Source organism: Pseudomonas sp. NPDC012596, assembly GCF_042902325.1.
Classification (GTDB): Bacteria; Pseudomonadota; Gammaproteobacteria; order Pseudomonadales; family Pseudomonadaceae; genus Aquipseudomonas.
Genome location: NZ_JBIBEB010000019.1, coordinates 1 through 56,873, shown reverse-complemented (window position 1 = coordinate 56,873; position 56,873 = coordinate 1). Strand labels below are relative to the sequence as shown.

The 56,873-nt window shown below is 62.2% G+C and carries 50 protein-coding genes (1 of these 50 running past the window's edge); 23 read left to right on the top strand and 27 right to left on the bottom strand.

Features of this window, described 5'->3' with window-relative positions:
• The 3 genes from ACFY68_RS21060 to ACFY68_RS21050 form a co-directional block, all read right to left on the bottom strand.
• Positions 1-637: the 5' portion of a DUF6708 domain-containing protein gene (locus ACFY68_RS21060; protein ID WP_387531274.1), read on the bottom strand. 44 nt of this gene lie to the left of the window's left edge; only the first 637 of its 681 coding nucleotides appear in the window; its start codon is at positions 635-637; the stop codon falls past the left edge of the window.
• Between the two features lie 80 nt (positions 638-717).
• Entirely contained in the window at positions 718-3,903 is a 3,186-nt protein-coding gene (locus ACFY68_RS21055) for a T6SS effector BTH_I2691 family protein (protein ID WP_387531271.1), read from the bottom strand.
• Positions 3,900-4,853, bottom strand: a complete 954-nt coding sequence (locus ACFY68_RS21050; RefSeq protein WP_387531268.1) for a hypothetical protein — start codon at positions 4,851-4,853, stop codon at positions 3,900-3,902. Before ACFY68_RS21050 ends, ACFY68_RS21055 begins: the two co-directional genes overlap by 4 nt.
• Positions 4,854-5,108: 255 nt before the next feature.
• Between ACFY68_RS21050 and ACFY68_RS21045 the strand changes: the two genes are divergently transcribed.
• Together ACFY68_RS21045 and ACFY68_RS21040 are read left to right on the top strand one after the other, a co-directional pair.
• A complete protein-coding gene (locus ACFY68_RS21045; protein WP_387531265.1) occupies positions 5,109-6,461 on the top strand; it encodes a spinster family MFS transporter in 1,353 nt (450 codons plus the stop codon).
• 229 nt (positions 6,462-6,690) lie between these two features.
• On the top strand, positions 6,691-8,883 hold the full coding sequence (locus tag ACFY68_RS21040; RefSeq protein ID WP_387531262.1) for a TonB-dependent receptor: 2,193 nt from the start codon (positions 6,691-6,693) through the stop codon (positions 8,881-8,883).
• Between the two features lie 133 nt (positions 8,884-9,016).
• Here the strand turns inward: ACFY68_RS21040 and ACFY68_RS21035 are convergent, their stop codons facing one another.
• The 7 genes from ACFY68_RS21035 to gloB all read right to left on the bottom strand — a co-directional run bounded on the left by ACFY68_RS21035 (position 9,017) and on the right by gloB (position 18,937).
• Complete coding sequence (locus ACFY68_RS21035; RefSeq protein WP_346615111.1) at positions 9,017-10,636, bottom strand: ABC transporter ATP-binding protein; 1,620 nt, start codon at positions 10,634-10,636, stop codon at positions 9,017-9,019.
• Between the two features lies 1 nt (position 10,637).
• On the bottom strand, positions 10,638-11,657 hold the full coding sequence (locus ACFY68_RS21030; protein WP_346615110.1) for an ABC transporter permease: 1,020 nt from the start codon (positions 11,655-11,657) through the stop codon (positions 10,638-10,640).
• A 1-nt stretch (position 11,658) separates the two neighbouring features.
• Positions 11,659-12,732 (bottom strand): microcin C ABC transporter permease YejB, encoded by a 1,074-nt coding sequence (locus tag ACFY68_RS21025; RefSeq protein ID WP_387531258.1) that lies wholly within the window; start codon positions 12,730-12,732, stop codon positions 11,659-11,661.
• Position 12,733: 1 nt separating this feature from the next.
• Positions 12,734-14,569, bottom strand: a complete 1,836-nt coding sequence (locus tag ACFY68_RS21020; RefSeq protein ID WP_387531255.1) for an extracellular solute-binding protein — start codon at positions 14,567-14,569, stop codon at positions 12,734-12,736.
• On the bottom strand, positions 14,566-16,395 hold the full coding sequence (locus tag ACFY68_RS21015; protein ID WP_387531252.1) for an extracellular solute-binding protein: 1,830 nt from the start codon (positions 16,393-16,395) through the stop codon (positions 14,566-14,568). Before ACFY68_RS21015 ends, ACFY68_RS21020 begins: the two co-directional genes overlap by 4 nt.
• A 231-nt stretch (positions 16,396-16,626) precedes the next feature.
• Positions 16,627-18,057: a transglycosylase SLT domain-containing protein gene (locus ACFY68_RS21010; RefSeq protein ID WP_387531249.1), complete on the bottom strand. Its 1,431-nt coding sequence runs from the start codon at positions 18,055-18,057 to the stop codon at positions 16,627-16,629.
• A gap of 100 nt (positions 18,058-18,157) precedes the next feature.
• Positions 18,158-18,937 (bottom strand): hydroxyacylglutathione hydrolase, encoded by a 780-nt coding sequence (gene gloB / locus ACFY68_RS21005; RefSeq protein WP_387531246.1) that lies wholly within the window; start codon positions 18,935-18,937, stop codon positions 18,158-18,160.
• Positions 18,938-19,022: 85 nt separating this feature from the next.
• Between gloB and ACFY68_RS21000 the strand changes: the two genes are divergently transcribed.
• The 4 genes from ACFY68_RS21000 to ACFY68_RS20985 all read left to right on the top strand — a co-directional run bounded on the left by ACFY68_RS21000 (position 19,023) and on the right by ACFY68_RS20985 (position 23,412).
• On the top strand, positions 19,023-19,796 hold the full coding sequence (locus ACFY68_RS21000; RefSeq protein ID WP_346615104.1) for a methyltransferase domain-containing protein: 774 nt from the start codon (positions 19,023-19,025) through the stop codon (positions 19,794-19,796).
• A gap of 13 nt (positions 19,797-19,809) precedes the next feature.
• Positions 19,810-20,256: a ribonuclease HI gene (gene rnhA / locus ACFY68_RS20995; RefSeq protein ID WP_012315304.1), complete on the top strand. Its 447-nt coding sequence runs from the start codon at positions 19,810-19,812 to the stop codon at positions 20,254-20,256.
• Between the two features lie 108 nt (positions 20,257-20,364).
• Entirely contained in the window at positions 20,365-21,069 is a 705-nt protein-coding gene (gene dnaQ, locus ACFY68_RS20990) for a DNA polymerase III subunit epsilon (RefSeq protein WP_387531428.1), read from the top strand.
• Positions 21,070-21,162: 93 nt separating this feature from the next.
• Positions 21,163-23,412, top strand: coding sequence for an Orn/Lys/Arg decarboxylase N-terminal domain-containing protein (locus ACFY68_RS20985; RefSeq protein ID WP_387531241.1), 2,250 nt, complete (start codon positions 21,163-21,165; stop codon positions 23,410-23,412).
• Here the strand turns inward: ACFY68_RS20985 and ACFY68_RS20980 are convergent.
• Complete coding sequence (locus tag ACFY68_RS20980) at positions 23,396-23,614, bottom strand: hypothetical protein (RefSeq protein WP_387531238.1); 219 nt, start codon at positions 23,612-23,614, stop codon at positions 23,396-23,398. The genes ACFY68_RS20985 and ACFY68_RS20980 overlap by 17 nt on opposite strands.
• 156 nt (positions 23,615-23,770) lie before the next feature.
• On the opposite strand from ACFY68_RS20980, the gene ACFY68_RS20975 reads away from it, so the two are divergent.
• The gene (locus ACFY68_RS20975; protein WP_387531235.1) at positions 23,771-24,331 is read left to right on the top strand and encodes an NADPH-dependent FMN reductase; all 561 of its coding nucleotides are present in this window, start codon (positions 23,771-23,773) and stop codon (positions 24,329-24,331) included.
• A gap of 92 nt (positions 24,332-24,423) precedes the next feature.
• Here ACFY68_RS20975 and phnX read toward each other — a convergent pair whose 3' ends face one another.
• Positions 24,424-25,251, bottom strand: a complete 828-nt coding sequence (phnX, locus tag ACFY68_RS20970) for a phosphonoacetaldehyde hydrolase (protein ID WP_387531232.1) — start codon at positions 25,249-25,251, stop codon at positions 24,424-24,426.
• Positions 25,252-25,285: 34 nt separating this feature from the next.
• Positions 25,286-26,392 (bottom strand): 2-aminoethylphosphonate--pyruvate transaminase, encoded by a 1,107-nt coding sequence (locus ACFY68_RS20965; protein ID WP_387531229.1) that lies wholly within the window; start codon positions 26,390-26,392, stop codon positions 25,286-25,288.
• Positions 26,393-26,526: 134 nt separating this feature from the next.
• Here ACFY68_RS20965 and ACFY68_RS20960 point away from each other — a divergent pair, with 134 nt between their 5' ends.
• The 10 genes from ACFY68_RS20960 to ACFY68_RS20915 all read left to right on the top strand — a co-directional run bounded on the left by ACFY68_RS20960 (position 26,527) and on the right by ACFY68_RS20915 (position 39,759).
• Entirely contained in the window at positions 26,527-27,390 is an 864-nt protein-coding gene (locus ACFY68_RS20960) for a LysR substrate-binding domain-containing protein (protein WP_387531226.1), read from the top strand.
• Between the two features lie 64 nt (positions 27,391-27,454).
• Positions 27,455-28,477, top strand: coding sequence for an AraC family transcriptional regulator (locus tag ACFY68_RS20955; RefSeq protein WP_387531223.1), 1,023 nt, complete (start codon positions 27,455-27,457; stop codon positions 28,475-28,477).
• A gap of 101 nt (positions 28,478-28,578) precedes the next feature.
• Positions 28,579-33,081 carry an NEL-type E3 ubiquitin ligase domain-containing protein gene (locus ACFY68_RS20950; protein WP_387531220.1) on the top strand — a complete coding sequence of 1,501 codons (4,503 nt, stop codon included), beginning with the start codon at positions 28,579-28,581 and terminating at the stop codon, positions 33,079-33,081.
• Positions 33,082-33,169: 88 nt separating this feature from the next.
• Complete coding sequence (locus ACFY68_RS20945) at positions 33,170-34,816, top strand: AMP-binding protein (RefSeq protein WP_387531217.1); 1,647 nt, start codon at positions 33,170-33,172, stop codon at positions 34,814-34,816.
• 10 nt (positions 34,817-34,826) lie between these two features.
• Positions 34,827-35,594, top strand: a complete 768-nt coding sequence (locus ACFY68_RS20940; protein WP_387531214.1) for an SDR family NAD(P)-dependent oxidoreductase — start codon at positions 34,827-34,829, stop codon at positions 35,592-35,594.
• Between the two features lie 12 nt (positions 35,595-35,606).
• On the top strand, positions 35,607-36,800 hold the full coding sequence (locus tag ACFY68_RS20935) for an acetyl-CoA C-acyltransferase (protein ID WP_387531211.1): 1,194 nt from the start codon (positions 35,607-35,609) through the stop codon (positions 36,798-36,800).
• An 8-nt stretch (positions 36,801-36,808) separates the two neighbouring features.
• On the top strand, positions 36,809-37,936 hold the full coding sequence (locus tag ACFY68_RS20930; protein ID WP_063425329.1) for an acyl-CoA dehydrogenase: 1,128 nt from the start codon (positions 36,809-36,811) through the stop codon (positions 37,934-37,936).
• A 13-nt stretch (positions 37,937-37,949) separates the two neighbouring features.
• Entirely contained in the window at positions 37,950-38,723 is a 774-nt protein-coding gene (locus tag ACFY68_RS20925; protein WP_387531208.1) for an enoyl-CoA hydratase, read from the top strand.
• Between the two features lie 252 nt (positions 38,724-38,975).
• The gene (locus ACFY68_RS20920) at positions 38,976-39,380 is read left to right on the top strand and encodes a TraR/DksA C4-type zinc finger protein (protein ID WP_016485822.1); all 405 of its coding nucleotides are present in this window, start codon (positions 38,976-38,978) and stop codon (positions 39,378-39,380) included.
• A gap of 184 nt (positions 39,381-39,564) precedes the next feature.
• Positions 39,565-39,759, top strand: a complete 195-nt coding sequence (locus tag ACFY68_RS20915) for a hypothetical protein (protein WP_387531205.1) — start codon at positions 39,565-39,567, stop codon at positions 39,757-39,759.
• 7 nt (positions 39,760-39,766) lie between these two features.
• On the opposite strand, the gene ACFY68_RS20910 is transcribed toward ACFY68_RS20915, so the two are convergent.
• Positions 39,767-39,952, bottom strand: coding sequence for a hypothetical protein (locus ACFY68_RS20910; RefSeq protein ID WP_346615089.1), 186 nt, complete (start codon positions 39,950-39,952; stop codon positions 39,767-39,769).
• A 306-nt stretch (positions 39,953-40,258) separates the two neighbouring features.
• Between ACFY68_RS20910 and ACFY68_RS20905 the strand changes: the two genes are divergently transcribed.
• Positions 40,259-40,729, top strand: a complete 471-nt coding sequence (locus ACFY68_RS20905; RefSeq protein ID WP_346615088.1) for a hypothetical protein — start codon at positions 40,259-40,261, stop codon at positions 40,727-40,729.
• Positions 40,726-40,938, top strand: coding sequence for a hypothetical protein (locus tag ACFY68_RS20900; protein ID WP_387531200.1), 213 nt, complete (start codon positions 40,726-40,728; stop codon positions 40,936-40,938). Before ACFY68_RS20905 ends, ACFY68_RS20900 begins: the two co-directional genes overlap by 4 nt.
• 20 nt (positions 40,939-40,958) lie before the next feature.
• Here ACFY68_RS20900 and ACFY68_RS20895 read toward each other — a convergent pair whose 3' ends face one another.
• The 7 genes from ACFY68_RS20895 to ACFY68_RS20865 all read right to left on the bottom strand — a co-directional run bounded on the left by ACFY68_RS20895 (position 40,959) and on the right by ACFY68_RS20865 (position 48,110).
• A complete protein-coding gene (locus tag ACFY68_RS20895) occupies positions 40,959-41,324 on the bottom strand; it encodes a Na+/H+ antiporter subunit G (RefSeq protein ID WP_346615086.1) in 366 nt (121 codons plus the stop codon).
• Entirely contained in the window at positions 41,321-41,599 is a 279-nt protein-coding gene (locus ACFY68_RS20890) for a K+/H+ antiporter subunit F (protein ID WP_387531197.1), read from the bottom strand. The genes ACFY68_RS20895 and ACFY68_RS20890 overlap by 4 nt, the downstream gene beginning before the upstream one ends.
• Positions 41,596-42,084 carry a Na+/H+ antiporter subunit E gene (locus ACFY68_RS20885; protein WP_387531194.1) on the bottom strand — a complete coding sequence of 163 codons (489 nt, stop codon included), beginning with the start codon at positions 42,082-42,084 and terminating at the stop codon, positions 41,596-41,598. Before ACFY68_RS20885 ends, ACFY68_RS20890 begins: the two co-directional genes overlap by 4 nt.
• Entirely contained in the window at positions 42,081-43,760 is a 1,680-nt protein-coding gene (locus ACFY68_RS20880; protein WP_387531191.1) for a monovalent cation/H+ antiporter subunit D, read from the bottom strand. Before ACFY68_RS20880 ends, ACFY68_RS20885 begins: the two co-directional genes overlap by 4 nt.
• Positions 43,757-44,101: a Na+/H+ antiporter subunit C gene (locus ACFY68_RS20875; protein WP_012315281.1), complete on the bottom strand. Its 345-nt coding sequence runs from the start codon at positions 44,099-44,101 to the stop codon at positions 43,757-43,759. Before ACFY68_RS20875 ends, ACFY68_RS20880 begins: the two co-directional genes overlap by 4 nt.
• On the bottom strand, positions 44,101-47,016 hold the full coding sequence (locus tag ACFY68_RS20870; protein ID WP_387531188.1) for a monovalent cation/H+ antiporter subunit A: 2,916 nt from the start codon (positions 47,014-47,016) through the stop codon (positions 44,101-44,103). Before ACFY68_RS20870 ends, ACFY68_RS20875 begins: the two co-directional genes overlap by 1 nt.
• Positions 47,017-47,165: 149 nt before the next feature.
• Entirely contained in the window at positions 47,166-48,110 is a 945-nt protein-coding gene (locus tag ACFY68_RS20865) for a DMT family transporter (RefSeq protein WP_387531185.1), read from the bottom strand.
• 83 nt (positions 48,111-48,193) lie between these two features.
• Between ACFY68_RS20865 and ACFY68_RS20860 the strand changes: the two genes are divergently transcribed.
• Positions 48,194-48,757 carry a helix-turn-helix domain-containing protein gene (locus ACFY68_RS20860; protein WP_387531182.1) on the top strand — a complete coding sequence of 188 codons (564 nt, stop codon included), beginning with the start codon at positions 48,194-48,196 and terminating at the stop codon, positions 48,755-48,757.
• A gap of 4 nt (positions 48,758-48,761) precedes the next feature.
• On the opposite strand, the gene ACFY68_RS20855 is transcribed toward ACFY68_RS20860, so the two are convergent.
• Positions 48,762-49,310: a cysteine hydrolase family protein gene (locus ACFY68_RS20855; RefSeq protein WP_387531179.1), complete on the bottom strand. Its 549-nt coding sequence runs from the start codon at positions 49,308-49,310 to the stop codon at positions 48,762-48,764.
• A gap of 82 nt (positions 49,311-49,392) precedes the next feature.
• Here ACFY68_RS20855 and ACFY68_RS20850 point away from each other — a divergent pair, with 82 nt between their 5' ends.
• Positions 49,393-50,376 carry a GlxA family transcriptional regulator gene (locus ACFY68_RS20850; protein ID WP_387531425.1) on the top strand — a complete coding sequence of 328 codons (984 nt, stop codon included), beginning with the start codon at positions 49,393-49,395 and terminating at the stop codon, positions 50,374-50,376.
• Between the two features lie 9 nt (positions 50,377-50,385).
• Here ACFY68_RS20850 and soxR read toward each other — a convergent pair whose 3' ends face one another.
• Positions 50,386-50,838, bottom strand: coding sequence for a redox-sensitive transcriptional activator SoxR (gene soxR, locus ACFY68_RS20845; RefSeq protein WP_387531176.1), 453 nt, complete (start codon positions 50,836-50,838; stop codon positions 50,386-50,388).
• Between the two features lie 86 nt (positions 50,839-50,924).
• On the opposite strand from soxR, the gene ACFY68_RS20840 reads away from it, so the two are divergent.
• The gene (locus ACFY68_RS20840) at positions 50,925-51,305 is read left to right on the top strand and encodes an antibiotic biosynthesis monooxygenase (RefSeq protein WP_387531173.1); all 381 of its coding nucleotides are present in this window, start codon (positions 50,925-50,927) and stop codon (positions 51,303-51,305) included.
• Here ACFY68_RS20840 and ACFY68_RS20835 read toward each other — a convergent pair.
• Together ACFY68_RS20835 and ACFY68_RS20830 are read right to left on the bottom strand one after the other, a co-directional pair.
• Entirely contained in the window at positions 51,284-52,054 is a 771-nt protein-coding gene (locus ACFY68_RS20835) for an alpha/beta fold hydrolase (protein WP_346615077.1), read from the bottom strand. The genes ACFY68_RS20840 and ACFY68_RS20835 overlap by 22 nt on opposite strands.
• Positions 52,038-53,156 (bottom strand): DUF3182 family protein, encoded by a 1,119-nt coding sequence (locus ACFY68_RS20830; RefSeq protein WP_387531170.1) that lies wholly within the window; start codon positions 53,154-53,156, stop codon positions 52,038-52,040. The genes ACFY68_RS20835 and ACFY68_RS20830 overlap by 17 nt, the downstream gene beginning before the upstream one ends.
• Before the next feature lie 220 nt (positions 53,157-53,376).
• Between ACFY68_RS20830 and ACFY68_RS20825 the strand changes: the two genes are divergently transcribed.
• Positions 53,377-55,185 (top strand): M24 family metallopeptidase, encoded by a 1,809-nt coding sequence (locus ACFY68_RS20825; protein ID WP_387531167.1) that lies wholly within the window; start codon positions 53,377-53,379, stop codon positions 55,183-55,185.
• 55 nt (positions 55,186-55,240) lie between these two features.
• Here ACFY68_RS20825 and ACFY68_RS20820 read toward each other — a convergent pair whose 3' ends face one another.
• Together ACFY68_RS20820 and rhtA are read right to left on the bottom strand one after the other, a co-directional pair.
• On the bottom strand, positions 55,241-55,522 hold the full coding sequence (locus tag ACFY68_RS20820; RefSeq protein WP_346615074.1) for a hypothetical protein: 282 nt from the start codon (positions 55,520-55,522) through the stop codon (positions 55,241-55,243).
• Positions 55,523-55,711: 189 nt separating this feature from the next.
• Positions 55,712-56,599 carry a threonine/homoserine exporter RhtA gene (gene rhtA / locus ACFY68_RS20815; RefSeq protein ID WP_387531164.1) on the bottom strand — a complete coding sequence of 296 codons (888 nt, stop codon included), beginning with the start codon at positions 56,597-56,599 and terminating at the stop codon, positions 55,712-55,714.
• Positions 56,600-56,873 lie beyond the last annotated feature (274 nt).

Sequence of the window (56,873 nt, the reverse complement as noted above, 5' to 3'; positions counted from 1 at the left end):
CAACGCTGGGCGCCAGGCGCAAGGCGAATTCGCACCAGAGGACGTCGTTGTGGTCTTTAGGTGGGCCAGGTGGCGGGAGTGCGCCTGGGCCTTGCTGCATGTAGGTGCAAATGTAGGCCCAGAGGTGTTCGTCGGCACCCATTGTACTGAGGTGGAAGCGATCAATAACCCTGTTCGTTCCCGGCTCGACGATAGAGAGCATGACGCCCCACTTGAAAATCAACCCGCCATTTAGTGAGGCTGTTTGTGACCAGCGTTCTGCGCGCACTTGCGACCAGTCATAGCTTACGGGTACTACTTGCCACTTTTCGAAGGGATTCCACCATCGGTACTTGAAGTTGTAGGCGTAGATTTTTTCCCGGATGCGATTGAAACGGATCGGTTCGTCTCTGGGGGGGCATATGTCGACTCTGAAGGCGAATACGGTGGTCCATATGCCAACTAGAAAGGTTCCCGTACTCATCCATAGCGACTCCATATCACCGGCCGTGACGCTTTCGAAAATAATGTCGAGCGCCCAAAGTGTCAGGAAGGTGAATAGGCACGCTAGAGCGGACATGATGCCTCTTGCTGTCATCGCTTTGCGGGGTATCTCCAGGTACATGAAGTCTTGGTGGTTGGGTGTTTGATTGCCCATGCACGCCTTCGTGCAAATTCTCTCATAAGGGGCTGGTAGATCCTCAACCCAGCCGACGCATGGGGGATTAAGCAATGGATTCATATGATGAGTTCCATTGACTTCATTTTGTCTTCCCTGGCTATTGCTTTCGCATACCCTGCCTGGTCTTGGTGATCAGGCCAGTAAGTGACAATCAGCTCCGTTGCCTGAATATCGTGAAAGGCTGTCAGCGGGAGCGAATCCTGAATAATGAGGGTATTGGTATCCTCGTCAATTGAAATCAAAGGTTCGCACCTCAAGGCAGTTGAGAATAAAGTGCGCTCCTGTGGCTGCGGGACGGCGGTTACTGTCGGGTTCTCTGTGTTTGCAGAGAGAGTAATGATTTCTTTTTTTTGGCCTGCTCGATAAATTGTTAATTGCCATTGATAGCGTGAGCGTTTGGCGCTGTAGCTTGGTAGGCATAGGTAATAGTCGAGCGTGAAATTAAATTGTACTGCTTGGCTGTCAGTCATAATTGCAGCGGCCATTGCGGATGGTTCATGGTCTGGCTGCTTGAATCGCGTATTTAGGGAAACCTCAGCCCGGACTCCGAGAGCAGCGGCGTTGAGTGCCCCAATGGCGAGGTCAATGTCGTGCGAGGATGTCCACTGCCGATGTTCATGGGGCAGCCCCCATTTACTGTTTCTAGCCCAGGTCTCAGTTGGAGAGGACTCCTTCCGTTTGCCCGAAATGGCCATGGAGTATGCAGATAAACCAAGGATAATTGAGATTCCTAGTGGGCCTAGTAACGAGCTCGAAAAGAATGCTGCGTAAACGCCAGAGCCTGAACCCAATAGTGCGATGATGCCAGCGGCGTTGTATCGTCGAGCCGCGGTATCGTCGCCGTGGCTGACTGCTTTGGCACCTTGATAGAAATATTGGATGCCGTCCATTATTCCTGCCAAGGCAGAAATAGCCCCGCCGAATTTGGCAAGCCGGCTTCCGAGTTGAGTTTTTGAAGATATTCCAGGCACAGTTATCTGGGGTTTAAGCAGTTGAGCAGTAATCCCTGTCGCTTCCACACTGGCACCCAGTACCCCCAGTGAAGAAGACCATATCGCGGCCAGTGCTTCAGTATCACCCTGCGACGTGTTCTGCAGCGCCTCAAAGTTCCTGCGCAAGCTGTCCTGATGGAACCATACGCTCCCCATCGCCAGCAAAAGGCCGGCGCTGCCTGGGCTTGCTGCTGCCCCTCGCAGCCCACGAAAGGCATCGCTTGCCACACTCCGTGCGGCTGTTGCGCTGACCTTCAGACCTTGCGCCACTTGAGAGGCGCCGCGCATCAATGTGTCGGTGCCCAGCGCGATACTACGCACCCAATCACCGACACCGCCCGCCGCCCCTTCGCGCAACTTCACCAAGCGCGCCTGCAGGCTCTCGGCACTTTCCAGCGTCCAGACCATCACCTCGACCATCTGGCTGCGATTGCCCGCCGCCGCGATGTTGATCGCGCCGCTGAGTACCATGGCCCGCACCTTGCGCGCGGCGGGTTCGCGAAACTGTTTGTCGAGCTGGCCCAGGAACGCGTCGGTGCGCTCCTGCAGGGCTTCATTGAGCAGGCCCATGTACTCGCCCAACGTCAACGAGAGCCTGACCTGGGTCACAGGCTGGCCGGCATAGAGCAGAAACGCCGCGCTGTGCACATGGCCGATCAGCTTGCGGGTCTGCTCGGTGGCAGGTTGGCCCAGGGCGTTGCTGGCACTGGCGGTCGCCGCGAGCAGTTGGCCGATGGCATCCTGCACCGGTTTGATCATCAACAGCCGGCCTTCATTGCTGCCGGCCATGGCCTTGACGGCGTCATACACCTTGCCAAGGTCATCGCCCGACAGGGCTTCCACCAGTTGCTGCAAGAGTGCCTTGTTCTTTGCCAGCAATGCCTGGTACAGCAGGCTCTGGTGGTCTTCCAGCAGTTGCTGCCAGATGTGCTGGGTTGCGCCAAGCGCCGTGTCGGCAGGCGCCAGCGCTTCAGTCGGACCGCCCGCCAGGCAGGCAGCCATCATGGCGATGAAGTCTTCGACCGACAGCGGGCTGTTGGCGCTGTAGTCCCGGTGACCGATCAGCTGGAACGCGCGGCTGGTGAAGTGATGGGCGTACAGCTTGCCGACTTCGTCGACCTTCGCTTGCCAGTGCTGCAGCTCACGGTCGTAGTCAGCCTGGAAGGCAGCCCGCGCGCGTTCGTCGTAGCGCTGCTCCAGGCGTTCACGGGCTTGCTGTTGTTTGCGTTCAATGGCGCGGGGTGCCTGGGCTTCGACGTTTATCGGCGGAAGGTAAGCCTTGGTGCCGATCGGGCTGTCGTTCCACTGCTCGACCCGCCTGGCTTCGTGCTCGGTGTCTTCGACTGCCTGCGCCATGGCCTGGGCATGGTGCAGTTCACGGATGCCCAGCAGGGCCTGGGAGGTGAAATAGTCGAAGTGGCGCTGGGGCTCGGCGCGCCATTGCTGCATGGCCTGAAACCAGGCGGTGCGTTGTGCGTTGCACTCCATGACCAGGCCGACCGGATCAGGCAGGGTCAGGGCCAGCACACCGTTGGGCAACTGCTCATGCTCGATGGTGCTGCGCACATGGTTGCGGGTTTCCGGCAGGCGGTTCAAGCGCGGGTAGAAACCATGGGCACTGCTGTAGTTGCCGGCGTACGGGGTTGTGTATTCGAGCACGTCGCCCAGGCCGAGATCGGTTGGGGTCATGGCGATGCCGACGCTGGCGGGGTCGTTGCGGGCAATGTTCAGGTCCAGCTCGACAAAGCGGTCGGTAGCGTCGGGGTCATTACCGGCAATGCCTTGCCGATAGCGGTCCAGCACCTCAGTGGGCCATGGGTCGTTGGCGAATGCGATCCAGGCCCTGGCGTACAGCAGGGTGTCGATATTGATGAAGGATGCAGTCACGTCGTGATGCTGCGTTGCGCAATGTTCAGGCAGCGGCTCACCCGGTGCCAGCGGCGGTTGCAATGCCGAGAACTGGCGCAGTGCGCCCTCTGGCGTGACCTGGTAGGCGTGCCAGACCTGCTGATCGAGCAGGACGTAAACGTACCCCTGGCGCAGGATGCGCAACTGGTCGGCGCGCATCGGCAAATAGGTGATCTCGCTGTCTGCGGCAAGGCGGTAGGACTGGGTTTTGCGAGGGTGCGGGGCATAGGCCGTGCGCAACAGCAGAATGGGCAGGCCGGAGCGTTGGCAGGCATTGCAGGTGGAGCCCGGGTTGGGGGTTGCCTGGCGCAGGGTGAGGTCGATGGCTTTGCTTATGCTCATGAATAGCACCTTGCCTGAGGCAGTGCGGCGACAATTCGTGACCACCCATGGTCGTCATAACCCGCGAACCGGGCTGTCAGCGGCTGGTTCCCCGCGACTGCTTGCGCCACGTCCTGCTGAATCGCTGGGTGATGCAGAAGCAGCGGGTGGACCATAACCCTGTGCAGGTTCAGGCAGTGGATGTCTGCGGGGTTGCTCAGCCCCCGCTGGTAAGCGTCGTGTATGAGGTTCCAGGCATGGGTTGAGGCCTGGCCGGGTAGCCCGGAGGGCCCGGACCATCGCCAGGGGGAATACGCTTTCACTGACGTGTTCAATGCACGCCATGCTTCGAGAAAATGCTTGATCTGCGGTGCCCATCGCTGGGCTTGCCTGGCGACCTCCGGCACCGTCAGCTCACCCACCGATGGCCTGCCCTCGAACTTCACCAGCCCGCCGCCGACTTCGGGATAGAACCAGGTCCGTATGGGCCCCAGTACCTCGCCTGCGTTTCCCATGACTGCCCGGAGCAATGCGATGCGCAGGGGTTCGAACCAGGGCACCACGGTCCCTTTTTCCGCGGGCCGCAACGCATGGCATTGCCGGGCAATATGCTGGGCAATGGCCTCGGCTGGCTGCTCACTGGTCAGCCAGGCGCAGACATACTGCTGCCTGGCTGCCATCTCGCGGGCAGCGTAGGCTGCGGTGATCGCCAGGAACGCTGACGCCGAGTCGTCGTTGACAGGAAACTGCACGAGGGCTGGAAACAGCCTGGGCGAGGACAGGTCGGCGCGAGGAACGCGGACTATGGCCTGGCGACCTAGCGCATGGCTCAGGGACGACAGACTCAGCGGGTGTTCCGGCTTGCAGTTGCCCAGTGGATTCAGCAGCAGGTACAGGTTTTCTGCTGAATCAGATGGGCCGGCCGAGTTGGGATCGAGCGGCTGGAAGCGTTGGCTGGACTGATTCGGCATGAGAAGGCCCTGTCGCAGATGAACGAGGCCCTCAACACTAACGAGGAAGGCATTCGCGGGGGACTTCTCGGCTTCCTAAAACGCTGTAGGAAGTTTCTGCAGATAGCCATTTGGAGCGCGCTGAACCGGGATAGACGCGGCGATCCCCATTCCACGTTATCAGCGCTGTCAATGTTGGCAGACGGATCCTCGATCCCCCGGTAGATTCGTCAGGCGTGCTGGAAGCCCCGAACAACAATAACGAGGGACCCGACAATGCCGACCGCCACCCAAGCGAGCAACGCCTGGCGCATTCTGTTTCTGCTGTTCCTGGCCAACCTGTTCAACTTCTTCGATCGCACTATCCCCGCCATCATCATCGAACCGATCCGCCTGGAGTGGCACCTCAGCGACTTCCAGATCGGCCTGATCGGCACCGCCTTCACCTTGGTATACGCCATCGCCGGCCTGCCGCTGGCGCGCATGGCCGACACCGGTTCACGCAGCCGCTTGATGGGCTGGGGGCTGATGGCCTGGAGCGGGCTGACGGCGGTCAACGGCATGGTCGGCAGTTTCTGGAGTTTCCTGCTGGTACGCATGGGGGTGGGCATCGGCGAGGCCAGTTACGCGCCCGCCGCCAACTCGCTGATCGGCGATTTGTTTCCCGCCGAGCGGCGGGCGAGGGCAATGGGCATTTTCATGCTCGGCCTGCCGTTGGGCTTATTGCTGGCCTTTTTCACCATCGGCGCCATGGTCCAGGCCTTCGGCAGCTGGCGAGCACCGTTCTTCATCGCCGCTGTGCCCGGCGTGCTGCTGGCGCTGTTCCTGTTCATGATCCGCGAGCCCGCACGTGGCGCGGCGGAGGCGGTAGCCGTTTCCCAGGCGCCAGTGGACCACCCCCTGCGCCGGGTACTCAGCGTGCCTACATTCGCCTGGCTGGTGCTGGCCGGCCTGACCTTCAATTTTGCGTCCTACGCCTGCAATTCGTTCATGGTGCCGATGCTGCAGCGCTACTTCGAATTGCCCCTGCAGCAGGCAGCGGTGGCCACCGGCATGATCGTCGGCCTGACCGGCCTGGTGGGGCTGACCCTCGGCGGCTGGGTGGCCGACAAGGTGCATCAGCGGTTCGCCAACGGTCGGCTGCTGTTCGCCGTGGTGAGCATGCTGGTGGCAACGCTGGCCACCGCCTGGGCGCTGCACGCCGGGCGTATCGAACTGGGCCTGTTCGTGGCCGTTTTCGGTGTCGGTTGGCTGTTTTCGTACAACTTCTACACCTGTGTGTACACCGCGATCCAGGACGTAGTGCAACCCCGCCTGCGGGCCACGGCCATGGCCCTGTACTTCGCCGGCCTGTATCTGCTCGGCGGCGGCTTGGGCCCGGTGGTGGTCGGGGGGCTGTCGGACCACTTCGCCGTGGCCGCGATGGACGCGGCGGGGGAAGCAGTAATGAACGAGGCGTTCAAGGCCGAAGGGCTGCATGACGCCATGTACCTGATACCCGTGGCGCTGATGCTGACCATGGTGTTTCTGTTGGCGGCGTCGCGGTGCTTCAGCCGGGATGCACAGCGGATGCGCGAGGGGATGGCGGCCGACTGCGAACTAGAGGTGGGCAAAGCCGCCCAAGCCTGAAGCCAAGCCTGCAAAGCGCCGGGGGAGCAACTCCCCCGGCAGAGCACATCGCTCCAATACGCGTTGTCGCCAGCGCTTTAGCATGCTCGCCCGGTGAAGACTTCAGACGCCGCTTGTCCAGTACATGGCATTTGGCCGCGTTGCAGGTTGATGTTTGTATTTGCGAAGCATTAACATTTACGCCCTCACTCCTATTCCCTATTCCCTATTCCCTGTCAGGATTCGAACGATGGCGTCTCGCTTTCCATCACGCCCAGCCTTGCTGGCGCTCTGCTGTTCCGTAACGTTGATGGCGCACGCTGGCGTACCGATCCAGCTCCAAGCCACCGACGTCAACGCCGATGCCGTGAAGCCCAGCCCCAACGCGCTGCCGGAGGCATTTGCCGGTGGCCAGGTCGCACGGGGTGGGCAGATGGGGGTGTTGGGCAACCAGGACAACATGGATGTCCCGTTCACCATGACCAGCTACACGTCAAAGGTGATTGAGGATCAGCAGGCCGAGGACATTGGCGATGTACTGGCCAATGACCCGTCAGTGCGCGAGTCGTATGGTTTCGGTAACCAGTCCAAGGTCTTCGTGATCCGTGGCCTGCCGCTGGCCGGGGACGACATTTCGTTCAATGGGCTGTACGGCATTCTGCCGCGCCAGATCATGTCCACCGACGGTGTGGAGCGGGTCGAGGTATTCAAAGGCCCCAATGCCTTTCTCAACGGTGTGAGCCCGACCGGCACCGGCCTGGGCGGTAACGTCAACCTGCAACCCAAGCGCGCCGACGACGTGCCGACCCGCCGCTACACCCAGGACATCAGCTCCGATGGGCGCATCGGCGAGCACCTGGACATCGGCCAGCGCTTTGGCGAAGACAACCGCTTTGGCGCACGCCTCAACCTGAGCCAGCGCGAAGGCGAAACTGCCGTCGATGACCAGGACCAGCGCACCAAGCTGTTCACTGCCGGCCTGGACTACCGCGGCGACGGCTTCCGTCTTTCGACCGACGTCGGCTACCAGAAGCAGCGCATCAACCACCTGCGCAATTCGGTGCGCCCGGGAACAGCCAGCAAAGTGCCGACGGCGCCGGACGCCAGCCGCAACTACGGCCAGGATTGGAGCTACAGCGAGTCGGAAGACACCTTCGGCATGGCCCGTGGTGAATGGGACTTGAACGAAAGCTGGACCGCCTATCTGGCTGGCGGCGCCCGGCATACCCGCGAGCACGGTACCTACGGCACGCCGGTGCTGGTCGGCAATAGCGGCCTGGCCACGCTCTCCGGGTCGGATATCGTTCACGGTGAGGACAACACCAGTTTCAGCGCCGGTCTCAACGGCCGCCTGCAGACCGGCCCCTTCAGCCATCAGATCGCAGTGGGCGCCACAACCCTGTGGACGCAGCAGAAAAACGCCTACACCTTCTATCGCTCCACCGCAGGCAACACGAATATCTACAACCCTGTGGCGCTGACGAAGCCGACGGATGTGAGTAGCACGGGTGGCGAGATGGGTGACCCAGGTGTGACCGGTAAAACCCGTAACCGCAGCATTGCCATTTCCGACACGGTCGGCATGTTCGACGACCGGCTGCTGCTGACCTACGGCGTACGCCGCCAGCAGTTGCGGGTGGAAAATTACTTTTACGATGGCACCAGCCCCAGCAGCGCTATCAACCCCTCCAAAGATGGCAGCCGCAATGGCGACCCCTATGAGAAAGGCGTCACTACACCGGTCTATGGCATCGTGTTCAAGGCGACCGACAGCATCTCGTTGTACGCGAACCGTATCGAGGGCCTGGCCCAGGGCCCGACCGCGCCGGCCAACACCGTCAACGCGGGTCAGATGTTCCCACCCGGTCGCACCAAACAGCTTGAGGCGGGCATCAAGCTGGACAAGCAGACCTATGGCGCGAACCTTGCGGTGTTCCGCATCGAAAAGCCGTCGGATGGCTATACCCTGGGTAACACCTATATCCGCGATGGCGAGCAGGTCAACAAAGGCCTGGAGCTGAGTGTGTATGGCGAACCCATCGCAGGCCTGCGCCTGATGGCGGGCGGTACGCGCATGACGTCTGAGCAGAAGAAAACCCTGAACGGTACCAACGACGGCAACCACGCCATCGGCGTGCCGACCTTCCAGCTGAACGCCAGCGTGGACTGGGATGTGCCCGGCGTCCCTGGCCTGGCGCTCAACGCTCGGATGTTGCGCACCGGTGGTCAGTACGTCGACGCCGCCAACAACCTCAGCCTGCCGACCTGGAACCGCTTCGACGCCGGCGCCCGGTACAAGCTGAAGCTCGCCGAGAAAGACCTGACACTACGGGTGAACGTTGAAAACCTCACCGACAAGAACTACTGGGCCTCGGCCAATGGCGGTTACATGACCCAGGGCGATCCGCGGTTGGTGAAGTTCTCGGGCACGATTGATTTCTGACGCCTGGCAGATCAACCCGTCGATTTTCTGCTGCTGAGATTTCAAGTGGTCGGGCTGGGTCGAATGGCACGGGCTTGCCCGTGATCGCGGGCAAGCCCGCTCCTGCACGGCTTGCAAGGTAGGCTTTTGCAAACTATTGCTGGGTGCCGACCGCCTCTACTTTGAGGAACGCGGCTTCCAGCAGTTTGCGGGTGTACGGATGCTGGGGCTCATGGAAGATGGCCTGCGCGTCACCCTGTTCCACCACATGCCCGTGCTTGATCACCATAAGCTGATGACTCAACGCCTTGACCACCGCCAGGTCATGGCTGATGAACAGATACGTCAGGTTGTACTTTTGCTGAAGATTGCGCAGCAACTCCACGACCTGGCGCTGTACCGTCCGGTCCAGCGCCGACGTCGGTTCATCCAGCAGAATCAATGCGGGCTTCAATACCAGTGCTCGGGCAATGGCGATACGTTGGCGCTGGCCACCGGAGAACTCATGGGGGTAACGGTGGCGGGTACGCGGGTCCAGTCCCACTTCCTCCAGCGCGGCGATAATCGCCGCTTCCTGTTCTTCGGCGGTGCCGATCTTGTGGATGCGCAGCCCCTCGCCAACGATATCTGCCACACACATCCGTGGGCTCAGGCTGCCAAACGGGTCCTGAAACACCACCTGCATCTCCCGGCGCAGGGGCCGTACTTCCTTCTGGTTCAACCCTTCGAGTGACTGCCCGTGGAAACGGATGCCACCCTGGCTTGAGATCAAGCGCAAGATCGCCAACCCAAGCGTCGACTTGCCCGACCCGGACTCACCAACAATCCCCAGCGTCTGCCCTTGGGGCAAGCTGAAGTTGATCCCGTCCACGGCTTTCACGTGATCGACCGTGCGCCGCAGCAACCCTTTCTTGATCGGGAACCACACCTTCAGGTCATTGACCTCCAGCAGCGGTGCCCCCACAGGGTTGTGCGCAGGCCCGCCGCTGGGTTCGGCATTGATCAGCATCTGCGTGTAATGGTGCTGCGGTGCGCTGAACAAGGTTGCGCAGTCGGCCTCCTCGACAATCTTGCCGCGCTGCATCACGCACACCCGGTGGGCAATGCGCCGCACCAGGTTGAGGTCATGGCTGATCAGCAACAGCGCCATGCCCAGCCGCGCCTGCAGTTCCTTGAGCAGGTCCAGGATCTTCAACTGCACGGTCACGTCGAGGGCCGTGGTCGGTTCATCGGCAATCAGCAGCTCCGGCTCGTTGGCCAGCGCCATGGCAATCATCACCCGCTGGCGCTGCCCGCCGGACAGCTCGTGGGGCAAGGCCTTCAGGCGCTTGCGCGGCTCTGGAATGCCTACCAGTTCCAGCAGCTCCAGCGTGCGCGCCGTGGCCTCTTTGCCGGTGAGGCCTTTGTGTATCAGAAGAATTTCGTTGATCTGCTTTTCGATGCAGTGCAGCGGGTTCAGCGAGGTCATCGGCTCCTGGAAGATCATCGCAATGCGGTTGCCGCGAATGCGCTGCATGGCTTTTTCGCCTTGCTGCAGCAGGTCCTTGCCCTCGTAGCCGATGGTGCCGCTTGGGTGGCGAGCCAACGGGTAGGGCAGCAGGCGCAGAATCGAGTGGGCGGTCACGGACTTGCCCGAGCCGCTTTCGCCCACCAGCGCCAACGTTTCACCCTTGCGAATATCGAAGCTGATGCCGTCGACCACGCGGTTGACCTGGTCGCCGGTAACGAACTCCACCGCCAGGTCGCGCACTTCGATCAGGTTCTGTTCACTCATTTCACTTCCTCGGGTCGAAGGCATCGCGGGCGGACTCGCCGATGAATACCAGCAGGCTCAACATGATCGCCAGCACGGCGAAGGCGCTGATGCCCAGCCACGGCGCCTGCAGGTTGGACTTGCCCTGGGCAACCAGCTCGCCCAGCGACGGCGCGCCGGGTGGCAGGCCGAAGCCGAGGAAGTCGAGGGCGGTGAGGGTGCCGATGGCGCCGGTGAGAATGAACGGCATGAAGGTCATGGTCGAGATCATCGCGTTGGGCAGGATGTGCCGGTACATGATCGCGCCATTGCGCATGCCCAGGGCGCGGGCGGCGCGCACGTATTCGAGGTTGCGCCCGCGCAGGAACTCGGCGCGCACCACGTCCACCAGGCTCATCCACGAGAACAGCAGCATGATGCCCAGCAGCCACCAGAAGTTGGGCTGTACGAAGCTGGCCAGGATGATCAGCAGGTACAGCACCGGCAAACCGGACCATATCTCCAGAAAGCGCTGGCCGACCAGGTCGACCCAGCCACCGTAGAAGCCTTGCAGTGCGCCGGCAATCACGCCGACAACGGAGCTCAGCAGGGTCAGGGTCAGGGCGAACAGCACCGAGATGCGGAAGCCGTAGATCACCCGCGCCAGCACGTCGCGGCCCTGGTCGTCGGTGCCCAGCAGGTTGTCAGCCGAGGGCGGAGCGGGGGCGGGCACGCGCAGGTCGTAGTTGATGCTCTGGTAGCTGAACGGGATCGGCGCCCACAACACGAAGCTGTCCTTTTGGGCCAGCAGTTCGCGGATGTACGGGCTCTTGTAATTGGCTTCCAACGGGAATTCGCCACCGAAGGTGGTTTCCGGGTAGCGCTTGAAGGCTGGGAAGTACCACTCACCGTCGTAGCGCACGGCAATCGGTTTGTCATTGGCGATCAGCTCGGCGCCCAGGCTCAGGCCGAACAGGATCAGGAACAGCCACAGCGACCACCAGCCCCGGCGGTTGGCCTTGAAGCGCTCGAAGCGCCGACGATTGAGAGGGGACAAGGCCATGTCAGTGCTCCCGGCTGGCAAAGTCGATGCGCGGATCGACCAGGGTGTAGGTGAGGTCGCCGATCAGTTTCACCACGAGCCCCAGCAGGGTGAAGATGAACAGGGTGCCGAACACCACCGGGTAGTCGCGGTTGATCGCGGCTTCAAAACTCATCAGGCCCAGGCCGTCGAGGGAGAAGATCACCTCGATCAGCAAGGAGCCTGTGAAGAAGATGCCGATGAATGCCGAGGGGAAGCCGGCGATCACCAGCAGCATGGCGTTGCGGAACACGTGGCCGTAGAGCACGCGCGGGCGGCTCAGGCCCTTGGCCTTGGCGGTGACCACGTACTGCTTGTTGATCTCGTCGAGGAAGCTGTTCTTGGTCAGCAGGGTCATGGTGGCGAAGTTGCCGATCACCAATGCGGTGATGGGCAGTACCAGGTGCCAGAAGTAGTCGAGCACCTTGCCGGTGGTAGACAGCTCGTCGAAGTTGTTCGAGGTCAACCCGCGCAGCGGGAACCAGTCGAAGTAACTGCCACCGGCGAACAGCACGATCAACAGGATGGCGAACAGGAACGCGGGGATGGCGTAGCCGACGATGATTGCCGAGCTGGTCCAGACGTCGAAATGGCTGCCGTGACGCACCGCCTTGGCGATCCCCAGCGGGATCGACACCAGGTACATGATCAATGTGCTCCACAGCCCCAGCGAGATCGACACGGGCATCTTCTCCATGATCAGGTCGATGACCTTGGCATCGCGAAAGAAGCTGTCGCCGAAGTCCAACTGGGCGTAGTTCTTGACCATGATCCACAAGCGCTCGGGCGGTGACTTGTCGAAGCCGTACATGCGCTCGATTTCGGCGATCAAGGCCGGGTCCAGGCCCTGGGCGCCGCGGTAGTTGGAACCGGCCACGGCCACCTCGGCGCCGCCACCGGCAATGCGGCTGGTGGCGCCTTCGAAGCCTTCGAGTTTGGCGATCATCTGTTCCACCGGGCCCCCGGGGGCGGCCTGGACGATGATGAAGTTGATGACCAGAATGCCGAACAGGGTCGGGATGATCAGCAGCAGGCGGCGCAGGATGTAGGCCAGCATGTCAGTTGGCCTCTTCCACGGGCGCTTCGGTCACGGCAGGCGTGACGCCTGGCTTGATCCACCAGGTGTCGATGCCGACGTCGTACTTGGGCGAAACCTTGGGGTGGCCGATATGGTTCCAGTAGGCCACGCGCCAGGTCTTGATGTGCCAGTTGGGGATCACGTAGTAGCCCCACAGCAGCACGCGGTCGAGGGCGCGGCAGTGGTTGATCAGGCTCTGGCGCGAGTCGGCGTTGATCAGTTGCTCCACCAGTTGGTCGATGGCCGGGTCGCGCAGGCCCATGAAGTTGCGGCTGCCGGGGTTGTCTGCCGCAACGCTGGACCAGAACTCGCGCTGTTCGTTACCGGGCGAGTTGGACTGCGGATAACCACTGACGATCATGTCGAAGTCGCGTGAGCGCAGGCGGGTGATGTATTGCGAAACGTCGACGCGGCGGATGTTCAGGTCGATGCCCAGGTCAGCCAGGTTGCGCTTGAACGGCAACAGGATGCGCTCGAACTCTGTCTGGGCCAGCAGGAACTCGATGGCGACCGGCTTGCCGTCCTTGTCGACCATCTTGTCGTTGACGATCTTCCAGCCGGCTTCCTGCAGCAATTTGTAAGCCTGGCGCTGCTGCTCGCGGATCATGCCGCTGCCGTCGGTGACCGGGTTGTGGAAGGCCTCGCTGAACACCTGCTCGGGCACCTTGCCGCGCAGCGGTTCGAGGATTTTCAGTTCGTCTGGGGAGGGCAGGGCCTTGGCGGCCATGTCGGAGTTTTCAAAGTAGCTGCCGGTGCGGGTGTAGGCGCCGTTGAACAGTTGCTTGTTGGTCCACTCGAAGTCCAGCAGCAGGCTCAGCGCCTGGCGCACGCGGATGTCCTGGAACACCGGCTTGCGCAGGTTGAAGATGAAACCCTGCATGCCGGTGGGGTTGCCGTTGGGCAGTTCTTCCTTGATCAGGCGGCCGTCACGTACCGCCGGCACGTTGTACGCAGTGGCCCAGTTTTTTGCACTGACCTCCAGGCCGTAGTCGTACTGGCCGGCCTTGAGCGCCTCGAGGGCGACAGTGTTGTCGCGGTAGGAGTCGAAGGTCATGGCATCGAAATTGAACTGGCCACGGTTGATCGGCAGGTCCTTTGCCCAGTAGTCCTTGACCCGCTCGTAACGGATCGAACGGCCGGCCTTGACCTCGGTGATCTTGTACGGGCCGCTGCCCAGCGGGATCTCCAGGTTGCCGCGGTTGAAATCGCGGCCTTCGTACCAGTGCTTGGGCAGCACAGGCAGTTGACCGAGGATCAGCGGCAGTTCGCGGTTGTTGCTGTGCTTGAACTTGAACAGTACGCGCAGCGGGTCTTCGGCGACCACTTCGGCGACGTCGCCGTAGTACTGGCGGTACAGCGGTGCGCCGTCCTTGATCAGGGCGTTGAAGGTGAATACCACGTCATCGGCGCGCATGGGGTGACCGTCGTGGAAACGTGCCTCGGGGCGCAGGTAGAAACGCACCCAGCTGTTGTCCGGGGCCTTTTCGATCTTGCCGGCCACCAAGCCGTACTCGGTGAACGGCTCGTCCAGGCTCTGGCGCATCAGGGTGTCGTAGATGGCGCTGACGTTTTCGGCGGCGACGCCCTTGTTGATGAACGGGTTGAGGCTGTCGAACCCGCCGAAGCTGGACTGACGGAAGGTGCCGCCCTTGGGCGCATCGGGGTTCACGTAGTCGAAATGCGCGAAGCTGGCTGGGTACTTCGGCGCTTCATCGTAGAGGGTCAGTGCGTGCTGCGGTGCGGCCAGGGCCGGCAGGCTCAGGCAGGCGAGCAACAGGCTGCCTGCCAGCTGGCGCAGGCGGTTGCTGGGCATCATTGGGCTTTCTCCGAAGTCTTTAGCCACCAGGTGTTCAGCCCGAGGGTGTAAGGCGGCGTGGTGACGAAGCCGAACCGATTGCGGTAGGCCAGGCGGTGATTGTCGAGATACCAGTTGGGAATCATGTAGTACTGCCATGAAAGCACGCGGTCCAGGGCGCGGGCGGCGGCGACCTGGTCGTCGCGGGTGCGCGCGGCGAGCAAGGTGTCGAGCAGGTGGTCGACCACCGGGTCCTTGACCCCAGCATAGTTCTTGCTGCCTTTCATCGCGGCCTGGCTTGAGTGGAAGTACAACCACTGTTCGAGGCCGGGGCTCAAGGTCTGGCTCAGGGTCATCAGGATCATGTCGAAGTCGAACTGGTCCAGGCGTTGTTTGTACTGGGCACGGTCGACGGTGCGCAAATGGGCATCGATGCCGATGCTGGCCAGGTTTTCGACATAAGGCTGCAGAATGCGTTCAAGGTTAGGGTTCACCAGCAACAGCTCCATGCGCAGCTGCTTGCCGTTCTTGTCTACCAGGCGTTGGCCGTCGAGATTCCAGCCGGCCTGATTGAGCAAGCTCAAGGCCTGGCGCAGGGTTTGGCGGCTGATGCCGCGCCCGTCGGTGTGGCTCACCTGGTAGGGCTGGGTGAACAGTTTTGCAGGCAACTGGTCGCGCAGCGGCGCCAGCAGCAGCCACTCCTTGCCCGTCGGCAAGCCGGAGGCCGCAAACTCGCTGTTGGGGTAATAGCTGGTCGAGCGGCGGTAGGCACTGCTGAACAGGGCGCGGTTGGTCCACTCGAAATCGAGCATCAGGCCCAGCGCCTGACGCACCCGACTGTCGCTGAAGGTGGCCCGGCGGCTGTTCATGAACAGGCCCTGGGTCTGGGTCGGGATGCGGTGAGGGATTTGGGCCTTGATCACCTCGCCACGGCGCACGGCCGGGAAGTTGTAACCGTTGGCCCAGTTCTTCGCCTGGTGCTCGATATAAATGTCGAACTCGCCGGCCTTGAACGCTTCGAACGCCACAGTAGCGTCACGGTAGAACTCGTACTCGACGCGGTTGAAGTTGTATTTACCGCGGTTCACCGCCAGGTCTTTGCCCCAGTAGCGCTTCACCCGCTCGAACACCAGGCGCCGACCTGGTTGCACCTGGGTGATACGGTAGGGGCCGCTGCCCAGGGGTGGCTCGAAAGTAGTGGCCTGGAAGTCGCGGCCTTGCCAATAGTGCTTGGGCAGCACTGGCATTTCACCCAGGCGCAGGATCAGCAGCGGGTTACCAGCGCGCTTGAAAACGAAGCGGATGCGCAGTGGGCCGAGGATGTCGACGCGCTGTACTTCCTGCAGGTTGGTGCGGTAGATCGGGTGGCCTTCCTTGAGCAGGGTGCGGTAGGAAAAGGCCACGTCCGCCGACGTGATCGGCTGGCCGTCATGCCAACGGGCTTCCGGGCGCAGGTTGAACACCACCCAGCTGCGGTCCTCGCTGTACTCCACCGAGCGCGCGATCAGGCCGTAGCTGGAAGTAGGTTCGTCACCTGAAGGGTCGTACTGGCCGGTGCCCACCATCAGCGTCTCGTTCAGCTCGCTGATGCCGTATTGCAAGAAATTCGGCGTGGTGACCGGGCTGGAGCCCTTGAAGGTGTAGGGGTTGAGCGTGTCGAACGTGCCGAATGCCATGGCCCGCAAGGTACCGCCTTTGGGCGCTTGCGGGTTGACCCAATCGAAGTGGGTGAATGTGGCTGGGTACTTGAGCGTGCCGAACTGCGCGTATCCGTGGCTTTCGCTCACCATCGCGGCTGCGGGAAAGCTCAAGGCCAGGCTGAGTGACAGCAGGAGGGGACGTATCAAGTCGGCATCCGATCCAGAGGCGTTGGGCTTTGGTCGGCGTACAGTAACAGCTTGGCGGGGTTGGAAAAAGGGTGTGCCTGAGGCAGATTTGAGCGTGGGCGCTCAGCCTGTGGGAGCGGCCTCGTGTCGCGAAAGGGCCGCAATGCGGCCCCCGGTTTCAATGCCGCTGCAAGAACATCGGGGCTTCTGCGCAGCCCTTTCGCGACACGAGGCCGCTCCCACAGTGCTACATCAATGCGACAGGTAGACGGTCAGGGTCTGGCCTGGCTTCAGCGCATGCCCGCTGCGCGGATTCCAGCGCTTGAGGTGTTGCATCTCGACATTGAAACGTTTTGCCACCAAATACAGCGAGTCACCCTTGCGCACCTTGTACTGGGTCGAGCGCTTCGAGGACGCTGCGACGCGGTTACCCGCTGCACTTGGAGCATTGCCGCCGCGCAATGCCAGCACCTGGCCGGCCTTCACGCGGTTACCCGGCAGCTTGTTCCAGCGCTGGATGTCCTTGACCGATACGCGGTTGGCCTTGGCGATGGTGCTCAGGTTGTCGCCACGCTTCACCCGGTAGCTGCGCGCTGTTGCCGGCGCCCTGCCTTCGGCAACGGCGCGGGCGAACACGGCCTTGTTCGGCTGCAGGCTGACCAGTTGTTCTGGCTTGAGGTTGGACAGGCTGGCGGACAGCAGTTGCGCCTTGGCGGTCGGCACCAGCAGTTGCTTGGGGCCGTCCACGGTCATGCGCTTCTTGAACGCCGGGTTGAGCTGGATCAGCTCGTCTTCGTCGATGTTGGCGAAGGCGGCGACCCGCGACAGGTCAAGGCGGTCGTTGATGGCGACGGCTTCAAAGTAGGGTTCGTTGGCGATCGGGTTGAGGTTTACGCCATAGGCCTCGGGGGTCGAGACCACCTGCGACAGGGCCAGCAGCTTGGGCACGTAGTCGCGGGTCTCCTGCGGCAGGGGCAGGTTCCAGTAGTCGGTCGGCAGGCCGAGCTTCTCGTTGCGCTCGATGGCCCGGCTGACGGTGCCTTCACCGGCGTTGTAAGCGGCCAGGGCCAGTAGCCAGTCGCCGTTGAACATGTCGTGCAGGCGCGTCAGGTAGTCCAGCGCGGCATTGGTCGACGCGGTGACGTCGCGGCGGCCGTCGTAGAAATTGGTCTGGCGCAGGTTGAAGTGACGGCCGGTCGCGGGCATGAACTGCCACATGCCTGCGGCGCTTGCGCGGGAATAGGCCATCGGGTTGTAGGCGCTTTCAATGGCGGGCAACAGGGCCAGCTCCAGCGGCATGTTGCGTTCTTCGAGACGCTCGACGATGTAATGCAGGTAAAGGCTGCCGCGTTCGCCTGCGCTCTCGATGAAGGTCGGGTTGCTGGCGAACCACAGGCGCTGCTGCTCGATGCGCGGGTTAACGTCGATGCTGTCCTGCAGCGCGAAGCCCTGGCGCATGCGTTCCCACACATCCTGTGGCGCCTGCTCGACGGGTTTCACCGCGAGCGGAGCTGGCTTGTGCTTGATCCGCGCCTGGTAGCTGTGTGCGCGAACACTGTCGGATTCGTCGAGCTGACGGGTGCTCTGGCAGCCCACCAGGGTGGCGGCCAGCGCCAGCGCACTGATTTGGGCCAGGCGCGTCAAGGCGACTGAATGAGAGGTTCTGCGGCTACGGGAAGACATCGGCTGGGACAGGTATCCGGGCAAAAAATTTCGGCGATTCTAGAAACCGCATCCAGCCGGGTCAACCTTCCGTGGCACTTTGCGATATATCTTCAGGTTATCAGAAGCTGTCCTTCCAAGACCTCAAGGCAGCAAAAACAGTGACCTGCGTGTCGTTTGAACGTCCCTTCCATTCGTCTGCTTTTTGTTTAACTAATGTTTCAGAGGTGCGCAAAAAGGGGTTGGTCAGCCGTTCCAGGCCTATGGTTGATGGCAAGGTGATGCGATTGTCGGCGCGCAACCGGGTAACGTCCTCGAAACGTTGCAGAACGTGTGGGTTTTGCGGTTCAACAGCCTTGGCGAAGCGCAGGTTGCTCAAGGTGTATTCGTGGGCGCAGTACACTTCGGTCTGTTCAGGCAGCGCCGCCAGGCGGGCGAGGGCAGGCTGCATTTGCTCCGGCGTACCTTCGAACATCCGCCCACAACCGGCGGCGAACAGCGTGTCGCCACTGAACAGCACGGGCGTGGCAGGCTGGGGGCTGAAGAAGGCGATATGGCCCAAGGTGTGGCCAGGCACGGCCAGTACCTGGAAGGTCAGGCCCAGCACCGTGACCTGGTCACCCTCGTCCAGGGCCAGGTCGCGACAGGGGATTTGCTCGTTGGCCGGGCCGCAGACGCGGGCACCGGTCAGTTGCTTGAGCCGTGCCACACCGCCGACATGGTCCTGGTGATGGTGGGTCACCAGGATGTCTTCCAGCACCCAGCCGGGGTTGGCGGCCAGCCAGGCTTCCACCGGGCTGGCATCACCGGGGTCGACCACCGCACAGCGGCGTTTGGCAGTATCCTGTAACAACCAGATGTAGTTGTCGGAGAAAGCGGGGAGAGCATCGATCTGTATCATGGTGCGGATCCGTATCGCCAAGCGTGGCACATGAGGGCATCTTAGCCGCGATGGCGCGGTGCGAGAACCTTCGAGGGAGAGCGTAATGACCGACCAAGCCTTTGCCCAGGCCGACCCGGACTGGGTCGAACTGATCAGCCTGGCCCGTGAGTGGTTCAACGGCCCGCTCGGCCAGCTGATGCTGAAGGAAGAGGAAAAGCTGCTGGAGGAAGAGCTCGGGCGCTTCTTCGGCGGTTACCTGGTGCATTACGGCCCCTGCGCCGAAGCGCCGCCCAGCGCACCCCAGGTGCAGCGCAACGTGCGCCTGGGTGCGCCGTTGCCGGGGGTGGAGATTGTCTGCGAGGAACAGGCCTGGCCGTTGAGCGAGCACGCCGCCGACGTGGTCGTGCTGCAGCACGGCCTGGACTTCAGCCTGTCGCCCCATGGCCTGCTGCGCGAGGCAGCCAGCGCAGTGCGCCCGGGTGGCCACCTGCTGATCGTTGGCATCAACCCCTGGAGCAGCTGGGGCGTGCGCCACTTCTTTAGCCATGGCGCGTTGCGCAAGGCCCGCTGCATCTCGCCGTCCCGGGTCGGCGACTGGCTCAACCTGCTGGGCTTCGCGCTGGAGAAACGCCGCTTCGGGTGCTATCGTCCGCCGCTTGCCTCGCCGGCCTGGCAACAACGCCTGGCGGGCTGGGAACGGGTTGCAGGCGGTTGGCAAAGCTCGGGCGGCGGGGTTTACCTGCTGGTGGCGCGCAAGATGGTGGTTGGCCTGAGGCCGCTGCGCCTCGAGCGCCGCGAGCCGATGGGCAAGTTGCTGCCATTGCCCCTGGCCAAGGTCAACCGCACTGCGGCAAGCCCTGACACCGAAAAGCACTGAACATGAGTGGTACATGAGCGATAGCGTCGAGCTGTATACCGATGGTGCCTGCAAGGGCAATCCCGGCCCCGGCGGCTGGGGCGTCCTGTTGATCTACAAGGGCGTCGAAAAGGAACTGTGGGGCGGCGAGCGCGAAACCACCAACAACCGCATGGAGCTGATGGCTGCGATCCAGGGTTTGATGGCGCTGAAGCGCGAATGCGAGGTGGTGCTGACCACCGACTCGCAGTACGTGATGAAGGGCATCAACGAGTGGATGGTCAATTGGAAGAAACGCGGGTGGAAGACCGCCGCGAAAGAGCCGGTGAAGAATGCCGACCTGTGGCAGCAGCTCGATGAGCAGGTCAACCGGCACAAGGTCACCTGGAAGTGGGTGCGCGGGCACATCGGCCACCCTGGCAACGAGCGCGCCGACCAGCTAGCCAACCGTGGTGTCGACGAGGTGCGCGCCAAGCGTTGAGCTGGGGTACAATCCCCGGCTTTGTAACTGATGCAAGTCGGAGCGCCCCGCGTGGAGCAGCAGCAACAAGATAAACGCCTGGTCATTCTCGATACCGAAACCACCGGCATGCCGGTCAGCGAAGGCCACCGGATCATCGAGATCGGGTGCGTGGAAGTCATGGGCCGGCGCCTGACCGGTCGGCATTTCCACGTGTACCTACAGCCGGACCGCGAGAGTGACGAGGGCGCGATCAACGTCCACGGCATCACGGACGCCTTCCTGATCGGCAAACCTCGTTTCGGCGATGTGGCCGACGAGTTCTTCGAATTCATCCAGGGCGCCACGCTGGTCATCCACAACGCGGCGTTCGACGTCGGCTTCATCAACAACGAATTCGCCTTGCTGGGGCAGCGCGACCGCGCCGATATTTCGCAGCACTGCACCATTCTCGATACCTTGCTGCTGGCGCGTGCCCGCCACCCTGGCCAGCGCAACAGTCTCGACGCGCTGTGCAAACGTTACGACATCGACAACTCCGGCCGTGAGCTGCACGGCGCATTGCTCGACTCGGAATTGTTGGCCGACGTCTACCTGGCGATGACCGGTGGCCAGACCAGCCTTTCGCTGGCTGGCAACGGGCAGGACGGTGACAACGATGGCCAAGGCAGCGGTGGCAGCGAGATTCGCCGCATTACCGGGCGTGCGCCAGGGCGGGTGATCATGGCCAATGCCGAGGAGCTGGAGGCGCATGCCGAGCGTCTGGCGGCAATTGCCAAGTCGGCGGGCGGGCCTTCGATGTGGCAGGCCTTGACCGAAACACCTGCCGGCTAGCTGATCGTCCGTACCGGCGACAGGGCCGGCACTTAAACCATCAGGCTCAACTACCCTGAGATGGACGATCCGTCCTTCGGAGGTAGCCGCCTGATGTACAAGGACCTCAAGTTCCCGATCCTCATCGTCCACCGCGCCATCAAGGCCGACAGCGTTGCCGGCGAACGCGTGCGGGGGATCGCCGAAGAGCTGCGCCAGGACGGTTTCGCCATCCTCGCCGCCGCGGATAACGCCGAAGCGCGCCTGGTCGCTGCGACCCATCACGGCCTGGCCTGCATGCTGATCGCCGCTGAAGGCATTGGCGAAAACACCCACCTGCTGCAGAACATCGCCGAACTGATTCGCCTGGCCCGCCAGCGTGCGCCTAACCTGCCGATCTTCGCCCTGGGCGAACAGGTCACCCTGGAAAACGCCCCCGCCGAGGCCATGAGCGAGCTCAACCAGCTACGCGGCATCCTCTACCTGTTTGAAGACACCGTGCCCTTCCTGGCCCGCCAGGTGGCCCGTGCCGCGCACAATTACCTCGACGGCCTGCTGCCGCCGTTCTTCAAGGCGCTGGTGCAGCACACCGCACAGTCCAACTATTCCTGGCATACACCCGGCCACGGCGGTGGTGTGGCCTATCGCAAAAGCCCGGTGGGGCAGGCCTTCCATCAATTCTTTGGCGAGAACACGCTGCGCTCTGACCTGTCGGTCTCGGTACCGGAGCTAGGTTCATTGCTCGACCATACCGGGCCCTTGGCCGAGGCCGAAGCCCGCGCCGCGCGCAACTTCGGTGCCGACCATACGTTCTTCGTCATCAACGGCACCTCCACCGCCAACAAGATTGTCTGGCACGCCATGGTCGGCCGCGACGACCTGGTGCTGGTGGATCGCAACTGCCACAAGTCGGTAGTGCACGCAATCATCATGACGGGCGCCATCCCCATCTACCTGTGCCCGGAGCGCAATGAGCTAGGCATCATCGGGCCGATTCCTCTCAGTGAGTTCAGCCCCGAGTCGATCCAGTCCAAGATACTGGCCAACCCTTTGGCCAAGGGCCGTGAACCGCGCATCAAACTGGCGGTCGTGACCAACTCCACCTATGACGGCCTGTGCTACCACGCCGGGCTGATCAAGCAGGCCCTGGGCAGCAGCGCCGAGGTGCTGCATTTCGACGAGGCCTGGTTCGCCTATGCGGCGTTTCACGAGTTCTTCACCGGCCGCTATGCCATGGGCACCGAGTGCACGGAGGGGAGCCCGCTGGTGTTCAGCACTCATTCGACGCACAAGCTGCTGGCAGCCTTCAGCCAGGCGTCGATGATCCACGTGCAGGACGGTGCGCAGCGGCAACTGGACCGCGACCGCTTCAACGAAGCATTCATGATGCACATCTCCACTTCCCCGCAGTACAGCATCCTGGCGTCACTGGATGTAGCGTCGACCATGATGGAGGGCCCCGCCGGGCGGTCGCTGCTGCAGGAAATGTTCGACGAGGCGCTGAGCTTTAGGCGTGCCCTGGCCAACCTGCGCGAGCACATCGCCGCAGGCGATTGGTGGTTCAGCATCTGGCAACCGCCGGCAGCAGAGGGCATTACCCAATTAGCCGCGCAGGACTGGCTGCTGCAACCGGGGGCGCAATGGCATGGCTTTGGCGAGGTGGCTGACGATTATGTGCTGCTCGACCCGCTCAAGGTTACCCTGGTGATGCCAGGGCTGAGTGCCGACGGCGTTCCAGGTGAGCATGGCATTCCAGCAGCGGTGGTCAGCAAGTTTCTCTGGGAGCGCGGGCTGGTGGTGGAGAAGACCGGGCTGTACAGCTTCCTTGTGCTGTTCTCCATGGGTATCACCAAGGGCAAGTGGAGCACGCTGATGACCGAACTGCTGGAATTCAAACGCCACTATGATGCCAACACTGCCTTGAAGCTGTGCCTGCCCAGCATCGTTGCGGTCGATGGGGCGCGCTATCAAGGTATCGGCTTGCGTGACCTGTGCGACCAGCTGCATGACTGCTACCGCGTGAATGCCACGGCCAAGCAGCTCAAGCGGCTATTCAGCCGTTTGCCGGATGCAGCACTCAGCCCGGCTCGGGCTTACGACCAGATGGTGCGTGGAGAGGTGGAGGCGGTGCCGATAGAAGCGCTGCTCGGCCGCATCGCGGCGGTGATGCTGGTGCCGTACCCACCCGGCATCCCGCTGATCATGCCAGGCGAGCGGTTCACCGAAGCGACCCGCTCGATCCTCGACTATTTGGCGTTTGCCCGAGCCTTCAACAGCGGTTTCCCGGGCTTTGTCGCCGATGTGCACGGCCTGCAGAACGAGACCGGCACCTATACCGTGGATTGCGTCAAGGAATGCGAATGATCTCGACGCCGGTCTGCGCCAGTTCGAAGCGGTCTTCACCCAGGTGGTTGACCCGGTCGCCGATGGCCAGGCGATAGGTGGTGATCGGCGAGCCCATGGCGCTGCCATCGGTCTGCAGGGTGGACTCCTGGAACTCGTGAACGGGGTAGATACGGCCTTCGGCGTCACGGGCGTGGAATTGGCCGACCATTACTGCTGCCATTTAGGTGAAAACCTCTGAAATACGTAGGAAATGTCTGCATGGATAGACCGTGGAAGGTACCCGGAAGTTTTCCGCCTCGTTAAAAAAAACCAAAGCGCCGAAGAACGGTCATCTATAACTACCAAGTCTCTTACCCAGCAAAGGTTGGAAATCGCCATGAGCCAGGTGTATTCGGTAGCGGTCGTCGTCGGCAGCTTGCGCAAGGACTCCTACAACCGCAAGGTGGCCCGCGCCCTTGCAGAGCTGGCGCCGTCCAGTCTCAACCTGAAAATCATAGAGATCGGCGACTTGCCGTTGTACAACGAAGATGTCGAGGCCGCTGGCGTCCCAGAGCCCTGGAAACGTTTTCGCGAGGAGATCCGCCACAGTGATGCGGTGCTGTTCGTTACCCCGGAGTACAACCGTTCGGTACCCGGTGCGCTGAAGAATGCCATCGACGTAGGCTCACGGCCTTACGGGCAAAGCGCCTGGAGTGGCAAGCCGGCTGCGGTGGTCAGCGTGTCGCCGGGGGCCATTGGCGGGTTTGGTGCCAACCATGCCGTACGTCAGTCGCTGGTGTTTCTCGACATGCCGTGCATGCAGATGCCCGAGGCCTACATCGGTGGGGCGGCGACCCTGTTCGAGGACAGCGGCAAGCTCGGTGACAAGACCCGGCCATTTTTGCAGGGCTTCATCGACAAGTTCGCGTCCTGGGTGAAGTTGAACCGGGCGGTCTGATATGACGCTACCGCGGGCAAGCCCGCCCTTACAGGTTCACCATAATCCCTGTAAGGGGCGGGCTTGCCCACGATGCGCACTGCACTGATTGGTCAGAACGCCTGCGGCATCTCCCCCTTGGCCAAGCGGCGGTTGATGTCGGCGATCACCTCCGGCAGTTCATTGATGGTGTCGATCAGGTAGTGCGGGCGCGAGCTTTCGAACATTGCGTGAATACGCTTGCGCTCGCTCTCCAGCTTCTCTGCGCTCAAGGCCCGGTACCCTTCCCAGGTCAGGCCCAGCGCGTTGCCCGAGCACACCAGGGCCACGGTCCACATGCCGGCGCGGCGACCTTCGAGGATGCCCGGCACGGTATCGTCAACCTTCACGCAGGCCGCCACATCGTCGATGCCCAGGGCAATCACGTTGGCCAGCGCCTGGGCCGGCCATGGGCGGCCGTTCGGGGTTTCGTCGGTGGCCACCACGTGGTCGGCGACATAGCCGTTCTGCGCGGCCAGTTCCACCACCTTGTCCATCACCACTTTCGGGTAGCCCGAGCACGAGCCGATCTTCAGGCCGCCGTTGCGCAAGCCGGTCAGGGTGTCCAGGGCGCCAGGGATCAGCGCCGAGTGCACAGCAATCTTTTCGATCTGCAGTGGCATGAAGCGGTTGTAGATGGCGGTGACGTCATCGTCAGTCGGAGTGCGGCCGAAGACTGTGCGGTAACGTTCGGCGATGGCAGGCACGTCGCACAGGGTGCGTATGTGGTCCCACTTGCCCATGCCCATCGGGCCACGGGCTTCTTCAATGGACACCTGCACGTCGAACTCGGCGAAGGCTTCGACAAAAATCTGCGTTGGGGCGAAGGAGCCGAAGTCGACCACGGTACCGGCCCAGTCGAGGATGGCGGCTTGCAGCTGGGTAGGGTTGCTGTAGTTCATGTGCGCTGATTCCTGAAATCGGGTGGGCAAAGGGTTAGATATCCAGCACTTCCATTTCCCGTAGCACGTCGGCCACGGCATTTACAGCGGCTTGCATGCCGTCCGGGCCGACCACGCCGATGCAGCCGACGCGGAACGTCTCGACCTGGGTCAGCTTGCCTGGGTAGAGGATGAAGCCCTTGGCTTTAACCCGTTCGTAGAAATCCTTGAACTGATAGCGAGCGTCGTTCGGGGCGTGGAAGGTGACGATGATCGGCGCCTGGATGTCGGCCGGCAGGAAGCTGCGCAGGCCGATGGCAGCCATGCCGTCGAGCAGGGTCTTGCAGTTGTCGGCGTAGCGCTGATGGCGGGCGGGCAGGCCGCCTTCCTCGTTGTACTGCTGCAGCGCCTCGTGCAGGGCGGCGACCACGTGGGTGGGCGGGGTGAAGCGCCACTGGCCGGTCTTGGCCATGTACGTGTGCTGATCATGCAGGTCCATGGCCAGCGAGTGGGCGTTGCCTTCTGCGGCGGCCAGTGCGGTTTTTTCAGCGAAGACGAAGCCCATGCCCGGTACGCCTTCCAGGCATTTGCCGGAGGCGGCGATCAATGCTTCGAAGGGGATTGCGCGGGCATCGATCGGCAGCGCGCCGAACGAACTCATGGCATCGATGATCAGGCGCTTGCCGTGGCGCTTGATCACCTGGGCAATCTCCGGCAGCGGGTTGAGGATACCGGTGCTGGTTTCGCAGTGGATCAACGCCACGTGGGTCACGGCCGGGTCAGCGGCCAGCAGGCGATCGACATCGGCAGCGGTGGTCGGCTGGTCTTCGGCGGTCTCGAAGGTGCTGTAGGTGCGCCCCAGAACCTTGCAGATCTTTGCCAGGCGTTGACCGTAGGCGCCGTTGATCAGTACCAGCACTTTGCCGTCGCGTGGTACCAGGGTGCCGATGGCGGCTTCCACGGCAAAGGTGCCACTGCCCTGCAGGGGGACGCAGTGGTGGCTGGCGCTGCCGTCGATGATGGCGAGCAATTGTTCGCAGACGCTGGCAGTAAGTTGGTTGAAGTCGCGGTCCCAGGAGCCCCAGTCCACCAGCATGGCTTGGCGGGTGCGGGTGGAGGTGGTCAGGGGGCCGGGGGTCAACAGGATCGGGGCGGTGCTCATTCCGTGGTTCCTCACAAGCGGCGGGTGGTCAGCCGGAAGATCTGGCGTTGAAACTACGGGGCCTAGGTTGCAATTCCCCTCCCTATCAATCAAATTGTTTGTTGTTATTCGAGCTATAAGCCAGGCCGATAAATATGAACCTGTTTCAGCTACGTGCCTTCGATGCCGTTGCCCGCGAAGGCAGCTTTACGCGCGCCGCCGCGCGGTTGTTCATCAGCCAGCCGGCGGTCACCGGGCACGTCAAGGCGCTGGAAGAGCACTACCAGATCACCTTGTTGCGGCGCACCGCAAGGCGGGTCGAGCTGACCGAAGAGGGCACCCGCCTGGCAGCCATTACCCGGGCCATGTTCGGCCTGGCGGAAGAGGCACAGGCCATGCTCGAGGCCAATCGGCAGTTGCTCACTGGCCGCCTGGAGGTCGCTGCGGATGGCCCGCACCGGGTCATGCCGATGCTCGCTCAGCTGCGCGAGCGTTACCCTGGCATCACCGTCAACCTGCGCCTGGGCAATGCCCAGGAGACGCTGGCGGCATTGCTTTCCGAACATGCCGATGTTGCCGTGCTGACCGAGATCGAACCGCGCAAGGGCCTGTACCTGCAGGCCCTGTGCGAGTCGCGCCTGTGCGCGCTGCTGCCGGCGGGGCATGCCTGGGCGAGCGGCGAGGATGATTTGCCGTTGGCCGAGCTAGACCAGCAGATCATGGTATTGCGAGAGCCCAGTTCGACCACCCGCCGTACCTTCGACAAAGCCTGTGCTGCAGCTGGGGTGCACCCCCGTGTATTGCTGGAGCTGGACAGCCGCGAGGCGGTCACCGAGGCGGTGGCTTCGGAATTGGGCGTGGGGGTGGTTTCGTCTACCGAGGTGGCCAACGATCCGCGTGTGGTGGCGCGGCCGCTGGCGGGTGAGGGCCTGGTCAACCAGCACATGATCGGCTGCCTGGAGCGTCGTCGCGAACTACGTTTGATACAGGCATTCCTAGGCCTGGCCGCCAACCCGTGAGGCAGGGCTGGCGTTTTTTTTGACCGGGCCTAAGATGGCCGGCACAGATCAACCTGGATGGCCGATGAGCGAAAAAGACACCATCTCCATGCAATTGGTGCGCGAAGCGCTGTTGCAGACCTGCCCGGCAGGGCAACCCGATGTCGGTGTGCTGCGGCGTGCTGGTATAGACCCGGCGCAGCTTGAGCTGCCAGAGGCGCGGGTGAGTGCTGATGCCTATGCCCAGCTTTGGCGGCTGCTGGCGCGGCGCTGCAATGATGAATTTTTCGCTATGGACCCGCGTGGCCTGGCCGTCGGCAGCCTGGCCTTCATGACCCGTGCAGCCATGGCCCAGCCGACGCTCGGTGAGGGGCTGGACGTCGCGCTGGGTTTTCTCTCGTTGATGCTCGCGGACCTGCATCCAACCCTGATACGCCAGCAGAGCCTCGCTGAAATCGTCATCAATGAACCCCGCGAACAGCCGCGCCGAGCCTTCACCTATTTCACTTTCTGGATGATCGTGCACGGCGTGGCCTGCTGGCTGGCGGGCCGGCGCATCCCGATCCTGGCCATCGACCTGCGCTGCGCCGAGCCTTCGTTCTGCGATGATTACCGGGTCATGTTTTCGGAAAGCTTGCAATTCGACCGGCCGCGTACGCGAATGATCATTGCCGCCGACAGCCTTGACCTGCCAATCAAGCGTACGCCGCAGGAATTGCAACGCTTTCTAGCCGAAGCGCCGGGCAATATTCTGGTCAAGTATCGCGACCCCGCCAGCCTGGGGCGGCGTGTGCGCAACGATCTGTTGCATCGGCACCCGAACCAGTGGCCCGACGCCGACGCCCTGGCCCGGCAATTGTGCTTGTCGCCTTCCACCCTGCGTCGGCGCCTGGCCGAGGAAGGGCAGACCTATCAAGGGCTCAAGGACAGCGTGCGACGTGAATTGGCGATTGCCTGGCTCAGCGAGGCTGAACCCGCCATGGCGGACATCGCCGAGCGGCTGGGGTTTGCCGACAGCAGCTCGTTCTACAAGGCCTTTCGCAAGTGGTTTGGCTGCAACCCCGGGCACTACCGTGCGTTAGTCCAGGCGCGTGATCCTCACTGCTGAGCGGCGGTCTGCATTGACTGCGGCAGCTGTTTGGCTTCCCTCTGAAGCTTCGCCGCAATGAGTGAAAGATTGTGCCCTCTCTTCAACACAGAGGGCTCCTCATGCGAACGTTTCCGACTGAACCCAGTACCCGCACCAGCGTCACTGCCGAAGATATGCAAAAGGCTGCTGCCGCTTTCACCCAATCGCTCCCTCAATGGATCAAAGCTGCCTCTGCAGCCGACATCCACACGTTGCGGGTATTGATCGCCAGCCATAGAGTCAGCCAACTAGCCGTGGCCAGCGCGACCAAGGCAGCTGTACCGCTCCAGGCGTTCGCCGAGAGCAAATTCTCCGAAGCCCTGGCAGGCATGCTGCCCAGTGGGCGAACACTGAATGAATTGCAGTGGCGAACACAGCTTCGTAAACCGGTTGGGCAATCGTTTCCCCATCTCGAAGACTCTTTCGAAGTACAGCCAGCGCTGTCGCGCCTGATGCAGAACTTTGCCGAAGGTTACATCCCGTTCAGTGGCAGTGGCCTGGTCGTCCAGGTTGACGATGAAGGGGTGATGGGCAACACCGCACAATTGATCGAAGCGTGCCGCCTACTGGATGCTGGCAAGCAGTACCAGGTATTGCTCGATCAACATTTCACCCAGAACAAGCCACTGCTGGTGGCGGACAAGCTGGCGGGATTCAAGCTGGCCGTGCATGTCGCATTTCTGAAGGGCAAGATCGACACCGATGTGAAAGCCGCCCTGGAGTACTACGTCGAGAGCCCCACCGGCACGGGTCCCGAGCCCAGGCTCACGGCGTATCCAGGGCTGATGTCCATGCTGGACGTGCTGGTCCATGAGGCATTGATCATCCAGTTGCAAACTGCCGATGGCGACAACGCAGGTGTCGTGACCTACATGCCTGGCGATGCTGACAACCCACTGCGCTGGCACAGCTCAACCCAGGGCTTGCAAGCTGAGATGGTGTCCGACCTGAAGCGCCAGGGGTATCTGGGCGAACTCCTGCAATTGATCGCGCTGGATGCACGCAACGCGTTCTTCGAGCAGCTGCAATCGCGCTTGATGGATGCAGTGCCAGACCTGCAGATAGAGGGCATGACCGTTCATGGCACAGTCTTCACCCGCTGGGTGGATGAACAGGTCGAGCGCGTGCGCGCGGATGCCAAACTGCTGCTTGTACCTAACGCAGACGCTGATGCCGAGGCCAGCCGTAAACGCCTTGAGGACTGGAAATCGCTAGGCTGGGGGCTGGTCGGGCTGGCCGGGTTCTTCATCCCGGCGGTAGGGGCCGTGCTATTGGGGGCGTTGCTGAAGGATGTTTGCGCCCAGGTGTACGAAGGCGTTACAGACTGGGCCAAGGGGCATGACCACGAAGCATTGCAGCATGCACTGAACGTGGCGCAGGTTGTCGCCGCCACGGCTGCTGGGGTAGTTGCAGGCGCCGCTGTCGGCCGTTTGGTCGACACGGCGCTGGTCGAGGGCCTGGAAGCGGTTGCGTTGGACGATGATAGCCAAGGGCTGTGGAGCGGCGACCTGAGTATCTACCAGAGCGAACTGCCCGATGACGCGGTCATGGGTGCAGATGGCTTGCATTGCCGAGGCAACCGCCGTTGGCTAAGGGTCGGCGAGCAATGTTACGAGGTGCATCAGCCGAGTGAGAACGGGGCCTGGCGGCTGCTCCACCCCGACCGGCCACAGGCTTACGGGCCAGTGCTGCAGCGCAACGCCGAGCGCCTGTGGCTGTTACCTGACGACTCGCCCATGGACTGGAAAGATGCGCATCGGATGCTCGCGCGCCTTTGGCCACAGCAACGTCCCCTTGGCCAGCAACGCGCCGAGCAGGTGCTGCAGGCGGCTTGCAGCGATGTGGACGAACTGCGCGGGATCCTGATGGAGAATCGTCCTTTGCCGGCCAACCTGCGCGATACGCTGCGCCGTTTCGAGGCCGATGAAAGGGTCGAGCGGTTCTTCAAGGCGCTGGCGCCCGGTGCGACTGTGACCGATGACCTGGCGCTGCTCGATTGGTGCAAGACGCGCCCCGGTTTCGCCGAGCTGACAGATGCTGAGCTCCCTGGTGCTATGTTTGACCAACAGACAGAGCTGCGTCGTGGCCTGTTCGACCACCTGACATTCGTCGAGCCAGGTTCTGACCCGGTTGTTCAGGTGCTCCAACGGGATTTCCCTGGCTTGCCCACCGATTACGCCATCGAGCTGGCCTGTCAGGTGACCGCCGACGAGCGGGAAGCGGTCGAGTTGCTGCAGCGGCTGCCGTTGTCTGTTTCCAGCAAGGCGCGCCCCTTGCTCCAGCTGGCCAGGCTCAATCATGCCGTGCAGGGCGTGATGCTGCGAAACGCGTACAGTGATGTCAGTGACGAGTTGGCGCTGGGTTTGCTGTCAAGGCTTGACCACTGGTCCTTCTCGCGTCGCGTTGAATTACACTCCGTTTCGGCGCAAGGGCGCCTGCTGGCAATTATCAACGCGCAGGCACCGCAAAAGGATCAGATAACAATCGTTCGTGATGCGGGTGCCCTCATGCTGTATGACGCTCAAGGATTTGAGCTGCCAGAGCAGAGCAGCGCGCCTGATGACCTCTTCCAGGCCATTGCCACGTTACTGACTGCGCAACAGAAAACCGACCTTGGCCTCGGCAGCGAGGATCAAGCTGACGAGCTACGGCAACGGGTCGTTGAGCTCCTGCCCACCGGCCGGCAGAAGCTGGTGAAACAATTGGGCTGGCGGCAGGAGCAGGGCTGGTTCAATCCGGGGCAGCGGTTGGAAGATGGCCGTGTAGGGTATCCGTTGGGCGGCAGCGTATCTCAGGCGCGAAGCCCGGGGTGGCGGGTTCGACGGCGATTGGCCAGGCTCTACGAGGGGGATACGCCCAGGCAGATCGATGAGCATCTGTTTCGCATTCTGGACACTGCGAACCCTTACGCAGCGCTGATTCTGGAAGAGCAGAACTATCATATGCTCGGCCAACGCCTGGAAACGTGGGTAGCGGATGGGCCAGCAGGGGAGCGGACTGCGCGTCGCATGCTTGGGCGAAGGATGCAACAAGCTTGGCGCAGGCAATTGCCGCTCGATGTCCATGAAAATGCCGTGCGCGGCTTTGTTCTGGACCTGAGCGGCCATCATGTGAGCAGCCTGCCTGAATTGGATGCCGAGATCGACTTCCATCACGTCACATCCCTGGCAATGGTCAATACCCCTCTGCAGGGGGCTCCAGAAGCCTTCTTCAGTTGCTTCAGGAACGTTCGCCGTCTGAATATGGCGCGCAACCGCCTGCTAGCACTGCCGGTCGGGATTCGGCATCTACGATTTCTTGAACGGCTGGATCTTTCGTACAACGGTATTCGCAACGGCGAGCGCATATCCGAGGTGCTCAGCCCACTGAGCCGTTTGCAGGATCTGGACCTCAGTTTCAATCCGATTCGCATTCTGCATCTGGGCAATTGGGGTTCAGGGTTGAGGCGCTTGAACCTTCGGCTGTGCGGGCTGCTGGAATGGCCTGTAGGGCTGGAACGGTGTCACTTACTGCGCTGGATTGATCTGCGTTCCAATAACCTGATCAACGTACCAGAAGCCATCCAGGCAATGCCGTATAGCTACCGTGTTTCGATTCTGCTGGAGCGAAATGCCGTTGAGAGAGCTCAGCTGGAGCGTCTGTATGCACGCCCTGCGCCGGTCCATCCGCCGGCCCGACAACCAGTCCCGGAGCCGCCGGCTGCCAGGGCGGTTTGGGTGACCGGTGAGCAGGCGAAAGCGCGTGAGGCGACGTGGGATCGACTGTTCGCTGACCCTAGGAGCCGAGAACTGGAAACCATCTTGGGCAGGCTGCAGCACAGCAGCGACTATCGCAATCCGGCCCACCGCAGTGCGCTCGATGCTCGAGTATGGACGCTGCTTGACGCCATGGACACCGACACTGCGCTGGCCGACGACGTTCACGTCCATGCGGTTGGCAACGTTACCTGTGCCGATGATGTCGCCGATCGCTTCAGCGAACTGCATCTTCTCGCATTGGTGAGCAATGCAAAGCGTTCGACAGCAGGGGCCGAGCAGGCATTGCTCGAATTGGGCCAGGGTTTGTTCCGTCTCACGCTGCTGAAAGAACATATCGGCAGATACATCGCTGAAAAAACCGTGAGCGCCCCACATCTTGATGCCGTCGAGGTCAGCCTTTATTTTCGATTGGAGCTGGCCGAAGAAATGCAGCTGCCAAGCCAGCCACACTCGATGTTGTTTGGCACGATAGCCAACGTCAGCGATGAGGAACTCGATGCGGCACGGGCCTTTGTGCGGGAAGCGGGCACGGTGGATGCAAAAGCCGCTTTCCTGAGCCAGCAGAAGTTCTGGAGCGAATGGCTGGAAACGCAAAACGCGGAGGCGTTCGCGCCCATGCTCGAGCAATCCCAGAATAGCCTGGACCAGCTGTATGACCGGCAGTCCGAGATGACCAGCCAGCAATATCTTGAGCAAACCGCTGAGGTGGCCGAAAAGCTTGCGTACATGAAAAACCGTTTGGTCATCTTGCTGACCACACCCATGCTCAAGCCCGACGCGGATTCAACTCTGCCACCTGGCGACCAAACCGGTCATCCAGATTGACAGCTTTGGCCATTGCCCGTCAGGGCATGTAGCGACAACATCGTCAGACCAATGGTGCACTCCAACAATAACAACCAGGAGTCTGACGATGCGTGATTACGCCGACGCCGCCCGTTCGTTCGACCATGCCCAGGCTGCCCGCACAGGGCTGCACGGGCAACTGAATGCGCTCAATGCCTGTGTTGAATGCTGCGACCGCCATGTTGGCAGCGGCAAGCTGGCGCTGCTGTGGGAAGGCCGTGATGGCGACAGCAAGCAATATACCTTCGATGAGCTGGCCGGCTTGGCGGCACGCTTTGCCAACGTGCTGAAAGCCCAGGGGGTAGGCGCCGGCGACCGTGTTGCCGGCTTGATGCCACGCACCCCCGAATTGCTCGTGACCATCCTCGCCACCTGGCGCCTGGGTGCGGTCTATCAGCCGCTGTTCACTGCCTTCGGCCCCAAGGCCATCGAACATCGCCTGGAACAGTCCGCAGCGCGCGTCGTCGTGACCGACCAGCAGAACCGCGCCAAGCTGGATGAGGTAAGTGATTGCCCGAACGTCATCACAGTTCATGCACGCGCTGGCGAACTGGATTTCCATGCCAGCCTCGAACACGTTGCAGATGGCTGTGAACCTGTCATGCGCACGGGTGACGACCCTTTCCTGTTGATGTTCACCTCGGGCACTACCGGCCCTGCCAAACCCCTGGAAGTGCCGCTGCGCGCCATCGTCGCCTTCCAGGGCTACATGCGTGATGCCATTGACCTGCGCCCGGAAGACAACTTCTGGAACCTGGCCGATCCAGGTTGGGCATATGGCCTGTATTACGCAGTGACCGGCCCGTTGTCGCTGGGCCACGCCACGACCTTCTACGATGGCCCGTTCAGCGTCGAGAGCTGCGCGCGCATCATCAACAAGCTGGGCATCAGCAACCTGGCCGGTTCGCCTACGGCCTATCGGTTGCTGATCGCTGCGGGCAGTGATTTTTCCGCGCCAATCCAAGGCCGCCTGCGGGCGGTCAGCAGTGCCGGCGAGCCCCTCAACCCGGAGGTCATTCGCTGGTTTGCCGACGAATTGGGGGTGACCATCCACGATCACTACGGCCAGACCGAACTGGGGATGGTGCTGTGTAACCACCATGGCTTGAAGCACCCCGTGCATCCAGGGGCTGCCGGTTTCGCCATTCCAGGCCACCGTATCGTCGTGCTCGATGAGCAGGGCGCGGAGCTGGCGGTCGGGCAACCAGGCATTCTGGCCGTAGACCGTGAGCAATCGCCCTTGTGCTGGTTTGGCGGCTATCGCGGTGTGCCTACAAAATCGTTCGTCGGCAAGTATTACCTCAGCGGCGATACCGTCGAGCTCAACGCCGACGGCAGCATCAGCTTTGTCGGCCGCAGCGACGATGTGATCACCACCTCCGGTTACCGGGTTGGCCCTTTCGATGTGGAAAGCGCGCTGATCGAGCACCCGACGGTGATCGAAGCGGCAGTCATCGGCAAGCCCGACCCGGAACGCACGGAGCTGATCAAGGCCTTCGTCGTCCTGGCCAAAGGCGTGGCAGGCACCGCCGAGCTGGAGGATACCTTGCGTCATCACGTGCGCCAGCGACTGTATGCCCACGCCTATCCGCGTGAAATCGAATTCGTCAGCGAGCTGCCCAAGACGCCGAGCGGCAAGCTGCAACGCTTCATCCTGCGCAATCAGGAAATCGCCAAACAACACGCGCCGCTGGCCACACGTGCCAGCGCCTGAGGGAGCCCACATGCAGATCAACCACAAACATTTCATCGTCAGCGGCGCGGCTTCCGGGCTGGGTGCCGCCACTGCGCAGATGCTGGTCGAGGCAGGCGCCAAGGTCATGCTGGTCGACCTCAATGCCCAAGCCGTCGAAGCCAAGGCACGCGAACTGGGTGACAGCGCCCGTTCCGCGGTCGCCGATATCAGTGACGAGCAGGCCGCAAAGGCGGCGGTCGACGCTGCTGTCAGTGCTTTCGGCAGTATCCATGGCTTGATCAACTGCGCCGGTATCGTCGGCGCCGAGAAGGTGCTGGGCAAGCAGGGCCCACATGGCCTGGCCAGCTTCACCAAGGTCATCAACGTCAATCTGATCGGCAGTTTCAACTTGCTACGCCTTGCCGCGGCAGCCATGGCCGAGGGGCAGGCTGAAGAAGGAGGAGAGCGCGGCGTGATCATCAACACCGCCTCCATCGCCGCTTATGACGGGCAGATTGGCCAGGCCGCCTATGCTGCATCCAAAGGCGCGATCGCCAGCCTCACGCTGCCTGCGGCCCGTGAGCTGGCGCGCTTCGGGATCCGGGTGATGACCATCGCTCCCGGCATCTTCGAGACGCCAATGATGGCCGGCATGACCCAGGAAGTACGCGACTCCCTGGCCGCCGGCGTACCGTTTCCCCCGCGTCTGGGCCGGCCACAGGAATACGCCGCTCTGGCCCGCCACATCATCGAGAACAGCATGCTCAACGGCGAGGTGATACGCCTCGACGGCGCGCTGCGCATGGCTGCCAAGTAAGGAGCATTGAACATGACCCTCGTCAACGACCCGATTGTCATCGTCAGCGCCGTGCGCACGCCCATGGGCGGCCTGCAGGGCGACCTCAAGAGCCTCACCGCACCGCAACTGGGCGCAGCGGCGATCCGCGCAGCCGTCGAACGCGCCGGTATCGACGCCGCCAGCGTCGAGCAGGTGCTGTTCGGCTGCGTGCTGCCGGCAGGCCAGGGGCAGGCCCCGGCGCGCCAGGCCGCGCTGGGCGCAGGCCTGGGCAAACACACCACGTGTACCACCCTGAACAAAATGTGCGGTTCGGGCATGCAAGCGGCAATCATGGCCCACGACCTGCTGCTGGCCGGCACCGCCGATGTGGTGGTGGCTGGCGGCATGGAGAGCATGACCAATGCCCCCTATCTGCTTGACAAGGCCCGCGGTGGGTACCGCATGGGCCATGGCAAGATCATCGACCACATGTTCATGGACGGGCTCGAGGACGCTTACGACAAGGGCCGGCTGATGGGCACCTTCGCCGAGGACTGCGCCCAGGCGGGGGCATTCAGCCGCGAAGCCCAGGACCAGTTCGCTATTACCTCGCTGACCCGCGCGCAAGACGCGATCAAGAACGGCCTTTTCGCTGCCGAGATCGTCCCGGTGGAAGTCACCGAGGGCAAAGAGAAGCGCCTGGTCAAGGATGACGAGCAGCCACCCAAGGCGCGCCTGGACAAGATCCCGCAGCTCAAGCCGGCCTTCCGTGAAGGGGGTACGGTGACCGCCGCCAACTCCAGTTCGATCTCCGACGGTGCCGCAGCGCTGGTGCTGATGCGCCGCTCCGAAGCAGACAAGCGCGGCCTTGAACCGTTGGCCGTGATCCATGGCCATGCCGCTTTTGCCGATGCCCCGGCGCTGTTCCCCACCGCGCCGATTGGCGCTATCGACAAGCTGATGAAGCGTACCGGCTGGAATCTGGCCGAAGTTGACCTGTTCGAGATCAACGAAGCCTTCGCTGTGGTCACCCTGGCGGCCATGAAGCACCTCGACCTGCCACACGACAAGGTCAATATCCATGGCGGCGCCTGTGCGCTGGGCCACCCGATCGGCGCTTCGGGCGCCCGGATTCTGGTGACGCTGTTGTCGGCCCTGCGCCAGAACAACCTGCACCGCGGCGTGGCGGCCATCTGCATTGGCGGTGGCGAGGCCACGGCCATCGCCGTCGAATGCCTGTACTGAGGTGAACCATGCTGGTAACTGACGAGCAACAACAAATTGTCGACGCCATTCGTGACTTTGCCCAGGAGCGTCTAAGGCCGTTCGCCGAGCAATGGGACAAGGCGCATCGCTTCCCGCGCGAAGCCATTGACGAGATGGCTGCCCTGGGCCTGTTCGGCATGCTGGTGCCGGAGCAGTACGGCGGCAGCGATACGGGGTACGTGGCCTATGCCCTGGCCCTGGAAGAGATCGCCGCAGGCGATGGTGCCTGCTCGACCATCATGAGCGTGCACAACTCGGTGGGTTGCGTGCCCATACTCAAATTTGGCACCGAGCAGCAAAAGCAGCAGTTCCTCGCGCCTTTGGCCAGCGGGTCGATGATCGGGGCCTTCGCGCTGACCGAACCCCAGGCGGGTTCCGACGCCAGTAGCCTGAAGACCCGTGCGCGCCTGGATGGCGACCACTACATACTCAACGGCAGCAAGCAGTTCATTACGTCCGGGCAGAACGCCGGTGTGGTCATCGTCTTCGCCGTCACCGACCCGGAGGCCGGCAAGCGTGGCATCACTGCGTTCATCGTGCCAACTGACACACCGGGTTACCAGGTAGCGCGTGTGGAAGACAAACTCGGCCAGCATGCATCCGACACCTGCCAGATCGTCTTCGACAATGTGCGCGTGCCTGTCGCCAACCGGCTGGGCGAAGAAGGGCAGGGCTACAAGATCGCCCTGGCCAACCTGGAGGGGGGGCGTATCGGTATTGCTTCGCAGTCGGTCGGGATGGCCCGCGCCGCCTTCGAGGTGGCGCGCGACTATGCCAAAGAACGGCAGAGCTTCGGCAAACCACTGATCGAGCACCAGGCCGTGGCCTTCCGCCTGGCCGACATGGCCACGCGCATTGCCGTGGCCCGGCAGATGGTGCTGCACGCCGCTGCGCTGCGTGATGCCGGGCGTCCAGCGCTGGTTGAAGCGTCGATGGCCAAGCTTTTCGCCTCGGAAATGGCCGAAAAGGTCTGTTCGGATGCCTTGCAGACCTTGGGCGGTTATGGCTATCTGAGCGACTTCCCGCTGGAGCGGATCTACCGCGACGTTCGGGTCTGCCAGATCTACGAAGGCACCAGCGACATTCAGCGCATGGTCATTGCGCGCAATCTTTGAAGGAGCAGACTGCATGGCATTCGAAACCATCCTGTTGGACATCCATGGCAAGGTCGGCCTGATCACCCTCAACCGGCCCCAGGCGCTGAACGCGCTGAACGCGCAGATCGTCAGCGAGATCAACCAGGCTCTGGACCAGCTCGAGCGTGACCCGAACATCGGCTGCGTGGTGCTGACCGGCTCGGCCAAGGCGTTTGCCGCCGGCGCCGATATCAAGGAAATGGCAGAGCTTACTTATCCGCAGATCTACGTCGACGACCTGTTCAGCGATGCTGATCGGATTGCCAACCGCCGCAAACCGATCATTGCTGCCGTGTCCGGCTTTGCCTTGGGCGGTGGTTGCGAGCTGGCGATGATGTGCGACTTCATTCTGGCGGGTGACAACGCCAAGTTCGGTCAGCCGGAAATCAACCTCGGCGTGCTGCCGGGCATGGGCGGTACCCAGCGCCTGACCCGTGCGGTAGGCAAGGCCAAGGCTATGGAACTGTGCCTGACGGGGCGCTTGATGGGCGCGGAAGAAGCCGAGCGTGCCGGCCTGGTGGCACGCGTGGTGCCGCAGGCCGAGCTGATCGAGGAAGCGTTGAAGGTGGCTGCAACCATCGCCAGCAAATCGATCCCGGTCAGCATGATGGTCAAGGAGAGCGTCAATCGCGCCTTCGAGGTCACCCTCAGCGAGGGTGTGCGCTTCGAGCGACGCGTGTTCCATGCCGCCTTCGCCACCGAAGATCAGAAGGAGGGCATGAGTGCCTTCATTGGCAAGCGCGAAGCGCAGTTCAAGGATCGTTGAGAGGCCGGTGCGCTGCATGCAGCGCACCGTTTGAGTCATGTCTTGAAACAGGCCCCGGCACGCCGGCTGGCGGAATCGGTGCCATTTCAGTCAAAATCCCCCGTGATTGCAGTTGCTCCACGCGACGTGGAGCCTTAGACTGCCGCCCCCTGTAAAAGAGTGCCGATTGGCGCTTGAAGAATTCCGCTGCAGACGCGTTGGCGTCGGCGGCACCCGAATCGCCCAAATGCACATTTTTTCATAGAGAAATCGATGACCAAGGAACAGTTGCTGGCCATGTCGGCCGATGACTACATGAACGCTGATCAGCTGGCCTTCTTCACTGGCCTGCTGCAGTCGATGAAAGTCGAAACCCATGAGCGCATCGAGTTGAGCCGTGCCACCATCGAGGGCCTGGACACTCCGTCGGACCCTGCTGACGTGGCTTCGGTAGAAGAAGAGCGTAGCTGGTTGGTCAATGCCATCGACCGCGACCAGCGTTTGCTGCCACAGCTGGAAATGGCGCTGGACCGTATCTCCGACGAGAGCTTCGGCTGGTGCGATGACAGCGGTGAGCCGATTGGCCTGAAGCGTCTGCTGATCAGCCCGACCACCAAGTACTGCATCGAAGCCCAGGAGCGCCACGAGCAGCTCGACCGTCACCAGCGTCAGGTCTGATCGAGCGTTGCGTGCCAGGCCCCATGGAGCAATCCCTGGGGCTTTTTGCGTTTGCCGGGCTCAGCGCGGACGAGTTTGTTGCCCGTAGCGCAACACAGCTATACCAACGTTGGCTTTCTCCCGCCTGATCGCGGGCGTATCATGACCATATAGTTAGGTTGCTAAGTAAATTCCGGAGGGGATGATGAATAGCCGAGTCGATGTGGCCGTGATGATTGGCTCAGGTGTGCCCGAGACACTGCAGGCGCTGGGTAGGCGGGTATGTTGGGTGGTGCTGGTCAATGGCGAGCGCCGTGGCACGGCGTTCGCTACGCGCGGCGAGGCGCTGGAGTGTCAGGCGGCCTGGCTGCAACAGTTGAACAAGGGGCAGGCCGCCTGATTGCACACTAGCGCTCCAGGCGTCTGGCGAGCTCACAGGCATCATGGTGTCGGCGGCGAAACCCCTTGACCTGGCCGGTAGCGCTTTCGGTGACGTGGAAGAACTCGACACCTGCAGGAATGACGACGAAACGAGGTTTTGAAAGATAAGAAATCTTCTTTGCCTCTCGACGGATTTCAGTGTTTTCGTGCATATTTCTTCCTCAGTAAGCGATGATGGATTGCCGAGCCCGTTCTGCCGAGGGGCCTGCTGTTATCTATCGCATCTTTTCCAGCGGAGTAGTTGTAGGACGTTACGCTTCCCGACTGGGGAATGTGCCCAAGCTCGCTGTTGCGGCTAAGTCTGGCAATCCGGAGTAAGGTTTCCTGCATGCCGTATCGCCATTAGGCACAGACGTATTACGCATCGCTTAATTATTCTTTTCGCCTATCGAATTTAAATGGCCGCGCCTCACCGACTGCGAGTGGGGGCGGATGTCACCGGTTTGAGGATTACTTCATTGGCAGTCAGTACTCTGGATACCCACGCCCTGTTCGCCCTGGGCGATTTGCGCGGTAAGTTGGCCAAGCTGTTTCAGGGCCGTTTCGTCTATGTCACCGAGCAGAACCCCGAAGGCCTGTACATGGCCGAAATAGATACCGATAGCGCATTGGTTGTCGATGACAAACAGCGCCTGGAGCTGAAGGTCGGCGATCATTTTCGCGCTGCCGTGTTGCCCAGCCGAGAAGGCGGGAAATTGGAAATGCGCTTCCGTGAAATCAAACTCAATGTCTATGGTGTGGGTGATTACGCGTTTGTCTCGGTGCCTGAAGGCGAGGGCATCGTGTTCCGCGACGGCCAGGGCGTGATGTTGGTGTTCGCTGCGCAACAGCAAGTGCAGGAAGGCCTGGGCAAGTTGCTAAAGGCAGTGACCGGCAAGGTTGCCAAATGGCGGAAGGGCGAGCTGATCACGTTCAAGGCAAGTGAATGAGTGACGGCGAGTCACTGCCCGGTTCGCGTGCCGCGTTCCATCGGCAGTATCACGCGCAGGCTGTCTTGCAGGCCGAAAGCCTGCTTGCCAGGCGCAAGGAGATGCAAGGGGCGTGGTTGACCTGGGTGGCGGCCCAGCTTTATCAGCTCAGCCCGCCACCCTACGCCGCCATGGTTCGGCGCGAGCTGCAGCGCCTCACCCAAGGCTGAGGCGGCCGCCGAGCCGTTGATCAGTTGCCGCTGTCGCGGCCGCTGCTGACCTCTTCAGGTACTGCTTCCCTGGACATGCGCTTGCGGAACAACGCCGCCCTGGCCAGGAGTAGTGTGGTAACCGGTACAGTGATCGACAGCAGAATGGGAATCAGCCAGGCGTGCAGCACCGGGCTTTGCTTCAGCCACGAAAAGTAGATGATTGAAGCCAGTGCAACGCACCAGGCGCCAATGGTCGAGGCCAGGGCCGGTGGGTGCATGCGCTGAAAGTAGTCTTTCAGGCGTAGCAAGCCAATCGCCCCGATCAGGGCGAACAGGCTGCCGAGCAGCAGCAGGGCCGCGGTGAGCAGTTCCAGCCAGAGCGGCAGTTCAAGGGCTTGATTCATTCGATCACCTCGCCACGCAGCAGGAATTTGGCCAGGGCGAACGAGCCGACAAAGCCAAAGAGGGCAACCAGCAGGGCGCCTTCGAAATAGGTGTCACTGGCATAGCGAATGCCCAGTACCAGCATCATCAGCATGCCCAGAATATAGAGGTAGTCCAGTGCCAGTACCCGGTCCTGCGCCGAAGGGCCGCGGAACAGCCGGATCAGCGCCAGGCCCATGGCCAGGGCGAAGATGAACAGGCTGGCGAGGACTGCGTTGGCGAGCAGGCCTGTCATTCGAAAATCTCCATCAGCGGGCGTTCGTAAGTGTGTTTGAAGTGCTCGATGAAAGCAGTCTCATCCTGCAGGTCAAACACATGCAGCAGCATGACGCTGCGGTCCAGCGCCAGTTCCGACCAGACCGTACCGGGCACCACGGTGGTGATCATCGATAGCGCCGCGAGGCCGTGGGCGTCGCGCAGGTCCAGCGGGATGTGCACGAAGGCGGAACGAGGTGGCCGCTGCCCTGCCCGCAACACACCCAAGGCGACTTGCAGGTTGGACTGGATGACGTCGATGCCCACCCGGCAGATCAACCTTGCCACGACCAGTGGCCGCCGCACATGGGCGTGCTGAGGGCGCAGCGGCGCCAGCAGCATGGGTGCGACAACAGCGAAAGCGGCAGCCAGCAGCAAGTTGCCGGGGCTTACAGACAGGTTCAGCAGCAGCCAGAGCACGAACAGCGCGACCGACAGCAGCGGAGCGGGGAACAGTCGGCTCATGGCTGCACCTGTACGTCGAGGGAGGTCGGGCCAGGGACGGGGCGGGCGGACATCACCGCGTGGATGTAGGCGTCGGGCGCCTGCAAGCTGGCGGCGGTGTCCTGGGTGTAGCGCAGCAGCGGTTCGGCCCTGACGCTTAGAATGATGCACAGCCCGAGCAGGATCACGATGGGCAGGCATTCATAGCGACGCAGCAGAGGCGAGGGGCGCTCTTCGGGCTTCCAGAAGCGCAGGATGCCTACCCGGCCGAAGGCGATCAGCGAAGCCATGCCCGACAGAATCAGCAGGGCAACCAATGCCCAGCCTGCTCCGGACAATGGTTGATCGCTCGGAACGCCCAGACCCAGTGGGTTGAACAGTGCGCTGATCAGGTTGAGCTTGCCGACGAAGCCCGATAGCGGGGGCATGCCGATGATTAGCAGTGCGCAGGCGATGAAGCTCATGCCGAGGAATGCCATGGTCCAGGGGATGATCTGGCCGATAACGGCCTTTTGTTCGTCGTCGAGGTTGATGCCCTTGGGTGGGTGCAGCGACTCGAGCGGCGAGGGCATGGCACCCTCTTCGTCTTCCAGCGGCGCTTCGTTGGCCGATCGCGAGCGTTCGACCAGTTCGGCGAGCAGGAACAGCGCGCACAGTGCCAGGGTTGAGTTCACCAGGTAGAACAAAGCCGCGCCGGTCAGGGCCGGCTGGGCAAAACCGACAGCGCCGAGCAAGGTGCCAGCGGAGACCAGAATGCTCAGTGCGGCCATGCGTTCCAGGCGTTGCGCCGCCAGGATCGACACCGCCGCCACCGCCAGGGTGACCAAACCACCGTAGATCAGCCATTGGCCACCGAAATGCGCCGATGCGCCGGCCTGGCCGGAAAACAGCAGGGTCCACAGGCGCAGCACGGCATACAGGCCAACCTTGGTCATGATGGCAAACAGCGCCGCTACTGGCGCGCTGGCCGAGGCGTAGGCCGGTATCAGCCAGAAATTCAGCGGCCAGATGCCTGCCTTGGCCAGGAAGGCGACGGCCAGAATCGCCGCCCCAGCGTGCAGCAGGCCGCGGTCTGCTTCCGGAACCAGCGGGATCTTCAGCGCCAGGTCTGCCATGTTGAGCGTGCCGGTCACCCCGTAGAGCATCGCCGCGCCCACCAGGAACAACGATGAGGCAAACAGGTTGATGGCGATGTAATGCAGGCCCGACCGCACCCGTGCCCGCCCCGAGCCATGCAGCAGCAGGCCATAGGAAGCCGCCAGCAGTACCTCGAAGAACACGAACAGGTTGAACAGGTCAGCGGTCAGGAACGCGCCGTAAAGGCCCATCAGCTGGATCTGGAACAGTGCGTGGAAGTTGGCGCCCGCGCTGTCCCAGCGGGCGCGGGCGAACAGCAGTGCGCTGAAACCGATGACGCCGGTCAGGGTCAGCAGCAGTGCCGAAAGGTGGTCCAATACCAGCACGATGCCGAAGGGCGCAGGCCAGTTGCCCGGCAGGTAAACGCCGATGGACTCAGCCTGCCCTTGGCTGCGAACCCACAGCAACAGGGTAGCCGCGATGGCCAGGCCACCGAACGTCGACAGCAGGTTGAGGCGCGCCTTCAGATGACGACGCTTCTCGCCCAGCAACAGCATCACCGCTGCAGTGAGCAGCGGCAGCAGAATGGGGGCGACGATCAACTGACTCATCACAGTCATTCGTCACGCTCCCTGCCATCCACATGGTCGGTGCCAGTCAATCCACGTGACGCCAGCAGCACCACGAGGAACAGCGCGGTCATGGCAAAGCTGATGACGATGGCGGTGAGCACCAGCGCCTGGGGCAGCGGGTCGGTGTAGTGCAGAAGGTCCTGGGTGACGCCTTCCTTGATGATCGGCTCCTTGCCGATGAACAGGCTGCCCATACTGAAAATGAACAGGTTGACCCCGTATGACAGCAGGCACAGGCCCATGATCACCTGGTAGGTCCGTGGGCGCAGGATCAGCCACACGCCCGAGGCGGCCAGTACCCCGATGGCGACTGCAATGACTTCTTCCATCAGGCGGCTCCTGCTTGGCTGGATTTCGACGATTGGCCCGGCCGGTAGGCACGGACCGATTGGTGCGCCAGGGCGGTGAGGATCAGCAGGGTCGAGCCGACCACCACGGTGTACACGCCAATGTCGAAGAACAGTGCACTGGCCACGTGCACGTCGCCGAGCAATGGCAAGTGCAGGTGGGCGGTATGGGTGGTCAGGAACGGATAACCCAGCAACATGGCACCGGCCCCGGTCAGGGTCGCGCACAACAGCCCGGTGCCCATCCAGCGCAGCGGTCGCAGGCTCATCTGCGCCTCGACCCATTGGGTGCCCGCAACCATGTACTGGAGGATGAACGCCACCGACATCACCAGGCCGGCGACGAAGCCGCCGCCCGGCTGGTTGTGGCCGCGCATGAACAGGTACATCGACACCAGCAGCGCGATGGGCAGGAGCAAACGCACCAATACGGCGGGTACCATCATGAAGCCCAATGCGGTGTCGGTGGCATGGCGCGGGTTGATCAGGTCGGTGACCACGTCAGGCGCAAGCTGGCGCTGCTGGGCTGGCAGCTGCATGCTCTCCTTAGGGGGGCGGAAGCGACGCAGGAGGGCGAACACGGTCAGGGCCACGGCCACCAGCACGGTAATTTCACCGAGGGTATCGAAGCCGCGGAAGTCCACCAGCATCACGTTGACCACGTTGGTGCCGCCGCCCTGGGGCAGGGCACGGCTCAGGTAAAACGAGGAAATGTCGTTAGGCGTGGGGCGGGTCAGCATGGCGTAGGACAGCAACGCCATGCCGCCACCGACGAGGATGGCCAGCAGCAAGTCGCGCAGGCGCCGAACGCGGGCGCGATCGAGGCTGCCCGGTAGCGGCGAGACGCCTTCTATTCGCCGCGGCAGCCAGCGCAGGCCGAGCAGGATCAGCACCGTGGTAACCACCTCGACCACCAGCTGGGTCAAGGCAAGGTCAGGCGCGGAGAACCAGACGAAGGTGATGCAGGTCATCAGGCCGCAGACGCCGACCATGATCAACGCAGCCAGGCGGTGATACTTGGCCTGGTAAGCGGCACCGATCGCGCAGGCGATGGCGATCAGCCAGAGTGCAACAAATACCCCGGAGCCGGGAATCTTCGGCCGGTCGCCCCAGCTTAGCCCGCTGTACAACAGGGGCGTGAGGCCGGCAAGGAAGGCCGCCAGCACCATCATGAACAGTTGCGCCTGCAACCGGCGGGTGGTCAGCAGGCTTTCGACGCGCTTGGCCAGCAACATCAGGTGCACCTGGCCGTGCTCGAACAGCCGCTTGCCATTGAAACGCTCGATCAGCGGCGGGTAGGGGAAGCGGCCCCGGCGTAATTGGTTGCGCAACAGCAGGTAGAGCACGATACCGCCACTCATGGCGACCAGGCTCATGATCAGCGGTGCGTTCCAGCCATGCCAGATGGCCAGGCTGTACTCAGGCAACGTGCCCCCTACTACCGGCAGGGCAGCGGCGGCCAGCAGCGGGCCGACTGACTGGGCGGGGAAAATACCCACCACCAGGCAGGTGAGCACCAGCAACTCGACCGGCGCGCGCATCCAGCGTGGCGGTTCGTGAGGCGTGTGTGGCAAGTCCTGGGCGGTAGGGCCAAAGAACACGTCAACGGTAAACCGCAGGGCATAGGCAACGCTGAAGGTGCCGGCGAGGGTGGCGATCACTGGTAACGTGGCTTCGACCCAGGCGGTGGATGTGATGAACACGGTTTCGGCGAAGAACATTTCCTTGGACAGGAAACCGTTCATCAACGGCACGCCGGCCATGGAGGCACTTGCCACCATGGCCAGCGTGGCGGTGTAGGGCACCAGGCGGATCAGGCCGCTGAGGCGGCGTATGTCGCGGGTGCCGCTTTCATGGTCGATGATGCCGGCGGCCATGAATAGCGAAGCCTTGAAGGTGGCATGGTTGAGGATGTGGAAGACGGCGGCAACAGCGGCCAGCGGGCTGTTCAACCCCAGCAGCAGGGTGATCAGGCCCAGGTGGCTGATGGTGGAGTAGGCCAGCAGGCCCTTGAGGTCGTTCTGGAACATCGCTGCGAAGGCGCCCAGCAGCAGCGTGATGGCGCCAGCACCGCCGACGATCCAGAACCATTCTTCACTGCCCGATAGCACTGGCCAGAGCCGTGCCAGCAGGAATACGCCGGCCTTGACCATGGTAGCCGAATGCAAATATGCCGATACAGGTGTCGGCGCTGCCATGGCGTGGGGTAGCCAGAACTGGAAAGGGAACTGCGCGCTCTTGCTCAAGGCACCGATCAGGATCAGCGGCAGCAGCACGGGGTAAAGTGCATGTTGGCGAACGGTATCGCCGGCAGCCAGGACCTTGTCTAGGTCGTAGCTGCCGACCACATGGCCGAGCAGCAGCGCCCCCACCAGCAGGCACAGGCCACCGGCGCCTGTGACCATCAGTGCCATGTAAGCGCCGCGGCGGGCGTCGGCGCGGTGGTGCCAATAACCGATGAGCAGGAACGAGAACAGGCTGGTCAGCTCCCAGAAGAACACCAGCTGCACCAGGTTGCCTGAGATGACCAAGCCAAGCATGGCGCCCATGAAGGCCAGGAAGAAAGCGAAGAAGCGTGGTACCGGGTCCTGTGGCGACATGTAATAGCGCGCGTACAACGAGACAAGCGCGCCGATGCCCAGTACCAGCACTGAGAACAGCCAGGCGAAGCCATCCATGCGCAGGACCAGGTTAAGGCCCAGGCTTGGCAGCCAGAGGAATTCCTCGCGAATCACACCGCCGTGAGCGACTTGAGGGTACAGCAGTGCTACCTGGACGGTGCCGACCAGGGCCACGAGCCCCGCTAGGATGGACTCGGCGTTACGTGCGTTGTGCGGCAGCACGGCTGCCAGGCAACTGCCCACGAACGGCAGAAGCAGTAGCACTATCAAGGACATAGCGTTCTATTCTGGAAAGGTTTGCAAGGATCATACGTGCCGAGCAGTTGATCACCAACACGCAAGCTGTCGCAGAATCATACAAACAGGGTGTGACAAGCTGTTTTTTTATAACAGTTTTTTACAGAGCATAGCCGTTGTTGGCTGATTCATCGGCCTGTTTCACCATCACCTAGCACTTCGGCTGCTTCGTCCGCAGCGCTGGCACGGCGGATCTTCAGCTCACTGACCACCACGGCGATGACGATCAGCAGGCCACCGATCAGTGCAACACCGGGCAGGCGCTCACCGGCGATGCGGCCGACGATCCCGGCCCACACCGGTTCGCCTGCGTAGATCAGGGTGGCGCGGGTTGGCGAAACCGATTTCTGTGCCCAGTTCATCGCTACCTGAATGATCGCGCTCATGGCGCCGAGGCCCAGGGCACTGAGCAGCAACAACCAGGAGAAGTCGGGTATGCGCTCCTGAGTCGGGACGATCATCAGGAAAGACAGCAGGGAGGCGGTCGCCAGTTGCACCACGGTGACGCGACGCACGTCTACCTGGCCGGCATAGCGGCTGATCAGGATAATCTCGGCGGCGATGGCCACTGCGCTTACCAGGGTCACGACTTCACCTTCGCTGAAATGCAGGGTGCCGCCCTCAGGCCCCGCCAGCAGCATCAGGCCGAGGAATGCCAGGCAGATACCGATGCTGGGCATTAGCCCTGGCCGACGGCCCAGCACCAGCCACTGCAGCAGCGGTACGAACGGCACATACAGAGCGGTGATGAAGGCCGACTGGCTGCTGCTGATGGTTTGCAAGCCCATGGTCTGCAAGCCGTAGCCGAGCATGATGGACGCGCCGATCAGCACCCCGGCTTTCAATTCGGTCTGGGTCAGGCCAGGCAGCGCACGCGCCGAGACCAGCCCCACGAACAGCGCGGCGGCAGCGAAACGCAGGCCGACGAAAAACATCGGGCCGCTGACGGTCATGACGTTATGCACCAGCAGAAAGGTGCCGCCCCATAGCATGGTGATGAACACCAGCACCATTTCGGCTTTGCTCAGGCGCAAGTAAAGGGAGGTCTGCGGGCTGCTGTTCGGTTGGGTCATGGCCTTGCGCACTCGGGAGGGGCGGCGCACAATCGCCGCAAAGTGGGCAGTATACTGCGCAACCCGAACAAGTGAGCAATATAGTGCACAAAGAATCTGCGCACCGTGCCTCGGTACTGCAGCATGTCAGCCTCAATGTACGAAGCCTGCGCAATGCGCTGGGGATGAGCCAGGCTGCGCTTGCCGAGCGTTCAGGCGTGAGCCGGCGCATGCTGGTAGCGATCGAGGCAGGTGAAAAGAACGTCAGCCTGACCACCCTCGACCTGATTGCCGAAGCGTTGGGGGTCGCCTTCAGCACGCTGATCCAGGCGCCTGACCAGCGCGATACCAGTCGCATCGATGAACTGGCATGGGCCGGCGAGCATCCGCAGAGCAAGGCAGTACTGCTGGCCAGCAGCGCCGCCCGCAAAGAGGTGGAGATCTGGGAGTGGACCCTGGCACCGGGTGAGTGCTACATCAGTGAGGCCGATGCCGAGGGCTGGAGCGAGCAGATCTACGTGGCCGAAGGGCAGCTCACGCTGATCATCGAAGGGGCCGAGCATTGCTTGCAGGTCGGCCAGTTCCATGTGTTTCCCAGCAACTGCCGCTATGCCTACCGCAACGATGGTGGTGTGCCCACGCGGTTTGTGCGCAACGTCGTGATATGAGCTGTCAGCCTTTCAGCAGTTCATCGGTCTTCACCACTTTGGCATAGGCAAACGCCAGCGCGGCCATCGCCGACGCCTGCACGTCCGCTGCCGGCACCTGCTTGCCATCGAAGTCGAGCGGCAACGTGGCACACGCATCATGGGCCACTGTGACGTCAAAACCGAAATCGGCGGCAGCGCGGGTGGCGGCGTCGATGCACATATGGCTCATGCTGCCGACGATGGTCAGGTCGGTGATGCCATGTTGATCGAGTGTGGTTTTAAGCGGGGTGTCACGGAACGCATTCACCTTGTGCTTGAGCACCACCGGTTCCCCATCCACCGGCTGGACCTTTGCGTGGATCGCCGCGCCCTCTGAGCCTGGCACAAAGAACGGCGCATCGCTGCTTTCGAACTCATGCCTAACATGCACCACAAGGTCGCCGCGTTTGCGCGCTGCGTTCAGCAACTTGGCGGCGTTGTCGGCCGCCTGGTCAGCGCCATCAAGTGCCCATTTGCCCCCTGGAAAGTAATCGTTCTGGATATCGATGATGATCAGCGCCTGCTTGCTCATGCTGCCTCCTGTGGCAGTAGTCGTTGGATGACGATAGTTATAGGCTGTGCGCAACGAGTTGAGGATTGGCGTGACCGACACAATGACGGCAAAAACTGACAGCCCAGGCAGCCTGGAGATCGGCCTGCTACTTTACCCCGGCGCGCAGCGCGCGGCGGTGCATGGGCTCGCCGACCTGTTTAGCGTGGCCAACCGTGTCGCCGCTGAGCTCGGTGCTGTCGACCTTGCGCAAATTCGTGTCAGCCATTGGCAAGCGGATGAAACGGGGCAGTTGCAGCTTGTCGAGGACAGCCATCCCGGAGCACCCCATGACGTGCGCGTGCTCATCATCCCTCCCAGCCTGGAATCTGCACCACCGCCTGAGCTGCTCGAACTCCACCGGGGGCTACTGTGTCGTTGGCATGGCCAGGGCACGGTACTGGCCTCTGTATGCATCGGCGTGTTTTTTCTCGCCGCCAGCGGATTACTGGACGGCCGTTCGGCGAGCACGCATTGGAATTACGCGCAAACACTGGCCCAGCGCTACCCCAAGGTCAGGGTTGAAGCCAACCAGCCGCTGCTGGATGACGGTGACATCATGACCTCGGCGGGGTTGATGGCCTGGACCGAGCTGGGCTTGCGCCTGCTGGACCGTTTTCTCGGGCCGTCGGTTGCGTGGGAAACGGCGCGCTATATGTCCGTGGAACCGGTCGCGGCGCCATTACCCGGCGCGCTGTTCAGTCCGCGGCTGGATCACGGCGATGCGGCGGTGCTCAAGGTGCAGCACTGGTTGCAGGCCAGTGCCGCGCAGGGCGCGGACTTGGCGGGCATGGCTGGTTGCGCCGGGCTGGAAGAGCGAACGTTCCTGCGCCGTTTTCGCGCGGCCACCGGCCTGAAGCCCACCGAGTACTGCCAGCAGGTGCGGGTGGGGCGCGCCTGCCGGATGCTGGAGTTCACCCGGCGCACCGTCGAGCAGATTGCCTGGGGCGTGGGATATCAGGACCCAGGCGCATTTCGCAAGGTGTTCCAGCGCACCACCGGCTTGACCCCCAGCGATTACCGGCGTCGTTTCGCGCCGCCTAGATGAACGCGCTATTCAGGGCAAATGCGGCCCAGGCCCTTCGTCGGCCAGATGGTCCTGGCGGTTGCGTAGCGGGCATTCCTTGAGTGACATGCACCCGCAGCCGATGCAGCCGTCCAGTTGATCGCGCAACAGGATCATTTCGTCGATACGCCGGTTAAGGTCATCACGCCAGCCTTCCGACAGGCGCTGCCAATCCTCGGCCGTCGGAATATGGTCATTGGGCAGCGCGGCAAGCGCCGTTGCTATGTCGGCCAGCGGAATGCCCAGGCGTTGTGCCATCTTGATTACCGCAACACGGCGCAGCACGGCGCGCGGATACCGGCGCTGGTTGCCGGCGTTGCGCGTGCTGTGGATCAGCCCCTTGGTCTCATAGAAGTGCAGCGCGGTGACTGCCACCCCGCTTCGGGCGGCCAGCTGGCCGACACTGAGCAGCTTGTCCTGGGCCACTGGTGTAGTTTTTGGCATGCAAAAAAGCTCTTGACCTTGACTTAACTCGAGGTTTTACAGTGCTGGCCATCGCGCTGCAAGCGTCCGGAGCAAGGAGACTGTCCATGACGGCCAATCCGCATTCCCTGTGGTTTACCCAGATGATCGAATACGAAGTGCCTGCCGCACGCCAGGCGGCGCTGGCCCATGCGCTGGTGACGCGCAGTGAAGCGCTCGCCTACCGGTGCGAGGGCTTGCAAGGGGTCAGTGTTCAGGCCAGTGAAGACGGCAGTCGCGTACTCCAGTACCTGCAGTGGCAGTCGCGCCAGGCCTGGGCTGCGGCGGCTGAATCCTTTATCGAAGAGCCTTTTCTCGACCTGGTGCGGCTACACCAGGCGCGCAGTGTCAACTTTGCCGCATATCAGGCGCTACGCAGCGTGGTGCGTGACGCCGACGGTGGCCTGCATTGCCAGGTCGGCGAGCCTCAGGCGTACCAGGGTGCGTAGTGCGGGTAGCGGTCCAGGCGCGCGCCGACCACCATCTCGCTGATCCACGACGCGAGGATCGAGCTGTAGGCTTTCTGACTTTCCTCGCTGGAAAGCCCGTGATCGGCACCATCGACTATTCGATGGGTGAGCGAGTGGGCGCTGATGAAGGCCGAGCGATAACTCATCAGCGTGGCATGCGGCACATAATCGTCCTGTTCCGATTCCACCAACAGCACATCGCCGGCGAATTCTGCGCAGGCTGCGAGGGCACGGTTGTCTGACGGCGCGAGCGGGCGCTGGCGGTAGGCGTTGAGGCGCTGGCGGTCGAGCGTTTGCTTGGGCGTGTCCCATTCGTCGTCCCAGTACATGGCCGGTACGCGCAAAGCCAGCCACTTCACCGGCCGCTGCAGGGTCAGCAAGGTGGCCAGGTAGCCACCGTAGCTGCTGCCGATGATAGCGATGGCGCTGCTGTCCACTGCCGGGTGGCTGACCAGCCGGTCGTAGGCCGCGAGGAGGTCTTTCAGGTTCTGCTCGCGAGTCACTGTGAGGCGCTGGCTCTCGGTCTTCTCGTGGCCGCGCAGGTCGAAGGTCATGCACACACAGCCCAGCCCGGTAATGTGCCTGGCGCGGGCGAGGTCGCGTTGCTGGCTGCCACCCCAGCCGTGTACGAAGAGGATGCCGGGCATCTTGCTTCCGGGGCTGACCAAGGTCCCGACGATGCTGTCATCGTCGACTTGCAGCTCGATGGTCTCACTCTGAATGGTCATGCTCGCGAATCCGCGCGAATTTGCTGAGTTGTCCGAGTTCACTGTCGTTTCCTTGGTAGAAGAGGGTGGCGTCAGCGGGCAGGTCGGGCGTGCTGAACACTTCGTGGGTGGACGCATGCACCCGCTGCAGTGCCGGGTCAGCCGCAAATGCCTGCAGGGCCAGCAGTTCTGCGCTACTGGCCCCGCCTAGGCGCCAGGATTGTTCGAGCACGCCGCTGCGCAGATGGCCTTGCGCGTCGTAGCCGCGGGCGATGTCGTAGTTGCGACGCGAAGCGATGAAGCCTGGGAACTGCTGCTCGGCTGCCTGCTCGTAGGTCATGGCCTGGTTGATCGCCAGGCGCAGATGATCCTCAAGAGGGAGTTGCAGCAGTGCCTGGTAATCGCCGCGAACCACGATCAGGTCAGAACCGCCATAGACTTCGATGCCCTGGTGGTCGCGGGTCAATTGCTGGGTGCCGTGGTAGCTGCAGGTCAGGCCGGCAACGCGAACCTGGCCGACGCTGTAGGTTTCCACCCCACTGAGGTCTTCCTCCAGCACCAGCCCCCATAACCCCAACGCCTGGTCATCCATGTCGGCGAGCAACGGCTCCAGTTCATCCAGTGCCACGATGACCTGTTGGCCGCGCCCGGCACAGGCCAGTACGGGCTTGAGCCGCAAAGGGCCGTCGCGCAGCAGTAGCTCTGCGGCTCGGCGGGCATCGGCTTTGCTGAACACGGTATAGCCGCAGAGCAGGGCATCGCTGGCCTGGAGGGCGAATGCATCGGTCCAGCCGGGCGGGAAATTGGCGTTGGCCGGCAGTGGGTGAGAGATTGCCTTGGTTGCCATGTAAGGATGACTCACCACACCGCCGAACAGGTCGTGCTCGGTATGGATGCCTATGGCCGCCTGGCGCTGTGGGTCGACCAGGGTTTCAGTCGGTAGGTAATAGTAGCCGTCGGCGGCGGTTGGGGAGTGATCGGGCTCTACGTGGTGGCAACCCAGAAGGCCGGCAATGCCGGCCGCCAGCTTCAGGTGCACGGCGTGTTCGTGTTCTGGCGTGTGCTCGCGTGTGTCGAGCAGTACAACACCTGTCTTCGGTTCGCAGGCGCTGGGCATGGGCATCAGCCTGTCTGCAATGAATGTAATGGTTGTGAAGCCCCATTGTTCGGGAAGTTCAGCCAGAAGCGATCGATGGTCTCGGCTTAATTGTAGGAAGCGTCTTGATTGCAGGTGTCGTCATGGGCATTGCATGCCGCGAGTTGGCCGTCCTGATTGCAGGGCAGTGGTGGCTGTTCCATTATCGTGCTTTGGGCTTAACCAGGCTGTGACCGCAGGAGTGCGCATGAACGTTCAGACCACCATCGAGCAGAGTGTTCCGCAGCGCCTGGCGCGCGTGCGTGAGGTAATGGCCAGGGAGGGCGTCGATGCCCTGCTGGTGCCCTCGGCCGATCCTCACCTTTCCGAATACCTGCCGGGCTACTGGCAAGGGCGCCGGTGGCTGTCGGGGTTCGATGGTTCAGTGGGCACCCTCGTGGTCACTGCCGATTTTGCCGGGTTGTGGGCTGACAGCCGCTACTGGGAGCAAGCGGACAAAGAGTTGGCGGGCAGTGGCATCGAGCTGATGAAGTTGCTGCCGGGCAAGCCCGGTGCGCTGGAATGGCTGGGTGACAACATCCGGGCGGCGGGCGCGGTGGCCGTGGATGGCGCGGTCATGGCCCTGGCGTCGGCACGCCAACTTGAAGAGCGCCTGAAGGCTCGCGATATCCGTCTGGTCACTGACCGGGACCTGCTTGCGCAGGTTTGGGAAGGACGCCCGGCGCTGCCATCAAACCCGGTTTATCAGCACTTGCCGCCCCACGCTACGGTCAGCCGGGCGGAAAAGCTCGCCCAGCTGCGTAGCACTCTGGTGGAGAAGGGGGCAGATTGGCACTTCATCGCGACATTGGACGATATCGCCTGGCTGTTCAACCTGCGTGGCAGTGATGTCTCCTACAATCCGGTGTTCGTTTCGTTTGCCCTGATTGGCCAAAAGCAGGCCACCCTGTTCGTCGGAGCGGGAAAGCTCGATGAGCACCTTCGGCATGTGTTGCAAGTCGACGGAATTGAGTTACGTGATTACTCCGATGTAGGCACGGTGCTGTCAGAAGTGGCACCTGGGAGTCGGCTGTTAGTGGACCCGTCGCGGGTTACCTGCGGTCTGTTGAAACACCTGAATGCACAGGTTCAACTGGTCGAGGGGCTCAACCCGACCACGCTGAGCAAGTCACGCAAGGGCGAAGATGAGCTGGTGCATGTCCGCAGGGTGATGGAGCAAGATGGCGCTGCCTTGTGCGAATTCTTCGCTTGGCTCGAGGCGCATCAGGGCACCGAAGTCATTACTGAACTGACCATCGATGAACAGTTGAGTGCGGCGCGCGCCCGTCGCGACGGCTTCGTGTCGCTGAGTTTCTCCACCATTGCCGCATTCAACGGCAACGGTGCCATGCCCCACTACCGGGCTACCGAGCAGTCTCATGCTGTGATCGAGGGCGACGGCTTGCTGTTGATCGACTCAGGGGGGCAATACCTGGGCGGCACTACCGATATTACCCGCATGGTCCCGGTGGGCACGCCCAGCCTCGAGCAGAAACAGGATTGCACCAGGGTGCTCAAGGGCATGATTGCCTTGTCACGCGCCACTTTCCCCCGCGGCATTCTTTCGCCGCTGCTCGACGCCATCGCGCGCGCGCCGATATGGGCTGATCAGGTGGACTATGGCCATGGTACCGGTCACGGTGTCGGCTATTTCATGAATGTGCACGAAGGGCCGCAAGTGATCGCCTATCAGGCTGCAACCGCGCCGCAGACGGCCATGCAGGCCGGGATGATCAGCTCGATCGAACCGGGTACCTACCGTCCTGGCGCCTGGGGTGTGCGTATCGAGAACCTGGTGGTGAACCGGGAGGCAGGCAAGTCTGCATTTGGCGACTTCCTCACATTCGAGACCCTGACGCTATGCCCTATCGATACGCGCTGCCTGCTGGCGGATTTGCTCACAAAAGAGGAGCTGGACTGGCTGAACCGCTACCACAGGGTGGTGCGTGAGCGCCTTGCACCGTTGCTTGCCGGCGATGCGTTGGCCTGGCTGGAGGAGCGTACGGCGCCGCTCTGAGTGGCCAGGGCAGCGTGTGAATGAAAGAAGGGCAGCTCATGGGCTGCCCTTTTCTTCATTTGCAGATGACGATCATGCTGCGGCTGGTGTAGCCGGCAGGGTTGATGCCGAAGAGGTAATCTCCCGGCTCCTCCCCAGTGTCGCCGGAGCGCGCGATGACTTTATAACCGCGCTTGCTGCAAGAGGTGGCAGCCTTGCTATAGCACTTGTCCCAAGACGAAGAAAGGCCGGAGCAGTTGATATGCAGGCCCTTTTTTCCCTTTTTGACCTCGGTCTTGGCCGTTGCGGCGCATCCAGCAATGGCCAGGACGGCCAGGATGAGCAAAATACGTTTCATTCCTGTCCTTAAATGCAGGGCTAATGGTGGTCTGACCCTGTTGTTATGGCTTCGGTTCTTCCTGAATCTTCCTTAGCTTCCGTGTTCGCTCAAGTAGATAGCCAAAAGATTATGACTTTGTGACAGCTTAATCAGCGAGGCGGGCCGCCACAATGGTAAATCCCATCCCAAATGAAAATATTTCTCAAATCAGTCGGCCGCAACGGGAGGGTTAGCTTCCTTGCGCATCGACAGGGTGGCACCGACAGAAGCGGCAATAATGGCCAAAATCGCCAGCCATTGGGTCACGCTCAACAACTCACCGAGGAACAGCAGGCCGGACAAGGCGCCAATGGCGGGTTCAATGCTCATCAGTGTGCCGAATGTACGTGCTGGCATCCGAGTCAGGGCCACCATTTCCAAGCTGTAGGGCAGTGCTGTCGAGAGTATGGCGACCCCAAGGGCCAGCGGAATGACAGCTGGGGTGAGCAGAGCGCTGCCGGCATGAACGATACCGATTGGCGCTACGAAGATGGCGGCGACTACAACACCCAGTGCGGCACTCTGGATGCCATGCTCTGCGCCCGCGCGTTGGCCGAAGAGGATATACAGTGCCCAGCACACACCGGCGCCCAGCGCATAGGCAGCCCCTGTCAGGTCCAGGGACTGGCCACCGTGACCGACGGGGATCAGTAGCAACAGGCCGGTGACCGCCAGGGCAATCCACAAGAAATCGATCACCCGCCGTGAGGCGAAAAGCGCTACGGCCAGCGGGCCGGTGAACTCCAGAGCGACGGCGATGCCAAGCGGTGTCGTTTGCAGTGCCATATAGAAGAGGAAGTTCATGCCCCCCAGGGCCATGCCGTAAATGACCACGTTGCGCAGCGTGCTGGCGGTCATGCGCACGCGCCATGGGCGCAATATTAGCAACATGATGATACTGGCGAAGATCAGGCGCAGCGTCGTGGTGCCTTGTGCGCCGATCATGGGGAACATGCTTTTGGCCAAGGATGCGCCCGATTGTATCGATGCCATGGCGATGAGCAGCAGGCCGATGGGAAAGAGCGTGGAAGCCAGGCTGCGGGGCTGGGTGTTCATGTGTGGGCGGCGATCCTTGGGAGGGGGTGTGCAATATAGTGCGCAATTGCTGGGGCCCGGCGCAAGGCGTGTGTGCGGTGGTTATTTCCTCCTTTGATGAAAGTAACTGTTGACGTGGTCTTGAATCCCCTTATAATGCGCCCCACTTCCAGCGACATCGGAACGACAAACTCCTTGAAATTCAATGAGTTAAGTAGTTAAGGTGGTGCTGAAAGGGCTACGATCGAATGATCGCAAGCGGTTGAAATGGTGATTGACAGCGCTTCTAAACGCT

Excerpts from the sequence above, each read along its gene's own strand:
- ACFY68_RS20965 (WP_387531229.1), bottom strand. The coding sequence starts at position 26,392 with ATGAGCACCGCCCCGATCCTGTTGACCCCCGGCCCCCTGACCACCTCC.
- ACFY68_RS20895 (WP_346615086.1), bottom strand. The coding sequence starts at position 41,324 with ATGAATCAAGCCCTTGAACTGCCGCTCTGGCTGGAACTGCTCACCGCG.
- ACFY68_RS20910 (WP_346615089.1), bottom strand. The coding sequence starts at position 39,952 with ATGCACGAAAACACTGAAATCCGTCGAGAGGCAAAGAAGATTTCTTAT.
- ACFY68_RS20875 (WP_012315281.1), bottom strand. The coding sequence starts at position 44,101 with ATGGAAGAAGTCATTGCAGTCGCCATCGGGGTACTGGCCGCCTCGGGC.
- ACFY68_RS20975 (WP_387531235.1), top strand. The coding sequence starts at position 23,771 with ATGAGCCAGGTGTATTCGGTAGCGGTCGTCGTCGGCAGCTTGCGCAAG.
- ACFY68_RS20900 (WP_387531200.1), top strand. The coding sequence starts at position 40,726 with ATGAGTGACGGCGAGTCACTGCCCGGTTCGCGTGCCGCGTTCCATCGG.
- ACFY68_RS20835 (WP_346615077.1), bottom strand. The coding sequence starts at position 52,054 with ATGACCATTCAGAGTGAGACCATCGAGCTGCAAGTCGACGATGACAGC.
- ACFY68_RS20960 (WP_387531226.1), top strand. The coding sequence starts at position 26,527 with ATGAACCTGTTTCAGCTACGTGCCTTCGATGCCGTTGCCCGCGAAGGC.
- ACFY68_RS20950 (WP_387531220.1), top strand. The coding sequence starts at position 28,579 with ATGCGAACGTTTCCGACTGAACCCAGTACCCGCACCAGCGTCACTGCC.
- ACFY68_RS20985 (WP_387531241.1), top strand. The coding sequence starts at position 21,163 with ATGTACAAGGACCTCAAGTTCCCGATCCTCATCGTCCACCGCGCCATC.
- ACFY68_RS20930 (WP_063425329.1), top strand. The coding sequence starts at position 36,809 with ATGCTGGTAACTGACGAGCAACAACAAATTGTCGACGCCATTCGTGAC.
- ACFY68_RS20840 (WP_387531173.1), top strand. The coding sequence starts at position 50,925 with ATGACGGCCAATCCGCATTCCCTGTGGTTTACCCAGATGATCGAATAC.
- ACFY68_RS20830 (WP_387531170.1), bottom strand. The coding sequence starts at position 53,156 with ATGCCCATGCCCAGCGCCTGCGAACCGAAGACAGGTGTTGTACTGCTC.
- ACFY68_RS21035 (WP_346615111.1), bottom strand. The coding sequence starts at position 10,636 with ATGAGTGAACAGAACCTGATCGAAGTGCGCGACCTGGCGGTGGAGTTC.
- ACFY68_RS21010 (WP_387531249.1), bottom strand. The coding sequence starts at position 18,057 with ATGTCTTCCCGTAGCCGCAGAACCTCTCATTCAGTCGCCTTGACGCGC.
- ACFY68_RS21055 (WP_387531271.1), bottom strand. The coding sequence starts at position 3,903 with ATGAGCATAAGCAAAGCCATCGACCTCACCCTGCGCCAGGCAACCCCC.
- rnhA (WP_012315304.1), top strand. The coding sequence starts at position 19,810 with ATGAGCGATAGCGTCGAGCTGTATACCGATGGTGCCTGCAAGGGCAAT.
- ACFY68_RS20915 (WP_387531205.1), top strand. The coding sequence starts at position 39,565 with ATGAATAGCCGAGTCGATGTGGCCGTGATGATTGGCTCAGGTGTGCCC.
- phnX (WP_387531232.1), bottom strand. The coding sequence starts at position 25,251 with ATGAACTACAGCAACCCTACCCAGCTGCAAGCCGCCATCCTCGACTGG.
- ACFY68_RS20920 (WP_016485822.1), top strand. The coding sequence starts at position 38,976 with ATGACCAAGGAACAGTTGCTGGCCATGTCGGCCGATGACTACATGAAC.
- ACFY68_RS20825 (WP_387531167.1), top strand. The coding sequence starts at position 53,377 with ATGAACGTTCAGACCACCATCGAGCAGAGTGTTCCGCAGCGCCTGGCG.
- ACFY68_RS21040 (WP_387531262.1), top strand. The coding sequence starts at position 6,691 with ATGGCGTCTCGCTTTCCATCACGCCCAGCCTTGCTGGCGCTCTGCTGT.
- ACFY68_RS21020 (WP_387531255.1), bottom strand. The coding sequence starts at position 14,569 with ATGATGCCCAGCAACCGCCTGCGCCAGCTGGCAGGCAGCCTGTTGCTC.
- ACFY68_RS20945 (WP_387531217.1), top strand. The coding sequence starts at position 33,170 with ATGCGTGATTACGCCGACGCCGCCCGTTCGTTCGACCATGCCCAGGCT.
- ACFY68_RS20865 (WP_387531185.1), bottom strand. The coding sequence starts at position 48,110 with ATGACCCAACCGAACAGCAGCCCGCAGACCTCCCTTTACTTGCGCCTG.
- soxR (WP_387531176.1), bottom strand. The coding sequence starts at position 50,838 with ATGCCAAAAACTACACCAGTGGCCCAGGACAAGCTGCTCAGTGTCGGC.
- ACFY68_RS20885 (WP_387531194.1), bottom strand. The coding sequence starts at position 42,084 with ATGAGCCGACTGTTCCCCGCTCCGCTGCTGTCGGTCGCGCTGTTCGTG.
- rhtA (WP_387531164.1), bottom strand. The coding sequence starts at position 56,599 with ATGAACACCCAGCCCCGCAGCCTGGCTTCCACGCTCTTTCCCATCGGC.
- ACFY68_RS20855 (WP_387531179.1), bottom strand. The coding sequence starts at position 49,310 with ATGAGCAAGCAGGCGCTGATCATCATCGATATCCAGAACGATTACTTT.
- ACFY68_RS20980 (WP_387531238.1), bottom strand. The coding sequence starts at position 23,614 with ATGGCAGCAGTAATGGTCGGCCAATTCCACGCCCGTGACGCCGAAGGC.
- ACFY68_RS20935 (WP_387531211.1), top strand. The coding sequence starts at position 35,607 with ATGACCCTCGTCAACGACCCGATTGTCATCGTCAGCGCCGTGCGCACG.
- ACFY68_RS21000 (WP_346615104.1), top strand. The coding sequence starts at position 19,023 with ATGACCGACCAAGCCTTTGCCCAGGCCGACCCGGACTGGGTCGAACTG.
- ACFY68_RS20870 (WP_387531188.1), bottom strand. The coding sequence starts at position 47,016 with ATGTCCTTGATAGTGCTACTGCTTCTGCCGTTCGTGGGCAGTTGCCTG.
- ACFY68_RS21030 (WP_346615110.1), bottom strand. The coding sequence starts at position 11,657 with ATGGCCTTGTCCCCTCTCAATCGTCGGCGCTTCGAGCGCTTCAAGGCC.
- ACFY68_RS20890 (WP_387531197.1), bottom strand. The coding sequence starts at position 41,599 with ATGACAGGCCTGCTCGCCAACGCAGTCCTCGCCAGCCTGTTCATCTTC.
- ACFY68_RS21025 (WP_387531258.1), bottom strand. The coding sequence starts at position 12,732 with ATGCTGGCCTACATCCTGCGCCGCCTGCTGCTGATCATCCCGACCCTG.
- ACFY68_RS20820 (WP_346615074.1), bottom strand. The coding sequence starts at position 55,522 with ATGAAACGTATTTTGCTCATCCTGGCCGTCCTGGCCATTGCTGGATGC.
- gloB (WP_387531246.1), bottom strand. The coding sequence starts at position 18,937 with ATGATACAGATCGATGCTCTCCCCGCTTTCTCCGACAACTACATCTGG.
- ACFY68_RS20850 (WP_387531425.1), top strand. The coding sequence starts at position 49,393 with ATGACGGCAAAAACTGACAGCCCAGGCAGCCTGGAGATCGGCCTGCTA.
- ACFY68_RS21045 (WP_387531265.1), top strand. The coding sequence starts at position 5,109 with ATGCCGACCGCCACCCAAGCGAGCAACGCCTGGCGCATTCTGTTTCTG.
- ACFY68_RS20955 (WP_387531223.1), top strand. The coding sequence starts at position 27,455 with ATGAGCGAAAAAGACACCATCTCCATGCAATTGGTGCGCGAAGCGCTG.
- ACFY68_RS20880 (WP_387531191.1), bottom strand. The coding sequence starts at position 43,760 with ATGACTGTGATGAGTCAGTTGATCGTCGCCCCCATTCTGCTGCCGCTG.
- dnaQ (WP_387531428.1), top strand. The coding sequence starts at position 20,365 with ATGCCGGTCAGCGAAGGCCACCGGATCATCGAGATCGGGTGCGTGGAA.
- ACFY68_RS20925 (WP_387531208.1), top strand. The coding sequence starts at position 37,950 with ATGGCATTCGAAACCATCCTGTTGGACATCCATGGCAAGGTCGGCCTG.
- ACFY68_RS20940 (WP_387531214.1), top strand. The coding sequence starts at position 34,827 with ATGCAGATCAACCACAAACATTTCATCGTCAGCGGCGCGGCTTCCGGG.
- ACFY68_RS21050 (WP_387531268.1), bottom strand. The coding sequence starts at position 4,853 with ATGCCGAATCAGTCCAGCCAACGCTTCCAGCCGCTCGATCCCAACTCG.